This window comes from Corynebacterium humireducens NBRC 106098 = DSM 45392 (assembly GCF_000819445.1).
Lineage (GTDB): Bacteria > Actinomycetota > Actinomycetes > Mycobacteriales > Mycobacteriaceae > Corynebacterium > Corynebacterium humireducens.
Window position 1 is genome coordinate 1,010,110 of sequence record NZ_CP005286.1, and the last position, 57,671, is coordinate 1,067,780.

At 67.7% G+C, this 57,671-nt stretch carries 42 protein-coding genes (2 of these 42 only partly in view); 23 read left to right on the top strand and 19 right to left on the bottom strand.

The annotated features are described in order from the left end of the window. The 4 genes from B842_RS05140 to B842_RS05155 form a co-directional block, all read right to left on the bottom strand. On the bottom strand, positions 1-436 hold the start of the coding sequence (locus B842_RS05140; protein ID WP_040085535.1) for a multifunctional oxoglutarate decarboxylase/oxoglutarate dehydrogenase thiamine pyrophosphate-binding subunit/dihydrolipoyllysine-residue succinyltransferase subunit. It extends 3,302 nt beyond the left edge of the window; only the first 436 of its 3,738 coding nucleotides appear in the window; the start codon lies at positions 434-436; its stop codon lies beyond the left edge, outside the window. Positions 437-560: 124 nt separating this feature from the next. Next, a complete protein-coding gene (locus tag B842_RS05145) occupies positions 561-4,289 on the bottom strand; it encodes an ABC transporter ATP-binding protein (protein WP_040085536.1) in 3,729 nt (1,242 codons plus the stop codon). After that, positions 4,290-5,057, bottom strand: coding sequence for a hypothetical protein (locus B842_RS05150; protein WP_174520268.1), 768 nt, complete (start codon positions 5,055-5,057; stop codon positions 4,290-4,292). 93 nt (positions 5,058-5,150) lie between these two features. Further along, complete coding sequence (locus tag B842_RS05155; RefSeq protein WP_040085537.1) at positions 5,151-5,972, bottom strand: shikimate 5-dehydrogenase; 822 nt, start codon at positions 5,970-5,972, stop codon at positions 5,151-5,153. 19 nt (positions 5,973-5,991) lie between these two features. On the opposite strand from B842_RS05155, the gene B842_RS05160 reads away from it, so the two are divergent. The 3 genes from B842_RS05160 to B842_RS05170 all read left to right on the top strand — a co-directional run bounded on the left by B842_RS05160 (position 5,992) and on the right by B842_RS05170 (position 9,745). Further along, entirely contained in the window at positions 5,992-7,569 is a 1,578-nt protein-coding gene (locus B842_RS05160) for a carboxylesterase/lipase family protein (RefSeq protein WP_040085539.1), read from the top strand. A 124-nt stretch (positions 7,570-7,693) separates the two neighbouring features. Beyond that, a complete protein-coding gene (locus B842_RS05165; RefSeq protein WP_040085541.1) occupies positions 7,694-8,557 on the top strand; it encodes a hypothetical protein in 864 nt (287 codons plus the stop codon). A 126-nt stretch (positions 8,558-8,683) separates the two neighbouring features. Further along, complete coding sequence (locus B842_RS05170; RefSeq protein WP_156119446.1) at positions 8,684-9,745, top strand: serine hydrolase domain-containing protein; 1,062 nt, start codon at positions 8,684-8,686, stop codon at positions 9,743-9,745. 5 nt (positions 9,746-9,750) lie between these two features. On the opposite strand, the gene B842_RS05175 is transcribed toward B842_RS05170, so the two are convergent. Continuing rightward, a complete protein-coding gene (locus tag B842_RS05175) occupies positions 9,751-10,212 on the bottom strand; it encodes a hypothetical protein (RefSeq protein ID WP_052437765.1) in 462 nt (153 codons plus the stop codon). 101 nt (positions 10,213-10,313) lie between these two features. Between B842_RS05175 and B842_RS05180 the strand changes: the two genes are divergently transcribed. The 4 genes from B842_RS05180 (at position 10,314) to B842_RS05195 (ending at position 15,083) form a co-directional block, all read left to right on the top strand. After that, the gene (locus tag B842_RS05180; RefSeq protein WP_040085543.1) at positions 10,314-11,537 is read left to right on the top strand and encodes an MFS transporter; all 1,224 of its coding nucleotides are present in this window, start codon (positions 10,314-10,316) and stop codon (positions 11,535-11,537) included. Further along, entirely contained in the window at positions 11,538-12,902 is a 1,365-nt protein-coding gene (locus B842_RS05185; protein WP_040085544.1) for a DHA2 family efflux MFS transporter permease subunit, read from the top strand. Positions 12,903-13,094: 192 nt separating this feature from the next. After that, positions 13,095-14,111 (top strand): DUF418 domain-containing protein, encoded by a 1,017-nt coding sequence (locus B842_RS05190; protein ID WP_040085546.1) that lies wholly within the window; start codon positions 13,095-13,097, stop codon positions 14,109-14,111. Between the two features lie 24 nt (positions 14,112-14,135). Next, entirely contained in the window at positions 14,136-15,083 is a 948-nt protein-coding gene (locus tag B842_RS05195) for a tetratricopeptide repeat protein (RefSeq protein WP_040085547.1), read from the top strand. Here B842_RS05195 and B842_RS05200 read toward each other — a convergent pair. After that, positions 15,074-16,174, bottom strand: a complete 1,101-nt coding sequence (locus tag B842_RS05200) for a GTP-binding protein (RefSeq protein WP_040085548.1) — start codon at positions 16,172-16,174, stop codon at positions 15,074-15,076. The genes B842_RS05195 and B842_RS05200 overlap by 10 nt on opposite strands. A gap of 437 nt (positions 16,175-16,611) precedes the next feature. Here B842_RS05200 and B842_RS05205 point away from each other — a divergent pair, with 437 nt between their 5' ends. The 3 genes from B842_RS05205 to B842_RS05215 all read left to right on the top strand — a co-directional run bounded on the left by B842_RS05205 (position 16,612) and on the right by B842_RS05215 (position 20,558). Beyond that, positions 16,612-18,012: an NAD(P)-binding domain-containing protein gene (locus B842_RS05205; protein WP_040085549.1), complete on the top strand. Its 1,401-nt coding sequence runs from the start codon at positions 16,612-16,614 to the stop codon at positions 18,010-18,012. A gap of 83 nt (positions 18,013-18,095) precedes the next feature. After that, the gene (locus tag B842_RS05210; protein ID WP_052437766.1) at positions 18,096-18,545 is read left to right on the top strand and encodes a very short patch repair endonuclease; all 450 of its coding nucleotides are present in this window, start codon (positions 18,096-18,098) and stop codon (positions 18,543-18,545) included. A 51-nt stretch (positions 18,546-18,596) separates the two neighbouring features. Then, positions 18,597-20,558 carry a DNA cytosine methyltransferase gene (locus B842_RS05215; protein ID WP_082028489.1) on the top strand — a complete coding sequence of 654 codons (1,962 nt, stop codon included), beginning with the start codon at positions 18,597-18,599 and terminating at the stop codon, positions 20,556-20,558. On the opposite strand, the gene B842_RS05220 is transcribed toward B842_RS05215, so the two are convergent. The 6 genes from B842_RS05220 to B842_RS05245 are packed head-to-tail and all read right to left on the bottom strand — an operon-like array spanning position 20,555 to position 29,254. Next, positions 20,555-21,841, bottom strand: a complete 1,287-nt coding sequence (locus tag B842_RS05220) for an ATP-binding protein (RefSeq protein WP_040085552.1) — start codon at positions 21,839-21,841, stop codon at positions 20,555-20,557. The genes B842_RS05215 and B842_RS05220 overlap by 4 nt on opposite strands. Before the next feature lie 59 nt (positions 21,842-21,900). Next, a complete protein-coding gene (locus B842_RS05225; RefSeq protein WP_156119447.1) occupies positions 21,901-22,617 on the bottom strand; it encodes a DUF6339 family protein in 717 nt (238 codons plus the stop codon). Positions 22,618-22,661: 44 nt separating this feature from the next. Then, positions 22,662-23,582, bottom strand: coding sequence for a hypothetical protein (locus tag B842_RS05230; protein ID WP_040085554.1), 921 nt, complete (start codon positions 23,580-23,582; stop codon positions 22,662-22,664). Beyond that, on the bottom strand, positions 23,582-25,552 hold the full coding sequence (locus B842_RS13670) for a hypothetical protein (protein ID WP_156119448.1): 1,971 nt from the start codon (positions 25,550-25,552) through the stop codon (positions 23,582-23,584). Before B842_RS13670 ends, B842_RS05230 begins: the two co-directional genes overlap by 1 nt. Then, positions 25,552-26,523: a PD-(D/E)XK motif protein gene (locus B842_RS05240; RefSeq protein ID WP_082028385.1), complete on the bottom strand. Its 972-nt coding sequence runs from the start codon at positions 26,521-26,523 to the stop codon at positions 25,552-25,554. The genes B842_RS13670 and B842_RS05240 overlap by 1 nt, the downstream gene beginning before the upstream one ends. Further along, entirely contained in the window at positions 26,507-29,254 is a 2,748-nt protein-coding gene (locus B842_RS05245) for a Z1 domain-containing protein (protein ID WP_052437767.1), read from the bottom strand. Before B842_RS05245 ends, B842_RS05240 begins: the two co-directional genes overlap by 17 nt. A gap of 540 nt (positions 29,255-29,794) precedes the next feature. Between B842_RS05245 and B842_RS05255 the strand changes: the two genes are divergently transcribed. After that, positions 29,795-31,111, top strand: a complete 1,317-nt coding sequence (locus B842_RS05255; protein ID WP_245631349.1) for a YjiH family protein — start codon at positions 29,795-29,797, stop codon at positions 31,109-31,111. A gap of 64 nt (positions 31,112-31,175) precedes the next feature. Here B842_RS05255 and B842_RS05260 read toward each other — a convergent pair whose 3' ends face one another. Continuing rightward, the gene (locus B842_RS05260; protein WP_040085560.1) at positions 31,176-32,552 is read right to left on the bottom strand and encodes an amino acid permease; all 1,377 of its coding nucleotides are present in this window, start codon (positions 32,550-32,552) and stop codon (positions 31,176-31,178) included. A 404-nt stretch (positions 32,553-32,956) separates the two neighbouring features. Here B842_RS05260 and hutH point away from each other — a divergent pair, with 404 nt between their 5' ends. From hutH to hutI, 3 genes are all read left to right on the top strand, one after another. Further along, positions 32,957-34,507, top strand: coding sequence for a histidine ammonia-lyase (gene hutH, locus B842_RS05265; RefSeq protein WP_040085561.1), 1,551 nt, complete (start codon positions 32,957-32,959; stop codon positions 34,505-34,507). A 205-nt stretch (positions 34,508-34,712) separates the two neighbouring features. Further along, complete coding sequence (gene hutU / locus B842_RS05270) at positions 34,713-36,395, top strand: urocanate hydratase (RefSeq protein WP_040085562.1); 1,683 nt, start codon at positions 34,713-34,715, stop codon at positions 36,393-36,395. 2 nt (positions 36,396-36,397) lie between these two features. Continuing rightward, positions 36,398-37,606, top strand: coding sequence for an imidazolonepropionase (gene hutI / locus B842_RS05275; protein WP_040085564.1), 1,209 nt, complete (start codon positions 36,398-36,400; stop codon positions 37,604-37,606). Here hutI and hutG read toward each other — a convergent pair. Then, on the bottom strand, positions 37,588-38,496 hold the full coding sequence (gene hutG / locus B842_RS05280) for a formimidoylglutamase (RefSeq protein WP_040085565.1): 909 nt from the start codon (positions 38,494-38,496) through the stop codon (positions 37,588-37,590). The two genes, hutI and hutG, sit on opposite strands and share 19 nt — an antisense overlap. 107 nt (positions 38,497-38,603) lie before the next feature. Between hutG and B842_RS05285 the strand changes: the two genes are divergently transcribed. Next, entirely contained in the window at positions 38,604-39,344 is a 741-nt protein-coding gene (locus B842_RS05285) for an IclR family transcriptional regulator (RefSeq protein WP_040085566.1), read from the top strand. A 48-nt stretch (positions 39,345-39,392) separates the two neighbouring features. Here B842_RS05285 and B842_RS05290 read toward each other — a convergent pair whose 3' ends face one another. After that, the gene (locus B842_RS05290; protein ID WP_156119449.1) at positions 39,393-39,809 is read right to left on the bottom strand and encodes a hypothetical protein; all 417 of its coding nucleotides are present in this window, start codon (positions 39,807-39,809) and stop codon (positions 39,393-39,395) included. A gap of 88 nt (positions 39,810-39,897) precedes the next feature. On the opposite strand from B842_RS05290, the gene B842_RS05295 reads away from it, so the two are divergent. The 4 genes from B842_RS05295 to B842_RS05310 all read left to right on the top strand — a co-directional run bounded on the left by B842_RS05295 (position 39,898) and on the right by B842_RS05310 (position 46,590). Then, a complete protein-coding gene (locus B842_RS05295; protein ID WP_040085570.1) occupies positions 39,898-40,314 on the top strand; it encodes a GNAT family acetyltransferase in 417 nt (138 codons plus the stop codon). Between the two features lie 65 nt (positions 40,315-40,379). Continuing rightward, on the top strand, positions 40,380-42,602 hold the full coding sequence (locus B842_RS05300; protein ID WP_040085571.1) for a DEAD/DEAH box helicase: 2,223 nt from the start codon (positions 40,380-40,382) through the stop codon (positions 42,600-42,602). A 130-nt stretch (positions 42,603-42,732) separates the two neighbouring features. Continuing rightward, positions 42,733-44,631: a hypothetical protein gene (locus B842_RS05305; RefSeq protein ID WP_040085572.1), complete on the top strand. Its 1,899-nt coding sequence runs from the start codon at positions 42,733-42,735 to the stop codon at positions 44,629-44,631. 57 nt (positions 44,632-44,688) lie between these two features. Further along, entirely contained in the window at positions 44,689-46,590 is a 1,902-nt protein-coding gene (locus B842_RS05310) for a hypothetical protein (protein ID WP_040085574.1), read from the top strand. Positions 46,591-46,659: 69 nt separating this feature from the next. On the opposite strand, the gene B842_RS05315 is transcribed toward B842_RS05310, so the two are convergent. From B842_RS05315 to putP, 3 genes are read right to left on the bottom strand one after another with little or no spacing between them, the layout of a single operon-like run. After that, complete coding sequence (locus B842_RS05315) at positions 46,660-47,136, bottom strand: hypothetical protein (RefSeq protein WP_040085575.1); 477 nt, start codon at positions 47,134-47,136, stop codon at positions 46,660-46,662. 43 nt (positions 47,137-47,179) lie between these two features. Beyond that, positions 47,180-47,833, bottom strand: a complete 654-nt coding sequence (locus B842_RS05320; RefSeq protein WP_040085576.1) for an HNH endonuclease family protein — start codon at positions 47,831-47,833, stop codon at positions 47,180-47,182. Between the two features lie 52 nt (positions 47,834-47,885). Continuing rightward, a complete protein-coding gene (gene putP, locus B842_RS05325; RefSeq protein WP_040085578.1) occupies positions 47,886-49,454 on the bottom strand; it encodes a sodium/proline symporter PutP in 1,569 nt (522 codons plus the stop codon). 185 nt (positions 49,455-49,639) lie between these two features. On the opposite strand from putP, the gene B842_RS05330 reads away from it, so the two are divergent. Genes B842_RS05330 through B842_RS05345 form a run of 4 tightly spaced genes read left to right on the top strand, consistent with a single transcriptional unit; the run spans position 49,640 to position 57,342 of the window. Further along, entirely contained in the window at positions 49,640-52,738 is a 3,099-nt protein-coding gene (locus B842_RS05330; RefSeq protein ID WP_040085579.1) for a DEAD/DEAH box helicase, read from the top strand. After that, the gene (locus B842_RS05335; RefSeq protein ID WP_040085580.1) at positions 52,738-53,562 is read left to right on the top strand and encodes an SWIM zinc finger family protein; all 825 of its coding nucleotides are present in this window, start codon (positions 52,738-52,740) and stop codon (positions 53,560-53,562) included. The genes B842_RS05330 and B842_RS05335 overlap by 1 nt, the downstream gene beginning before the upstream one ends. After that, positions 53,559-54,698, top strand: coding sequence for a metallophosphoesterase family protein (locus B842_RS05340; RefSeq protein ID WP_040085582.1), 1,140 nt, complete (start codon positions 53,559-53,561; stop codon positions 54,696-54,698). The genes B842_RS05335 and B842_RS05340 overlap by 4 nt, the downstream gene beginning before the upstream one ends. A gap of 4 nt (positions 54,699-54,702) precedes the next feature. Then, complete coding sequence (locus B842_RS05345; protein WP_040085583.1) at positions 54,703-57,342, top strand: AAA family ATPase; 2,640 nt, start codon at positions 54,703-54,705, stop codon at positions 57,340-57,342. A 74-nt stretch (positions 57,343-57,416) separates the two neighbouring features. On the opposite strand, the gene B842_RS05350 is transcribed toward B842_RS05345, so the two are convergent. Next, positions 57,417-57,671: the 3' end of an IS5 family transposase gene (locus B842_RS05350; RefSeq protein ID WP_040084736.1), read on the bottom strand. The gene runs 633 nt beyond the window's last position; only the last 255 of its 888 coding nucleotides appear in the window; its start codon lies off the right edge, out of view — the gene reads right to left on this strand; it ends in the stop codon at positions 57,417-57,419.

A 57,671-nucleotide genomic window follows, 5' to 3' on the forward strand; every position in this document is an offset into this window, starting at 1 on the left:
AGGTCGCGGTCGGGACCTCGAGGGACTCGTCCATGTTCTTCGCGATGGCGCGGAACATGCCACGCAGCGGCGTGGAGCCGGCCTCCGGCTTCGGGGTGTTGGCGGCGCGGTCGATGGGGGAGACCGGCTTGCGGCGGGCCGGGCGCGCCGGTGCCGCGGCGGCCTTCTGGGTGGTGGCCTGGGCGGCCTTGGCCTGCTCCGTCACGACGGTCTTTCGCTCCTCGTTCTTGTCGGAACCGATCGGGCCCGCGCTGGGCACCGACGCCGGCTGGGATGCCGACCTGGGGGCTGCGGTAGTTGCAGCGGACTGCGGGGCACCGTTCTTCTCAAACAGCTCCCGCCACTCCTTGTCCACGGACTGGGGGTCCTTCTGGAACTGCTGGAACATCTCGTCTACCAGCCACTCATTCGGGCCGAAAGTACTTGCGCTGCTCACGGCAGGTGCTCGCCTCATTTCATTGCTTCATGGTGCAGTCGTCTTGCCAACAATAATTGTCCACTACAGGGTAGCGTGATGATACCCTGCCCCCCGCACTGCCGGGGGCTTTACTTCACCCCCGTTAGCGGTGGGCACGCCACAGTCCGGCGTACACACCCTCACGGGCCAGCAGTTCGGGGTGGGATCCGTCCTCGATGATACGTCCCTTATCCACGACGAGGATTCTGTCGGCCCGCGCGGCCGTCGCGAGGCGGTGCGCCACCACCACCGACGTGCGCCCGCGCGTGACCCGCGCCGAGGCGTCGAGGACGGCGGCCTCGGTCGCCGGGTCGAGGGTGGCGGTCGCCTCGTCGAGAAGCATGACGTCAGGGCGCAGGAGCTCCGCGCGGGCCAGGGCGATGAGCTGACGCTGACCGGAGGACAGGCCCCGGCCGCGCTCGCCGACGGTGTGGCGGAAGCCACCCGGGATGCCCGCGATGATGTCGAGCGCACCGATGCGGCGGACGGCCTCCTCGACGTCCTCGTCGCTCGCCGACGGCCGCCCGTACGCGATGTTCTCCGCGACGGTGCCGATGAACAGGTGGGCCTCCTGCGGGACCTGGGCGACCTGGCGTCGCCAGTCGGCGAGGGGGAACTCGCGGATGTCGGTGCCGTCGGCGCAGACGTGGCCGCGCACCGGGTCGTAGAACCGGGCGAGCAGCTTCACGACGGTCGACTTGCCCGCCCCCGTCGGCCCCACGAGGGCGACGGTGGTGCCCGGCTCGATGCGGATGTCGAGGTTCTCGGCGACGAGCGGGCCGTCGGGGGAGTAGGCGAAGTCGACGTGGTCGAGGGTCAGGGGACCGCGGGCAGCCTCCGCGGCGGCGTGCGCGGTGCGGGTGCCGGTGTCGGCGACGGTGGGGCGTTCGGCGAGCAGGTCGGTGATGCGGCGGAAGCCGACGGCGGCCTGCTGCCAGGAGTCGAAGATCTGGCCGAGCTGCTGGATGGGCCCGTAGAGCTGGGCGAGGTACATGACGAACGCCACGAGCACGCCGGCGGTGAGATCCCCGTCGACGACCCGGGCGGCCCCGACGCCGAGGACCAGGGCCGTGGTGATCTGTGAGATCGCGTTGACGCCGGGGAAGTAGATGGCGACGGCGGTCTGGGCGTGGGTGCGCAGGCGTCGGTAATGCTCGGACTCGGCGGTGAACTCGGCGAGCACGAGTGAGGTGCGGCCGTGCATCTGGGCGGTGCGCAGACCGTTGATGTTCTCCTGGAAGGAGGCGTTGACGGCACTGATCTGCTCGCGGGCACGGGTGTAGAGGCGCGAGGAGATCCGGCGGAACACGAGGGTGGCCGCCAGGATGAGCGGGATTGCCGCGACCGCCACCAGCGACAGCCCGGCGTCGGTCCAGGCGAGCATGGCGGTGATGCCCACCAGGGTGCCCACCGACACGATCGCCTGCGCCAGACCGGTCTGCAGGAAGGAGCTGAGGGTGTCGATGTCGGTGGTCATGCGGGTCATGATCCGGCCCGAGAGGTTCGTCTCGTAGAAGTCCATCGACAGCCGCTGCAGGTGCGCGTAGCTGCGCAGCCGCAGCCCGTAGAGCAGACGCTCACCGGTGCGGGAGGTGAGCACCACCAGGGCGGTGGCCGCGGCCCAGCTCACCGCGACGACGGCCAGGCCGCCGGCGGCGATGCGCCACAGCGCACCCATGTCCCCCTGCGCGACGCCGTGGTCGACGGCCCAGCGCATGAGGGTGGGGAAGGCGAGGTCGGTGAGCACGCCGACGATGAGCAGCACGATGACCGACACGATCAGCCAGCGCACCGCCCGGAACAGGTCCCGCACGCGGAAGGCGGCGCGGTCGGCGCGCAGGTGGGCGGAGTCGAGGGCGGGCTCCTCGGTGGCGGGCGGGAGCTTCTTGACGCGCGCCAGCAGCTCCGGCGTCGCCGAGATGTTGCCCAGGCCGCGCCCACCCATGCCGCCACCCATGCCACCGCCGCCCATGCCCCGGCCCATGCCGCCGGGCTGGGTGGAGATGTGCTCGGTGCGCACGCGTTCGACGTCACCCGGCCACAGCTCCTCGGGGGCGGGCTCGGGGATGTTCGTGCGGTCGGGGAGGGGGACCGGTTCGGGGTCCATGATGCGCAGGTAACGGGGGTCCTCCGCGAGGGCCGCGACGGTGTCGACGGCGGTGATCCGGCCGTCGTCGATGAGGGCGACGCGCTCGGCGAGGTCGAGGGTGGACTGACGGTGGGCGACCGCGAGCACGGTGACGTCGGTGAGCTCCCTGCGGAGGCCGGCGAGGATGCGGGCCTCGGTGGCGGCGTCGATGGCGGAGGTGGCGTCGTCGAGGATGAGCACGCGCGGGCGGGAGAACAGTGCGCGGGCGAGGGCGATGCGCTGGCGCTGGCCGCCGGAGAGCGTGAGGCCGCGTTCGCCGACGACGGTGTCGAGGCCCTCGGGGAGACGGTCGATGAACTCGGTGGCCTGCGCGAGGGCGGCGGCGTGGCGGATCTCCTCGTCGGTGGCCTCCGCCCCCATGGCGATGTTGTCGCGGATGCTGGAGGAGTAGAGGAAGGCCTCGTCGAAGACGACGGTGACCGCCTCCCGGAGGGCGGCGCGGGTGATCGTGTCGTAGGGGACCTCCCGGCCCCCGGAGGTGAGGGCGAACGTGCCCTCGTCGGGGCGGTAGAAGCCGCCGGCCAGTTGCACGGCCATCGACTTGCCGGAGCCGGCGGGGCCGATGAGCGCGAGGGTCTCGCCGGGCGCGATGTCCAGGCTCATGCCGTCGAGCACGCGGTGGCCGCCGGTGTGGAAGGTCACGTCGCGGATGCGCAGACCCAGGGGGCCTGCGGGGATGTCCTGCGGGTCGGCGGGGTCGGGGTCCTGCGGGGCCATGTCGAGGACCTCGGCGATGCGGTCCAGCGACGCCAGGCCCATCTGGAAGGTGACCAGCAGACCGGAGAGCATGCCCACCAGGCGGGTCATGGTGGCCAGGTACACGGAGAAGGCGAAGAAGGTGCCCACCGTGATGCGGCCCCCCATGACCAGCCAGCCGCCGAGGAGGATGTTGATGACCAGGGCCACCTGAGGCAGGTTCTGCAGCAGCGGCTGGAAGCGGGCCATGAGCTTCGCGGCGCGCATCTTGGCGGCGTAGAGGGTGCGTCCCAGGCGGTCGAGGTGGTCGACCTCCCGGTCTTCCTGCGCGAAGGCCTTCACCACGCGCACGCCGGTGACGGTCTGCTCGACGTGGGTGGCCAGGTCGGCGGCCGACTGCTGGGCGACCCACGTGGCGGCGTACATCGAGCGCCGGGACCACACGGCGATGCCGACGATGAGCGGCATGAACGCCAGGGCGATGACCGTGAGCAGGGGGGAGACCCACAGCATGACGCCGGCGGTGATGAACAGCTGCACGACGTTGCCGATCGCCATCGGGCCCATCGCGACCAGCCCCTGCGTGGCGTTGAGGTCGGAGATCGACCGGGACACGATCTGCCCGGTGACGATCCGGTCCTGCCCGGGGCCGTCGAGACGTTGCAGCCGGTCGAGGATGCGCACGCGCAGGGTGTGCTGGGTGTCGATCGACAGGCGGCCCGCCGTGTAGCGCCGCAGGAACTGGCTGAGGTAGCGGGCCAGCGCCACGAGGATGAGCACGACGATGATCTGCCGCAGCGATGCATCGGTACCGGTCGGGCCCTGCCCGCCGACGCCGGTGGCGACGTCGACCGCCGAGCCGGTCAGCAGCGGGATGGCGATCTCGAAGAGCACCGCCGCCACCGTGGCGACCAGCGTGACGGCGGTGATGCCGCGGCGGTCACGGAGGGCGTCGAGAAGCTCCCGGAGCCCGGAATGCCGCCGCAACTAATCCACCGGCACGGTGAAGGTCGCCGGGACGACGCCCAGGGACTCCCGCGAGTTCGCGATGACCGCGCGGGTGAGCTTGCGGTTGGCGAGCGTGCCCGCGATCGCGCCGATACCCAGCGGCATGAGCTTGCCCAGCCACACGCGGCGGAAACGCTTGGACAGGTTCTTCAGCGCCATGCGGATGAGCCGGTTGTTGATCTCCCCGAGCTTCGGGGCGGAGAACCGCGCGACCGTCGACATGGTCGGCAGGCCCTTGGACTTGCCGACGTCCCCGACGAACGCGTCCACCACCGCCGTGCCCTTGGCACCGAGCAGGGACACGAGGATGAGGGCCTTGCGGCGCTCCTTCTCCGAGATGTCCACGCCCCGCAGGTGCGCGCTGGCCATCGTGTACCAGGCGGCGGCGTCGAGGAAGACGATCGACTCCGCGCCGATCGCGGCCGCGCCCGTGAAGAACCCGATGCCCGGGATCGCGGCGGCGGCGCCGGCCCCCGCGCCGGTTCCGGTGGTGATCATGAGGAAGTGCTTGTCGACGAGCTCCTGGATCTCCGCCGGACTCGCCTCAGGATGCTTCCGTCGCAGACGGTCGACGTAGTTCTCGATCGCCGAGGACTGGATCGACACCGCCTTGTCGAGCGCGCGGATCAGCGCCCGGCCGGCAGGACCGGCGTCGGCCTCCAGCGCCTGCGGATCAGAACCCAGGCCGTCGACGATGGCCTGCTCCGGGGCGTCCGTCGTGGGCGGGGTGGACTTGATGAGGGCCATGGGTTCTCCTTACAGACTGTTGCGGTTACCTATTGTCCGATTCTAATTGAATACACATTGTCCAACTCCGGGTCAGACCCGTTTGTTCCCGATTCAGGAGTTCTCCTCGTTGGCGAAGGCCTCCGCCGCCTCCACCTGCTCCGGGGTGGGACGCACGCCCGTGTACAGCGCGAACTGCTCCGCCGCCTGCAGCGCGACCACCTCGCCGCCGTTGATCGACGGCCGCCCCAGACGCTCCGCGGCCGCGATGAGCGGGGTGCGCACCGGGTACGCGACGACGTCGAAAATAATGTCGGCGGCCGTGATCTCGGCGTCGCTGAACGCCTGCGCCTCCGGGGCCAGACCCGACATGCCCAGCGGGGTGACGTTGACCAGCAGGCGGGCCCCCGCGGGCACCTCCTCCGGGGACCAGTCCCAGCCGTAACGCTCCGCCAGGGCCGGGCCGGTCTCCGCGTTGCGGGCGACGACGGTGCCCGACATACCGTGGTCGGCCAGCGCCGCGACCACCGCGTTGGCCATGCCGCCCGAACCCCGCACCGCCACCGGCAGGGAGGGGTCGACGCCGTGGGAGCGCAGCAGCGAGGCGACGGCGACGTAGTCGGTGTTGTAGCCCACCAGCTCACCGTCGGTGTTGACGATGGTGTTCACCGCGTTGATGCGCTCGGCGGAGGGGTCGAGGGCGTCGATAAGCGGGATGACGTCCTGCTTGTAGGGCATCGACACGCCCGCGCCCCGGATGTCCAGCCCCCGGATGCCGGCGACCGCCGCGGTGATGTCCGTCGGGGCGACCGCCTTGTAGAGGTAGTTGAGCCCCAGTTCGGCGTACAGCCAGTTGTGGAAGCGCACGCCGTGATTCGAGGGACGCGCAGCCAGGGAGATGCAGAGTGTGGTTTCGCGGTCGACGTAGTTCACCATGCTCACTACCGTAGTGATCATGACCTCCTTCGACACCCCGGGACCGCTGGTCCGCACCACAGCGGGTGCGGTGCGGGGGCTGGTCGACGGGAAACTGGGGATCCGGACGTGGCGCGGCATCCCCTTCGGGGCCAGCACCGGCGGCGACAACCGCTTCCGCGCCCCCCGCCGCCCCCGCCACTGGAGGGGCGTGCGCGACGCCACCCGCTTCGGGCCGGTCGCCCCGCAGCCGACCTACTCCTGGACCGACCGCGTCGTCGGCGCGGAGAACTGCCTCCACCTCGACGTCGTCCGCCCGGACACCGACGACGAACTGCCCGTGGTCGTCTACCTCCACGGCGGCTCCTTCATCATGGGCTCCTCCCACGAGCCGATGCTGCGCGGCTACCAGTTCGCCACCGCCATCGACTGTGTGTACGTCTCGGTCAACTTCCGCCTCGGGGCACTCGGCTACCTCGACCTGCGTTCCATCGGCGACGACTGCGTGGCCAACCCCGCCGTGCGCGACCAGCTGCTGGCCCTGCAGTGGGTGCAGTCCAACATCTCCCAGTTCGGCGGCGACCCCACCCAGGTGACGCTCATGGGGGAGTCCGCCGGTGGCGCGGCCGTGGCGACCCTCATGGCCATCCCCGCCGCCGAGGGCCTCTTCCACCGCGCCATCGCCCAGTCGCCGCCGCTGGCGATGGTCCACTCACGCGCCCAGTCCGAGCTGTGGGCCCGCGAGCTCGTCTACCAGATGGCCCTGCCCCGCCAGGCGACGCTGCGTGACCTGCGCGCCGAGCACCCCCACGACCTGGTGCGCGCCGGGCAGTCGATGATGTGGCGCGGCCAGGGCTTCATGCACCTCAACACCACCTACGCGCCGACCGTCGACGGCACGCTCCTCCTCGAGCACCCCCTGCGGGCCTTCGGGGACGGCCAGCAGATGAAGGTGCCGCTGCTGCTGGGCACGAACTCGGACGAGGCGAGCTTCTCCAAGCTCTTCTACATGCGGAACTCCGCCCGCTCCCGCGCGGCCCTGCGCCTGCTCTCCGCCTTCGACTCCACCGAGGCCCACCGCGTCCTCGACGCCTACTCCGGGGCCTACGAACGCGGCCAGTTCGCGGAACTGCTTGCCGACGCCCTCTTCTGGGCCCCCTCCGTGCGCCTCGCCACCGACCACAACCTCGTGGCGCCGACGTGGATGTACCGCTTCGACTACGCCCCCGCCGCCCTGCGCTGGCTGGGGCTGGGCGCGATGCACTCCCTCGAGCTCTCCTCGATCTTCGGTGACCCGGGGGCGTCGCGGACCTCCGGCATCACCCGCTTCGGCGGCATGGAGGGCATGGCCGAGCTCACCGACCGCATGCAGTACCACTGGGGCCAGTTCATCCACCACGGCCGGCCGGGCGTCGAGTGGCCCCCCTACGGGCCGCCCTCGGACACCATCCCCGCCCGCGCCACGATGGTCTTCGACGACCCCCCGCACGTCGAGTACGACCCCAAGGACGGGCAGCGCCGCGCCTGGGCCGACTACGACATGACGGAGTGGGGCAACGGCGTCCCCGAACTGCTGGAGCAGTTGGGGCTGATGATCAGCACGGAGCTGGGGCGGTAGCCGCCCGGGTTCTCCCGCAGGTGGCGAAACGCTGGGCAGGACGGGGCGCGCGCGGCTAGGCTGGTGCGGGATTGCCGTTGGCGGTCGTCGACAAGAGAACAACCGGGAAGGGATTTCCACCACCATGAGCTTCTTTGAGGACATTGCCGCCGCCCTGGATGCAGAGGGCATCGAGTCCCGCGTGCACGACGACACCATGTTCGTCCCGATCACCTCCGACCTGGAGATCCAGTTCGTGGAGATCGACCCCCACATGCCCGCCGCCAACGTCTACATCGCGGCCGCCGACGTCGACGAGGACGACGAGAACTTCGAGGCCGTCCTCGTCTCCGTCGTCTTCTCCGTCGAGGACGCCGTCGACACCGTCGCGCGCCACGTCGCCACCGACCAGGTCGTCACCGTGCTGCGCGACCTGCTCGAGGGCACCGACGAGCGCATCGGCGACCTGGAGTTCTACCAGGACGCCGTCAACGCCAACCTCGTCCGCGCGGAGGTGGGCAACAACTCTGAGCTGCAGGTCCTCGTCGAGGTCATCGACGGGGTGCCGTCCGCGGTCGTCCAGTTCGTCGCCATCGGGGAGTCCTTCGAGGACCTCATCGACCAGGCCATCGACGAACTCTGGGAGTCCGACGGCGACGCCCAGCTCACCGAGGAGGACCGCCAGCGCATGTTCGCGGACCTCACCGCCGAGGTGGAGCTGGCCACCGACGAGGTCCTCGACCTCGGCGTGTTCACCGACTTCGACAGGCTTTTCGACGTCATCTCGCTCGCCGCCGACCAGGCCGAGGACTGGGAGGAGCAGCTCGTCCCCTTCGACGAGGACGAGTTCGACGAGCCGGACGTCTACGACCTCTTCGGCGCCGACGAGGGCGAGGATGACGAAGACGACGAGGACGACGACTTCGACGATGAGGACGACGAGGACGACGACTTCGACGACCTCGATGACGAGGACGACGAGGACGAGGCCGACCACGACGAGGCCTGAGCCTCGTCGATCGTCCACTGTGCGTTTCTCCCGCGACGGCTAAGATGCGCAGGGTGTGAAGGGCCGTCGGAATGAGCAGGAGTGGAGTGGGTCGTGGCGTTGTCCTCGAAGTTTCCGGTGTCGTTGGTGAATGAGCGGATTGCCCGCCTACGTCAGCGTCCGCCGCGGGAGGAACGGTTCCGGGCCGTCGACGAGAAGGTCGCGGAGATGTCGAAGCTCGGCGACGTGTCCGTGGCTATCGAGCGTGCCGACGGCTCCTTCCGGCACCTGTTCACCACCGGACCCCTCGACCCTGACTCGCGTTTCGCCAGCGGTTCGGTGACCAAGCTGTTCACGCACGCCATCATCTTCCGCCTCATCGACGAGGGGCAGCTCAGCTACGACACCCTCATCGCCTCCCGCGTGCCGGCCGGCTCGCTCGACGGGCTGCACGTCATCCGCGGCGAGGACTACGGCTCGGAGCTGACCGTCCGCCACCTCATCGACCACACCTCGGGGCTGGCCAGCTGGGAGGACACGAAGGACCCGGGTGGGCGCGACGTCATCGACCAGATCGTGGACTGGGACCGGGTGGTCAGCGTCGACGAGCAGATGGAGACGGCCGCCCGTAACGGCGCCAAGTTCCCGCCCGGCCAGGGCAACCGTGCCCACTACTCGGACCTCAACGCGGAGCTGCTCAGCCAGGTCGCCCAGCACACCACGGGCCGGACGTACCAGGAGCTGGCGAACCACTACATCATCACGCCGCTGGAGATGGAGCACACGACCTTCGTGCGGCCGGGGCGGCACGACTACGCGGAGGTCCGCACCGACAAGCACGTGGTGTGGTCCTCGCGGTACCTTTCCAGCTCGCTGGGTTCCTCCGGCGTCATCTCCACGGCCCCGGACCTGCTGGTGTTCATCCGGGCCTTCCACACCGGCCGGATCTTCGACCACGGGCACATCCAGGACCCGCAGCTGCGCCGCATCCAGCACCGTCCGCTGCGTTACGGCAGCGGCATGATGGCGATGGGGCTGCCGAAGATCCTGTCGCCGCTGGTCCCGGCGCCGCTCATCCTCGGGCACACGGGCGTGCACGGCGCCTTCGCGTTCTACTGCCCCTCCCGTTCGGCGTTCATCGCGGGTTCCGTGAACTCGATCGTCACGCCGCCCTTCGAGGTCATCTACCGCTACCTCGACGCGCTCTAGCCGGCTCAGGCGGCGGCGCTGTACCCCGCGAACAGTGAGGCGGGGGAGTGGACGGGGTGGTGGGCGGCGTCGACAAGCCAGACGTAGGTGGCGGCGCGGCCGCTGGGGATCTCGTGGACGGCGTCGACAAGCGCATTCTCGACGAGCGCCCGCACCCAGCCCTCCGCCCGCACCGGGTCGACGGCGCCGCGGGCGTCGGTGATGCGGAGGGTGACCAGGTAGGCGGGTTCGCGGTCCTCGCCGAAGCCGCGGACGCGGGCCCGGACGCGCTCACCGACGCGGTGGCGGGTGACCGTGAGCCGCAGCCCGTCGGGAAGTGTCTTGCCCGGGGGACGCCAGCTGGCCGCCGGACGGGCGAGGGAACGCGGGTGGTGGAGGATTGAGTGGATGTCACGCAGGGTGTCCGCCTCGTGGCGGCGGAGTTCGGTGGCGACGGTGGACGGGGTGTGCAGGTGGTTGATCGACATGCCCCGCACTCTAGGGCCGACCAATGACACGCCTGTTCGATATATGGAACATTTGTGCGAAAGGGCTGTTCGGGCGGGCAGGGGGTACCCTGAGCAGTGATATGACAAGTCAACAACAGGTCCGCCCGCAGATCCCCACCGAGATCTGGGTGCTCGTCACCGCGGCGTTCATCATCGCCCTCGGCTACGGACTCATCGCCCCGATCCTCCCGCAGTTCGCCGTCAGCTTCGACGTCTCCATGGCCGCCGCCGGAGCGGTCGTCTCCATCTTCGCGGCCTCCCGGCTGTTCTTCGCGCCGGTGTCCGGCCGCCTCATCGACACCATCGGGTCCCGCCGGGTCTACCTCACCGGACTCCTCACCGTGGCCGTGACCACCGCGCTCGTGGCCGCCGCCCAGGAGTACTGGCACATCCTGCTGCTGCGCGGCATCGCCGGCATCGGCTCGACGATGTTCACCGTCTCCGCCATGGGGCTCATCGTGCGGATCGCGCCGCCGGAGATCCGCGGCCGGGCCTCCGCGGTGTACGCCACCGCCTTCCTCGTGGGCAACGTCATCGGCCCGGTGGTGGGAGCGGCGCTGTCGATGCTGGGTATGCGCGCCCCCTTCGTCATCTACGGTGCCGCGGTGGCGCTGGCCGCCTTCGTTGTCTGGTGGCGGATGCCGCGCCGCGCCAGTGACGGGGAGGGGAAGAAGAAGGACGTGCAGCCGCCGATGCGTTTCGGCGAGGCCGTCCGTGACAGCGCCTACCGTTCGGCGCTGGTGTCCGGATTCGCGTTCGGCTGGGTCAACTTCGGCGTGCGCGTGGCCACCCTGCCGCTGTTCGCCGCCGCGGTGTTCCAGCACGGAGGTGCGATCGCCGGCCTCGCGATGGCGGCCTTCGCCCTGGGCAACGCGGTGACACTGCAGTTCTCCGGACGCCTCGCCGACTCCCTCGGACGCAAGCCGCTGGTCATCTCGGGGCTCGTCGTCAACGCCGTGTTCACCGGCGCCATCGGCTTCGCCGACAGCTTCTGGCCGCTGCTCATCGTCTCCGCGCTCTCCGGCGCGGGCGCCGGGATGCTCAACCCGGCGCAGCAGGCGGTGCTCGCCGACGTCATCGGCAACCAGCGCTCCGGCGGCCGGGTGCTGGCCAACTTCCAGATGTCCCAGGACCTCGGCGCGATCATCGGGCCGATCCTCATCGGTGCCGTCGCGCAGAGCTACGGCTTCGAGCTGGGCTTCCTCATCTGCGGAGTCATCGGCCTGGCGGCCGCCGCAGTGTGGGCCTTCGGACGGGAGACCCTCGAGGGTGGTCCCGGCGTGCAGCTGGAGAAGATCGCCTAGATGCCCGGGAACACCGTCAGCAGGGAGCGGTCCTGGCGGGCGCTGGCGGCGCTGTGCGTCGGCCTGTTCATGACGCTGCTCGACCAGTCGCTCGTCGCCGTGGCCCTCCCGCAGATCCGCCGCGACCTCGACGCCACCCTCAACCAGGTCGTCTGGGTCTCCGCCGTCTACCTGCTCACCTTCGCCGTCCCGCTGCTGGTCACCGGCCGTCTCGGGGACCGTTTCGGACAGCGCCGCGTGTACCTCACCGGCATGGCGCTGTTCACGCTCGCGGCCCTCGCCTGCGCCTTCGCCCCGACGATCGAGTGGCTCATCGCCCTGCGCGCCGTGCAGGGACTGGGCGGGTCGCTCATCAACCCGCAGCCGCTGAGCATCATCAACCGGATCTTCCCGCGCGAGCGCCGCGGCACCGCGATGGGCGTGTGGTCCGCCGTCGCCGGCTCCACGGGGCTGTTCGGCCCGGTCATCGGCGGCCTGCTGGTGGGCACCGTCGGCTGGCGGGCGGTGTTCCTCTTCTATGTGCCGCTCGGTCTGGTGTCCCTGTTCATGGTCCACCGTTTCGTCCCGCGCCTCCCGCAGGCGGTCGCGCGTATCGACGCCACCTCCGCCCTCGTCTCCCTCGTCGCCGTGCTCGGCGTGGTCTTCGCGCTGCAGCAGGGCCCGGAGTACGCGTGGGCACCGTGGATCTGGGGCGTGCTGCTCGTGGGGGCGGTCGCCTTCGCCGTGTTCGTGTGGCTGCAGCGCCGCACCGGGGAGGGGGCGCTCGTCCCGCCCGCCCTGTTCGCCCACCACAATTTCCGCCTGGGCATCGTCGCGGTGTCGACGCTCGGCTTCGCCGTCTACTCCGTGAACCTGCCGATCATGCTCTACCTCCAGCAGGGGGCCGGACTGTCCCCGCAGGCGGCCGGGTTCATGCTCGTGCCGATGGGCGTGCTCTCCGTGCTCCTGGCACCGATGGCCGGCCGACTCACCGACCGGCTGCCGCCGGGGCTGATCTCCCGGGCGGGCTTCCTCGCGCTCATCTCCGGGATGGTCCTCTTCGCCGCGTTCATGCACCTGGCGGCCCCGGTGCCGCTCTTCCTCCTGCCGATCGTCCTGCTCGGCGCGGCCAACGCGCTGGCGTGGTCCCCGAACTCGGCGATCACCATGCGCGACCTGCCGGTCCGCCTCACCGGGGCGGGCTCGGGCGTGTACAACACCTCCCGCCAGGTGGGAGCGGTGCTCGGCGCCGCCGCGCTGGGGGCCGTGATGCAGACGGGGGAGGGGACCGTCAGCCTCGGCGCCGCCATGGGCACGGCGATGCTCGTGCCGGTGGGGCTCCTCGCGGTGGGCCTGCTCGCGGTCTCCCGCTTCCGGGCGGACTAACCTCGACGGGCATGACCCCCGTCCTCATCGACTGTCTGGTCGAGGAGCGGGGGACGTCGTGAAGCATCTGCCGGCCCTCACGGTCGATCGCCGGTGAGCATCGCCCGATCCCGCCGCCCGGGAGCCCACTGTTCACCGGCGATCGACGCTGCCCGCCCGGTACGCGGACGTGACGTCCCTTAATCTGGACCAATGACCCGGATCCACGGCCTCGACCTGGCCCGCGCGTGGGCGATCATCGGCATGATGTCCGCCCACATCGGCCCGTCGAGATTCCTCACCGACGGCTACCCCTCCGTGCTGTTCGCGGTGCTCGCGGGCGTGTCGATGGGGATCATCTCCTCCCGCACCACCGCGCCTGCCGACGCCCGCTTCGCCCTGCTCACCCGCGCCGTCATCCTCGTCGGCCTCGGCGTGCTGCTGGATGCGCTGCAGCACGGGATCGCGGTCGTGCTCACGGCGATCGGGGTGTCCTACATCCTGCTCCTGCCGGTCCTCGGCTGGCGTGCCCGGTGGCAGGTGGTGCTCCTGGCGGGGCTGGTGGTCCTGGGGCCGCTGGTGCTGGCGGCGCAGTACTCGTTCCCGTTCGCCTGGGAGAGCGAGTTCTTCGACGACCTGGTCAACGGCCCGTACCCTGTCACCGCCTGGCTGGCGTACACGCTGCTCGGCCTGCTCATCCACCGGCTGGCGCTGCGCCGGGAGACGGTGCTGCTGTCGACCGGGCTGGCGGTGTTCGCGCTGGCGCAGATCACCCTCGAGCTGACCGACTTCCGCACGGTCCCCTACGACGAGCTCAACCTCCTGGGGGAGTGGCTGCAGGGTGAGCCCCACTCCGGCGGGCTTCTCGACGTCCTCGGTTCCGCCGGCCTGGCCGCCGCCCTCATCGGCGCCTGCCTCCTGGCGTGCCGACTCGCGGCGCTCGTGTGGGTGACGTACCCCCTGCGGGCCTTCGGGGCGATGTCGCTGACGATCTACGTCACGCACGTCATCATCACGACCATCGCCAACGGCACGTTCGTGGGGCTGGGCCCGGTCTATTCCCTCATGTCGCCGGAACAAGCCGACTCCCTGTGGCCGGAGCTCTTCCTCTGGCAGCTCCTGGGCTTCCTCGTGTTCGCCTCCCTGTGGCGGTGGCGGTTCCGCCGGGGGCCGGCGGAGTGGGCGGTGGGCAGCGTGGTCGCGGCCACCACCTCACCGACTAAACGGTAATGATTATCAACTAGGATCGTTGTCATGGTTGATCCCGCCCACGTCCATGACGGCTGCACCCCCGACCGGCACCGCGATGCCGTGGTCGCCGGTCTCGTAGCTCTGACCGCGACCACCACACCCACCACGCCCGCCGAACCACAGCAACAGGGCACCGTCCGCCCAGTCGTGTCCGTCACCGGCGTCAACCTCGCCGCCGAGGTCATCGAGCGTTCGCAGCAGGTGCCGGTGATCGTCCTCATCGGGGCACCCCTGCAGAGCGGGATGAAGGAACTGCGTTCCCGGTTGACCTCCCTCGCGGAAGGGGCCGGGCTGCGCTGGATCTTGGGGATCCTCGACCCGGACAAGGACCCGGGTGCCGCGGTGCAGTTCCGGCCGCGTCAGGTGCCCAGTGCCTTCGCCGTGGCCGGCGGCACCACCGTCGCGGTGTTCGAGCCCGGACTGCCCGGCCGTGACATCGCCGACTGGGTCGAGGAGGTGGTGCGCAGCACCGGCGGGCGGCTGCGCGGGCTGGACGAGGCGGGGGAGGCAGGGGAGGAGGACACCCACTCCGTGCCGGCGGCGTTCGGGCGCGAGGCGCAGCTGCGTCGCGCCGCCGAGGCCGTCGACAGCGGCGACTTCGCCGGGGCGGTGGCCGTGTACGGGGAGATGCTCGCCTCTGCGCCGGGGGATCCCGTCCTGCTGCGGGCCCGGGCGGCGGTGTCCGTCCTGGTGCGGGTCCAGCGCATGGACCGCACGCGGGACCCGGTCCAGGCGGCGGTGGAGGACCCCGGGGACGTCGATAAGGTGTTGGACGCCGCGGACGCGCTGGTCATGCTCGACCAGCCGGGGGAGGCGGTGGAACTGCTGGCCGCCCGGGTGGGGGAGCCGCGCGTCCGGGAGCGGGCGCTGGAGCTGCTGGCGCTCCTGGACCCCGCTGATCCGGTGGTGGCGGCCACCCGGCAGCGGGTGGCCAGCGCCCTCTACGCCTGAGCCGCGAGGAGGGCGTCGGCCATCTCCTCCCGCGTGAGGGTGGCGCTCTCCAGGCGGCGCAGCACGTCGGCGCCGTCGAGGTCGATGCCGATGAGCACGATCTCGCTGCCCGGCGTGAGGTCCGTGCGTCCCCACAGGGCGGCGGGGCGGATGCTCAGGTCCGGGCCCGCCTGGTGCCAGACCTGGACTGTCTGGATGTTCTCCGCGATCCAGCAGTAGCCCTTCGAGCGCACCAGACCGACGGTGGAACGCAGCACCTCCAGCAGGCGTTCCTGGCGGAAGGGGCGCTCGGAGCGGAAGGTGACGGAGCTGATGCCGTACTCCTCCGTCTCGGGGGTGTGCGGGTTCTCCAGCTCCTCGGTGTAGCCCTCGTAGGTGCGGGCGGTGTTCTCGTCGTAGAGGTGGGCGCCGAGGATCTCGTCGACGATGGGCCGACCCTCCGCCAGGCCGTTGACCAGCACGCCCACCCGGGCGCGCGGGTTCATCGCGGAGACCAGGGAGATGGTCTGCTCGAGGCGCTGCTTATCGACGAGATCCGCCTTCGTCACGTAGATCCGGTCGGCGAACTCGACCTGGTCGGTGAGCAGGTCCGCCACGGTGCGCTCGTCCTCCGGGGCGGCAGCGCGGTCCGCCTCCGCGAGGGTGGCGCGGCGGCGGATCTGATCGAGGAACTGGCGGGCGTCGACAAGCGTGACCATGGTGTCGATGGGCGCCTGGTCTGCCAGTCGCGTGCCGTCCTCCCACTCCCACTCGAAGGTCGCGGCGACCGGCATCGGCTCGGAGATGCCCGTCGACTCGATGAGGAGGTGGTCGAACCCGCCGGTCGTGGCGAGCGTGCTCACGGACTCGACGAGATCCTCACGCAGGGTGCAGCAGATGCAGCCGTTGGTCAGTTCGACGAAGCGGTCCTCGCCGCGCACGAGGTGGCCTTCGTCGGCGAGGAGGGCGGCGTCGATGTTGACCTCGGAGAAGTCGTTGACGATGACGGCGATCCTCTTGTCGCCGCGGTGGTTGAGGACCTGGTTGAGCAGGGTGGTCTTGCCGGATCCGAGGAATCCGGAGAGCACGGTGACGGGGGTGTGAGGGGACAAGGGGGTGCCTTCCTGATGGGCGTGGTGAGCGTGCCCGCGCAGTGTACCGCCATAGTGAAAAACATTTGCAATAAGGGGGTTGGGTGGTGAGGCGGCGGACGCCGAAAAGCCTCTTCAGGGCCCTAATAACTGCCTACACATGCATAAGCCCGCACTTTGTGATAACCTAATACCTCGGGTGTGGCCCAGTTCAGAGTTTTCCATTATGAACGGCGGCTGCTGCAGACCCGCGACCACGGCAGGCCGGACAGGCCACGGACGGTCCCGGGCGCGGTGGCCCCCTCTGACGCTCCCCGGCCGGCGCAGCCTCCATCGTGCCGCTGAATGGCCACCGACAGAACGCAGTGACAACACGCGTGTCGCGCGGCGCGGCCCCCACCGGGCCCTGCCCCTGCACGTGACGGACCAAGGCCCTCGCAGGGGCCGGAAAGGCATGCTTGACTAAGCAGCGCGTTGCAATCATCGGAGCCGGCCCGAGCGGAATCGCCCAGCTCAGGGCCTTCGAGTCCGCCAAGGAGAAGGGTGCGGAGATCCCGGAGCTGGTCTGCTTCGAGAAGCAGGACGACTGGGGTGGCCAGTGGAACTACAGCTGGCGCACCGGCACCGACAAGTACGGCGAGCCGGTCCACTCCAGCATGTACCGCAACCTGTGGTCGAACGGCCCGAAGGAGGTCCTCGAGTTTGCGGACTACACCTTCGACGAGCACTTCGGCAAGCCCATCTCCTCGTACCCGCCCCGTGAGGTGCTGTGGGACTACATCGATGGCCGCGTGAAGCAGTCCGACGTGAAGAAGCTCGTGCGCTTCGCCACCGTCGTGCGCTGGGTCGAGTTCAACGACGACACCGAGATGTTCTCCGTCACCGTCGAGGACCTGAAGACCGGCGAGACCGAGACCAGCGAGTTCGACTACGTGGTCGTCGGCTCCGGCCACTTCTCCTTCCCGAACTACCCGGACTTCGACGGCATCGAGACCTTCCCGGGCTTCGTCGTCCACGCCCACGACTTCCGTGGCGCCGAGAGCTTCGCCAACCAGGACGTCCTCATGATCGGCGCGAGCTACTCCGCCGAGGACATCGGCTCCCAGGCCTACAAGATGGGCGCCCGCTCCGTCACCATGAGCTACCGCACCGAGCCCATGGGCTACGACTGGCCCGAGGGCATGGAGGAGCAGCCCGGCATCAAGTACATCGACGGCAACACCGTCCACTTCGTCAACGGCGAGTCGAAGAACTTCCACGCCATCGTCCTGTGCACCGGCTACCTGCACCACTACCCGTTCCTGCCCTCCGAGCTGGCGCTGCACTCCCCGAACAACCTCTACCCGGAGCACCTCTACCAGGGAGTCGTCTCCGAGGTGAACAACCGCATGTTCTGGCTCGGCGCCCAGGACCAGTGGCTCACCTTCAACATGTTCGACGCCCAGGCCTGGTACGTCCGCGACGTCATCCTCGGCCGCATCGCACTGCCCTCCCTTGAGGAGCAGCGCGCGCACATGGCCACCTGGCGCCAGCGTTTCGACGCCATGGAGACCGCCGACGACCAGATCGACTTCCAGACCGACTACGTCCGCGACCTCATCTCCCAGACCGACTACCCCATGTTCGACCTCCACGAGGTCGCCCGCATCCTCAAGTCCTGGGTCCAGGACAAGAAGGACGACATCATGGGCTACCGCAACGCCACCTACCGTTCCGTCATGACCGGAACCATGGCCGCCCGACACCACACCGAGTGGGTCAACGAGCTCGACTCCTCCCTCGAGCGCTACCTCAACGAGCCCGAGGCAGACGAGGTCCGCGACATCTGGGAGGGCCGCGAGGCCGTCCAGCGCCGCTAAGGTGCTTGTCGACGCCGCGGTGATGCGGCGTCCCTTGGCCGCCCGCCGCCGGCGTAGACCGGCGGCGGTGGCACAATGGAACCATGAACGATCCCTCCCCTGAGCCGACGGTGGGGGAGCGCCCGAAGCCGCTCAATCTCCTTGTCCGCGACCAGATGCGGAGGATGCCGCGGGCGGGGTCGGCCATCGAGAGGGCGGTACGGTCCGAGCTGCACCGCCGCGGCCTGCGATTCAGGGTCAACTACCGCGGCCTCCCGGGCACCCCTGACATCGCCTTCACCCGTGCCCGGATCGCGGTTTTCATCGACGGGTGCTTCTGGCACGCCTGTCCGGTCCACGGGACATGGCCGGTTAACAACAGGGACTGGTGGCGGGCTAAGCTGCTCAGGAATCAGCAACGTGATCGTGAGAAGGACGCCGCCCTCGAGGAGATGGGATGGCTACCGCTCCACTACTGGGAGCACGACGATCCGGAGGAGATTGCCGACGAGATCGAGTGGGTGTGGCGAGACCTCACCCGCAGAAGTCGATAGTGTGTTCTAGTGGAAGGCGGTTGTATCGGCCAGGGCCGGTACGTTGTGCAGGTGAAGAAGTTCGATGAGTTCGCGGTAAAGCAGATCCGCGGCCCCTACGTGAAGCTGCCACTCCACCCGGATCACTGTGCAACTGTCGAGGAACTCGTCGACTACGCCGGCAGGCGAAGGGCCGCAGGAGCGATTCTCGGGGCTGATCTTTTCGCCGGTGCGGGTGGTCTGAGCCAGGGACTGGTCGATGCAGGCATCGAGGTCGTGTTCGGTGTCGACCACTACCACTATGCGGTGGAAACCCACGCCGCCCGTTTCCCAGGGATGTCGGTTGACTGGGACCTCGCGACCTCAGAGAACGTGCAGCGGGTGGCCGAGGTCATGAGGACCGCGGGGATTGAGGTCCTCGCGGGCGGACCTCCGTGCCAGCCCTTCTCCAAGGCTGGTCGATCAGGAATCCGTTACCTGGTTGAACGAGGCGAGCGGGATCCGATCGACGCACGCCGCGATCTCTGGCGTGCCTACCTTGAGGTGGTGCAGCTGGCGCGGCCGAAGATCGTCATCATGGAGAATGTCCCGGACATGGCTCTCGACAACGAGATGTTCATTCTCCGGAGCATGATCGAGGAACTCGAGCAGATCGGATACAGCGTCTCCGAACGCGTCATCGATACCTGGCGCTACGGCGTGCCCCAGTTCCGCCAGCGTCTCATTCTGGTGGCTCTCCGGGACAACCTGCGGTTCGACTGGCCGGAGGAGACCACGAAGAAGGTGACGGTGTGGAACGCCATCGGTGAGATGCCCGAGGTAGAGGGTGGCTGGCGCCCTCCGGGGGGAGCCGACGGTTGGGCCGAGTACAAGGGCCCTCGCACCGAATTTCAGAGGCACATGCGGCGGGGCGTTTCTCCTGAGGAGGCCAACAGACTCTACGACCACATCACCCGGCCGGTCCGGGAGGATGATCGTGAGGCCTTTGAGCTGATGACCGCCGAGACGAAGTACTCGGAACTACCGAGGCATCTGCGGCGCTACCGTTCAGACATCTTCGACGACAAGTACAAGCGTCTGGACGAGAATGACCTTTCCCGCACCATCACCGCGCATATCGCCAAGGACGGGTACGGGTTCATTCACCCACGTCAGTCCCGGACCCTGACAGTCAGGGAGGCTGCGCGTCTCCAGACGTTCCCTGATGACTTTCGTTTCAGCGGCCCTCCCAGTGCTGCCTTCAGGCAGATCGGAAATGCAGTACCTGTCCGACTGGGGGCCGCAATCGGTGAGGCTGCGCTCCATGCGCTTCAGCGGGGCAGCAAGAAAACGGTGCAGGCCCGGGAGATCTCGATGGTTCTCGCCAACTGGTACCGGGATCTCCCTGAGGATGCTCTCCTGCAACCGTGGCTACGGACCGGTGACCGGTGGAAGATCCTCATCTGTGAGATCTTCCTCGAGAGGGCGTCCCGGGAAGAACTGCGGATGATCTGGCCCCTCATCAAGGATCTGCCCGGTCCTGTACCCGGTCAACCGGTTCCCGAGGAGACCCTCAAGGTACTCAGGTCGGTATTCACGGGAAGGCGTTTCGAGAAGCGGATCACGCGTCTCGAGAAACTGGTCGAGGAGATTCGGCAGGACCCGGATGCCCTGTGGCAGCCGCGTATCAGCAGGGAACAGCTTCCCTCTGTGAATCCCGCTCTCATTGACGTCCTGGAACTCTCAGCTCCCACCGCTGATGGAGACGGCAACAGGAGTGAGGAACCGGTGATCGTGGCAAAAGGCGTCCTCCGGATCACCACGCGTTTCCAGGGGATGGATACCGAGACCAGAAACAAACTCTCGGAGGGCCGGCTGAGCATTGCCCGCATGCTCGGTATGAATGAGCACGCCCGGGCTGCTCACCTCGCACTCTTCGAGCTGAGCCGGACCGTCTGCACGATCGAATCACCGGCGTGCCATGTCTGTCCTCTGAAGCGAAAATGTCAGCGATTCGGGTTGCCTGAGGATGACGGGCAGAAGGAGCTTTTCTAGTCGAAACCGAGGTGTCTGGCGAGTTCCGGCATCTCGGACCTGATCAGCGAGGAGATTGCCTCCAAGGCCTCGAAGTTCCCGGTGCGCGCGGCGGCCGTGCGCAGGGCCAGGCCGATGGCGGCCCCTGACTCATCCCCGCCGAGCGCGAAAGGCTTCTTGGGGGCCTCCGAGATCTCGGTGACGATCCGCGGACTGCTCCGTCGATAGGCTGCGTCCGCCGCGATACACAGCTCATTGATGGGGCGGGTCATCATCTTGCGGAGCTGGCCCGGAAGGTTCACCCGCATCTTGGCGACGTTGATGTTGAACGCCTCATCGAGCTTCGTCCCGAAATCCAGGGACGCACGTGCAGATTTCGTGTGCTCATCGATCGTACGGATACCGGCCCAACCTCCCCACTGCACCAGACGGTTGGCCCGGTATATGTAGAGACCCTGCTGGCGATTCCACTTTTCCGGTCCTGAGGCCTGCTCGAATGCTTCGCGGGAAGAAAAATCCTCCCGCGGCGGAAGCAGGTAGCGGCGAAGCGTCACGGTGTCGGAGACCTCACCGTGCTCGATCTCGAACTCATCGACATCGAGCGTCTCAGCTGCCGCCTCATCTCGGCAGAAGGGGTCCCAGGGCTCAAGATCGACGTCGTTCACTGAAATGCTGATCTTCGTGCCGGCCTCTCCGGACAGGAAGCGGTGGAAGACCATCGACAGGTGTGCCTCCAGTTTGGGACCCAGTCCTTCGATCCGTCGACGTGCCCAACCGCCTTCCGGCGATTTCGCCGGCAGCAGGCGGTCGAGTTTGCGCCACACCACCACTGAACCGCTGTTTCCCTTGATCAGGGAAGCGGCGGCAAGAGCTTCAGGCTCCTCTGAGATATCCAGCGTGACCCAGTCATCGACTGCCTGGATGAAATCGAGATCGATGGCACGAGCAACTGGGGATGAGAGCCGATTTCCCCTGCTCACCACCTCGAGCCGCCTGCACTGTGAAAGCGATGCGGTCTTCAGACCGAGCCCATAGCGACCCAGATCACCGTCATCGTATTCTCTGCGACTTCCGAAACGCATGGCTTCATTGATGTGATCGTCGTGCATGCCGGCACCGTTATCTGCGATGGTCAGGTAGGAACCCCGACCTTCAAAGTGGATTTCGATGGTGATCTGATCAGCACCGGCGGCCACGCTGTTGTCGACAAGGTCTGCTACGGCAGATTCAAAGCTGTATCCGATGTCACGAAGCGAGTTGGTGAGACGGCGTGCCGAGGGCGCGACGGAGAGACGGTTGGGCATGTCCCTTCTTCCTTGTGAGAGAACCGGCCGGGCAGTTCTGATGAATGAGAGCGGAGCGATCAGCTGTTGACGGTCGCCTCGAACTTGTCAGCGGTAGCGCGGTAGGTATTGTTGACAAGCTTAATCATCTTGCCTTCCGGCAAGGAATCGAGGTTGACGATGGAGGAGATCTTGCCGAGCTGGACCATCACCAACCGCAGAAGCTCTGACCTGGCGAGAGTGTACTTGCCGCTGAACTCGTTGTGAGCACGAGCGATCGCGCGTGCAAGTGACGGGTTGCGGCCGAAAGTCGGTCGTTCCATGATGTTGACACCCTCGTCCTCACCGAGGGTTGCATTCAGGTCAGGACCCAGGCAGTACGCACGCCACCAGGCCTTGCGGAAGACGTTTCGCGGTCGCCCGAGCCAACGATCATACTCGGGGTTCTTGGTCGGGTTCTGGAAACGCCAAGCGGCCACATCCGGCATCAGCACCAGGGTCAGAAAATTCCATGTTTCCTCCATTCCTGCATCCGCCGGGGAAATCGACAGAGAATTGAGAAGGAAATTCCCCACCTTCACGTCGAATGCAGACAGCGAGGGATCCTTGTCCTTCCTTCTGTGCGGGAATCCATGTTCCTCCGCGATGGAGAGCACACCGGATCGGATGTTCCGCAGGACACCTGCAGTAGGAAGTTGGGTCACAACCGGTGGAGGGTAAGCCTTCGGGTGAGTGGCGGTGGCCAGTGAAGAACACTGCTCGACATCGAGTTCCAGCATCTCCGAGGCGACGCGCACGGCGTCGCTCCTTCCTAGGCGGTAATGGGAGAGAAATCTGCCGGTCACTTGCCCATCCTCCGATTCGGGTTGAAGATGCTCGCCTGCACGGTGGCGGTGACAAAACTCGGGTCCGTCAGGTAGAGCTCACGTGTCGAGTGGATCGACACGTTGGGGAAATACACATCATGCAGCTGTTTGAGCGTTTCAGCCAGAGTGCCTTCCTCCGCTGAATCCTCCTCCAGCTGGGCGAGGTCGGCATTGAGCGCGAAAACGAGCATCTGCACGACGGTGTCAGCCCGGAGGAACTGCTGGAATTCTCTCTGAGCTTTTCCATTCGGATCTGCCAGGTACTCCGCCACCCGCGGATGTCCTGAGTTCAACTTGAGACGCACGGCAGAGGAGATGTGGGACTCCAGCGCCGAATCAATGTCGATCTTCCACATGGCGTGAATCGGATCGAAACCAACCTTCTCGAAATCGAAGGCGCTTGTCGGGAACTGAGAGCCTGCCCCCTCGAGACGTACTCGAATGGAACTCTCCCAAAGTCGTGAACCGATCATGGTCGGTCCGAGATCGTCGGACGAAGTCTGCGGGCTCTCGAGAAGGATGAGGCTGGCGCGGAGATTGAGATCGCCGCCCAGAATGGAGCCGTCGAGACTGAGACTCACGGTGTTGATCCCGTCAGCGACAGGAACCGGTGAGGAGGCGCCGTGCAGTCCGGTTCGTGAGGACTTCCAGTTGATGACAGCCCCCAGGACTGCGGTGCTCCGATTGGGTGACAACGGGTATAGCTGCGTGAGGGTCTCCTCCAGATCGACCTCGATCTCGAAGTATGAGGAGACTGTCGACTGATCTGACCAGGTGGCGGATGAGGCAGCGGAATCGTCGGTCAGTATCGATCCGCCGTCGACCGACACGTCATAGCTGAGAACGGTTATTGATTCGTCGGTGGGGACGTTGTAACCCAGACTTGTCGTCGCCATTAATGATCACCATCTTCCGTACCCACAGTCACCACTACATCGGTGGAAATGGCCGAATTACTGGGTTGAATCACTGCATAGTAGCTCTCCCAGGAAGGGGTTCGCATTATCCGGTGGAGATCCTGTTCACTGGCCCTCCTGTGAGCTATTGTCTCCAGACGTGTTTCGACCTCATGCGGCGCAACCCATCCGAGATGGGTGGGCATGATGAGTCCGTCCTTGGCCTCAAGTTGACGCTTGCCATCGACAAGTACCGCAGACTCTACCTCAACCCGGACCTCGCTCTGGAGCGCCTTGGAATTCGAATCAATCTTGACCTTGAACAGAGCGAGCGTACCTCTGGAGGTGGCATGCAGTGATGCCAGAGAGATGGTGGAGCGGACACCATTGTGACTCTTCCCCGGTTTAGATGGGGTGAGCCGACCCGACCGAGGAGAGCTGACCCTTCGGCTGCTTCCCGCTGCACTGGGCATGACGGAACCCAGGGAGTTGGATATAGAGCTCAGGGCGGAGATGTCGCCGGTGGAATCACTCTCGATCTTCGACAAGGATTCGTTCTTCAGTGAATCCCGAAGTCGATTCATGGCGATGCGCACCGGGTTCGAGCTCCGGGCCTTACCATTCCTGTGGAAACGAGGATCCTTGAGATTGACAGTGGTCGGATTCCATTCGTCGTGCGCCGGCGGTTCACTCGCGGCGAACAAGGGGTCGAGATGCTCTGCGGCCAGAAAGATACCGGCGTAACAGTCCTCCGCGGATGCACGGGGCCCCTGCCAGTAGTTCACGATCATTCTGGGCCCACGCATCAGGGCCACATGGTGATTCATGTCGTCTTCCAGGACAGAAGCCTGAGGATTGCTTTCAGCCTGAGACGTCTGAATTGCTAATCGACCGAGGTACTCCACAGGACGCTCAGACACAATGTCCCTCCACTTGCGGGGGCCGGACACCTCGAACTCCTTCACAAAGGTGTCCGGATCAAGATGCTCAGGTTCCTTGATGGCGAGGCGGTAGGCTCGCACAAACGGTCGCAGAAGAGGATCCTTCATCGGATCGGGGATCGGAATGTCGCGGCCGTCGACTGTCACCGAGAAATCTATGGGATCCATGTCCTCCGACCTGGAGACCATGTGAGGCCATGCCCATTTGGTGAGAGCCTTCGAGATCGTCTCCATGACAGCATCCACTTCGTCCGGATCAATCCGAGGATTGACCACTGCAACGGTTGTTCCTGTGGGGCGGTCGGAAGTGAAATGTGTGTCCATCTGGAAGGTACGCGCGAGTGCATCGGCATCCGACCCGGTGAATGGATTGGCGTATACGTTCTCCCTCACGCCGTACGACTTCACGCCCCACCAGTGACGTCCCGTGTATTCGTAGTCGTCCCTTGTGTAACCGTTACCGTTCGCCATGGCGATGAACCGCCGAACCGGGTTTCCGTTCTCATCCTTGGTCCGGGTGTATATGAGTACCGTCTGCGAGTCACTCATATTGAAGAAGACACCTTTACCGAACCCGTAGGTACCACCACGGAGCTCCTTCTCTGCACGACGTCCGATGTTTCGCACGAAGGACACGAAATCGTCGCGCCCTTCAAAGTGCTGGGCAGCGGAGGTGGGCCCCTGAAGCCCCGACGTACCTGTATCACTCACCAGGAGTATCGGTAGCGGAATCTCCCGTGGTTCGGCGAGGAATTCGGCCAGCGCCGGCAGACCTTCCGTTCCGGACCCGAAGAAGTCTTTGAGTGCCTGAGACCGGTGTCCAGTCAACCGGCGGTAGTCAATTGAAAAAGTAACTCCGTCCTCGTTGCTGGACCGGTCCCGTGCATCCCAACTGTTCTGCAGGGTCTCGCGGGTGAACAGATCCCAACTCTCGAGGCTCGGGCGTCCGATCGCTGAGGTGGCGGAATTGCCGTGCATGTTACCTGAGTCGAGGAAGAACTCCTCGTGGTGAAAAACTGCGGGGTTCATCAGGCCAGTGAACCGTCCTTTCTGTAGCCCGGAATGCTCTCAGGAGACGTTAGATCGATGTTGTAGCTGAGAGCCGAAATCCTCTTCTCCGTGTCGTCGACGACCAGGCGAGGAAAACCGTCACCAACTTCAAAAACATACCTGCCGACAAGCCGGTAGCTGTTCTCAGTCCTGGGATCAACTCCCGCAAGAGAGAACCTCATCTCCTCCAGCCGACTCAGAAGCTCGTCGGAGGGGATCCGGTCGTCGTCGAGGAGCTGGCGCACCACGCCGCTGAGAGTGATGTCGCCGTTCGGACTGCTCTCATACTTCCGAACTGATAGAAGCAGGCGGCTGTTAGGTTCAGGGAGAAGCTGCTGCGAACCGTTGATGGTCACGTGCAGGCCGTTGGATACTCGAGTGGCTTTGCACTCGATCCCTCTGTCCTCCAAGCGGAAATCATGTGCCTGTTTGTCGGGACCCGTCCACCGGTAGAAGCCCTGAGCGCCGTCAGTGGCGACGAGGATCTGCATCTCCTGGAGTTCACAGATGAGGCCTATCTCTTCTGTGTCGCTGAGAGAATTCGGTGGAACTGGGATGAAAAGCGAACGCCAACGCTTGAGCTGTGCCTGTGCGAGGGTAGCGGCTCGTTCCCGGTCACTACGAAAGTTCTTCAGGTAAGTGTCGACAAACACGTGGAAGACATTCTCAAGCGCAGGGTTTTCCAGACGAAGCTGAACTGCATCGCGTCCGTCCTTCTGAATCTTCCGTAGGGTGATGTATCTGCTTCGCACATCGGGAGCGATGACATCGGGATCATCTGAACCAATCGGAATGAAAAGGCCCATCCTCCCGTCAATCTCCTGGAAAACCCGCACAGCCCCTGAACTGTTCACCAGTTTGGTGATGAGCTCATTTCCGTGACTGCCCGGCTGTGGCGAGGCCTCCATTACTGCACGCAGCTCATGGAACAACTCAATGGACGGTGTCATCAGTCTCACTCCTCATAACAGCCTCATCCTTTTCATTAATGGCCCGGACCTCTTCTGCCGCTGCGCGATACTCCTCAAGGATCTCCTGGTCAGGCTCAGGCGCAGTCATGTAGTCGACAGCGGAGTCAGGGGCGGAGGAAGTGGGGAAGAACAGGCCGATACCGAGCACGTTGCTGACGGCATCGAGACTGGTGCGGTGCTGACTCTTGCTCGGCGCAGATGTGGAATCGACTGAATCAGGAGAGTTGCTTGAAGCGGACCGTGGGTCGGATTTGGCCTGAATCGGGTAGATCGCCAGGTGTCCGATCCCGGGCCCGACGTGCTTGTCGTGCAGCTGTCTCACAGGGTTCTCCTTGCTTCCCGCCTCCTTGATCGCCTCCTCCACCTCCAGTCGGAATGCAGCGCGGTCCTCTTCGGTGCTGCGGAGAACATCATTGAGACGGTCCTGGGTCGTCACCAGTGCCTTGATGTTTGCCTCGCCCTCCTTACTCCCAGCCAGTTTCGAACGCTTGAGCAGTGGGATCTCAGCCTTCAGCCCCAGGTCGATGGTGCCGAGTTCGTCGTTGCTCTGAGTCATAAACGAAACGTTCCAACTGCGAAGACGACGATTTTCTGACTCCTTCCTGATGTACTTCTTGAGAAGCTTGGCGTCGTCCTTGCCGAGTCTGGTGTCGGGGTGAATGGAGTACTGGTCGAGGAAGTCCATGATGAGCTGCGACGGTACTCCGACGAAAACGGGTGAGCCGTACGCGCCTGTGTTCTCGTCGAATCCGCGGGTCTGCATTTCCCTGACGAGGGTCTTGACTGCGTTCTCGTTTGAAGTCAGCCAGCCAAGGTCGTTCTCCTTGAACTTGATGGTCTGCTCCTTCTTGCCTTGGAAGCTGACCTGCGCTGCCACGGCATCCTGCATTTTGGCGCGGCTGGTGATCATCATGTCCGGGTGCATCCGGATGCGTGCCTGGATCTCGATCGGAGATGCCTGCTCCTGAACGTACACGTCGAGTTCCTCACGAAGCTCTGCCTCCACCGTGGAAAGATCGTGGAACCACTGGTTGAGCTCCTCCGGCATCCAGATCCTGGGCAGGTCCTGGTATCCATTCCGGAATCCGAACCACCGCCCCATCTGAAGGAGGGTGTCGTACGCAGAGGCACGGCGAACGAAGTAGGAGGAGACGAGTCCCTCGAGTGTAAGGCCGCGGGAGAGTGTGTTGCCTCCGATGGCGATGACTGACACAGGGCCTTTCGAGTAGTCGAGTCGTTCGGTGGACGTCCCGTTGTCGACGATCAGCCGCGTTTCATGCAGAACCTCTGGGATGAACTCCGCCATGTCTTCAAAGGAAACCGGCACGAGATCAAATGTCTCAGCCGGTACACGTCCGCATTCCTCCTCCCACTGCCTGCGCCATTCCTGGGGAATGTTCGACGGCGACGTAATCGTCGCGCGCAACCCAGAGAGTTCGTGATCGATCTGGAAACGGAGGTCCTCATGGTCCGCCGTGAGCATCGATGTGTGGATGAGCATTGAGGAGTGTTTGTTGCCCTGGCCGCGGAATCTGCGGGCTGCTGTCGCCATGATGAACCACCGGATGGCGGCGCTCAGGGCCTCACCACCTACCACAGCCTTGTCGGGGTCGTTCTTGCCGCCGGGACGGATACCCTCGACCTCCTCCTCTGAGATGATGCGGATCATGTCGTAGCCGTCAGGGTCGACGTCGTCCTGATCCTCGCCATTGAGCGGCGCGCGTCCGAATAGCGCGCGGGAGCCGAAATAACCCTTGGGCTCGGGAAGGGTGACGATGAAGTCAGACGGGTAGAGATCGTCGGTCTTGCTGGGGTCGATCAGGACGTTCGCGAAAGGGGTGGCCGAGTAGGCCACGTAGGCGGTGATGTCATGATCGAGCAGGTGGTTGATCTGTCGGTTGATCGCCGAGCGCTCGGATTTGGTGTGGGGGGACACATCAATTGATGCCTGGTCGGATTCATCGTCGATGACGAGAATCGGACACTGGTGCACGATGTCGGCAGCGCTGTTGAGCCATTCATTGAGCCTTCTGAGACGAGCAGAGTTCTTCTTGACGACAGCGATGAATCGTTCGTTGTGATTGGCAAGCTTGGCGGCGTTGTCGTCGATACCGGAGAAGTCGTGTTCAACGCTCGTCAGTCGATGCCAGCGGTGCCGCTGCGGGTTGATGAGCTGCTCGTCAATTCGTTCCTGTGTCTGCTGGCGGAGGTTCTCGGTGATTCCCGTGAGGACGATGACCAGACGAAAGCCGGCATCAGCGGCTTTGGCGATAACAGACAGGAAGTTCGTCGTCTTTCCACTCTGAACGTATCCCAGCACCAGCCCCTTGGTGTTCTGCAGTTCCTGATGGGGCCGGAGGCCGTTAACCACTGCGGTGGAAGACTCGTCGATGCTGTGGATGGCGTCGCCGAGATCGTTCTCGATGATGGTGCGCAATGGTGGCCAAAAGACATCCACATTCAAATCGGGTCGGTACCAGTGCTTACCAAGCCTTTCCCGTTTGTAGGCGCCGGTCTGGTGGCGACGGTTGGCGAACCCCAGTGCCTGTCGCTGCCGTTCGTAGGCCTCCTCGATCTCCTCCCGAGAGTCGGGGTACCGTCGGAGAAATTTCTTCTTGGTGGCGTCCAGGTCGCGTCCGAGCCGTGACTGGTCGTTGAAGTCCTCCACATAGTCGAGGACGAGTTCCTCATCGAGCTGTCGTTCAGACATGGGCACTCCTTCGCTTGTCAGCGGATGAACCGCGGCAGTGTTCGTTCATTGTTTATATACATAGAGTAGCGGGAACGCCCGACGGGTCGGAGAGCACATCGAATGAGTGGGCGACAGTGGTGTACTCCTCGTCGGGCCGGCGTGCGTCGGGAGGCGTTATGCGGCCCTTCGGTGGGGTGGATGAAGGTTGTCGGTTGCATCGCTGACACCGTCCTGTTTGTTCGCGCCCAGGTCGAGCTCCAGGGCCGAAGGGGCCGGAGGCTCTCCAGGCGAGGGCTGCCGCCGCCGGCGGTAGCGTATTCGGCGGGTGGGCGGTGGTTGTCGGGGGATCTGCTCCTACGGGCGAGATCGTCGGAGTTCATCGTGCAGTATTAACTTCCCGCACTTTCCATGGCCGGAAGTCTCGCATGCCAGACATCACTGCGCCTCTTGCCCTGTCCTTCGAGGGCAGGGGATCCTAAGTTCAGGGTCATCCTGTGAGTCCCGTCACAGGAGGAGCGTTGTTCCAGGCGTACTACAGACCTTGAAATGAGGACATCCATGACTACGTCGCAGTCAACCACCACGAAGGGGGCCTGGCGCTTCTTCGTGTTCAGCGCTATCGGCATCTTCGCCTTCTTCGTTCCGTTCACGGTGGCGGGGAAGAACACGATCCTGCTCGACCACATGGTCGGGTGGGTCGAGGGGGCGTTGGGGGAGGGGACACGGTACCTCATCCTCGCGATCATCCTGGCGGGGGCGGTCTATCCCTTCGTCACCGGGAGGTGGAGATCCTCGCCGGCACGCATGGTTTTTGCCCTGCTCAATGTCCTCGGCCTGTTCGTCGGCATCATGCTTGTCAGCGGGATCGGCCCGGCCTTCCTCTTCGAGCCGAACCTGGGCCCCTTCCTCTACGACAAGCTGGTCATCCCGGTGGGTCTGCTCATCCCGCTGGGCGGGATTTTCCTGGCCTTCCTGGTCGGTTTCGGTCTCATGGAGTTCATCGGCGTCCTGGTCCAGCCGTTCATGCGCCCGGTGTTCAAGACTCCGGGGCGTTCGGCGATTGATGCGGTGGCGTCGTTCGTCGGCAGCTATTCGCTGGGTCTGCTGGTGACCAACCGGGTGTACCGGGGAGGAGGGTACACGGCGAAGGAGGCGTCGATCATCGCGGCGGGCTTCTCGACGGTGTCGGCGACGTTCATGGTCGTCATCGCCCGGACCCTGGACCTCATGCCGGTGTGGGGGATGTACTTCGCGGCGACGCTGGTGGTCACGTTCCTGGTCACCGTCGTGCTGGTGCGTATCCCGCCGCTGAGCCGGATCAGTGAGAGCTACCACCCGGAGGCGGAGCCGCGGCCCGAGGCCGTCATCACCAGCAACCGTCTGCGTGCGGCGTGGGCGGCGGCGGGGGAGACCCTGGAGGCCTCGCCGCCGGTGTGGAGGGTGGTGTGGCAGAACTTCCGGGACGGCGTGGTCATGGTCATGCAGATCCTGCCGGGGATCCTCTCGGTGGGTCTGATCGGCCTGCTCATCGCCACGTACACGCCGGTGTTCAAGATCATCGGCCTCGTCTTCTGGCCGCTGCTGGTGCTGCTGCGCATCCCGGAGCCGGTGCTGGCCTCTGAGGCGCTGTCCATCGGTCTGGCGGAGATCTTCCTGCCGGCGACGCTGGTGGCGGGGCACGAGTCGGAGGTGCTGCGCCTGGTCATCGCCATGGTGTCCGTCTCCCAGGTGTTCTTCTTCTCGGCGATGATCCCGGCGGTGATGGCCACGGAGATCCCGCTGAAGATCTGGCAGATGGTGCTCATGTGGTTCCAGCGCGTGGTGCTGAGCACCCTCGTCGCCTACCCGCTGGCCCTCCTCATCGCGTCCGTCTGACACACCACACACTGCGGCAGGCCCCCTCCGACTCGGAGGGGGCCTGCTGCGCTGTCAGGGGGTCCTACCTGATCCGGGGTCTACCGGAGACGTGGTAGGCCACGGTCATGAGGATGAGGAAGCCGACGCCCACCCCGAGGGCCAGGTGGTACTGCGGCAGCCACACCATGATGCCGAAGGTGAAGAGGATGAAGGCGATGGAGAAGTACTGGCCGTAGGGCCAGAAGGGGACGGGGAAGCGGAGCTCGGCGACCTCCTGGGGGGACATGCGGCGTCGGGAAGCGACGTGGGCGAGCAGCACCATGAGCCACACGTAGATGGTGGCGAAGGTGGCCAGGGAGGCGACGATCTCGAAGACGCGCTCCGGCAGCAGCGCGTTGAGCACGATGCCGGTGACCAGCACGCCGAGAAGGACGGCGGTGGTGAAGACGGGGACGCCCTGGCGGTTGATCACGGACATGCGACGCGGCGCCAGACCCTGCTTCGCCAGGCCGGTGAGCACGCGGCCGGCGCCGAAGATGTCGGCGTTGATGGCCGAGAGGGCGGCGGTGATGACCACGATGTTGAGCAGGGCGGCGGCCCAGTTGACGCCGAGGGTGCTGAAGATCTGGACGAAGGGGGACTCCTCACCCGTGATCGTGCGCCACGGGTTGAGGGCCAGGATGACGGAGATCGCGCCGACGTAGAAGATGAGGATGCGCGCCGGGACGGTGTTGACGGCCTTGGGGATCGCCTTGCCGGGGTCATCGGCCTCGGTGCCGGCGACGCCGATGATCTCGGTGCCGCCGAAGGCGAAGAGGACGAGGATGAAGGCGGAGATCATGCCCCCGGCACCGTTGGGGAAGAAGCCGCCGTCGTTCCACAGGTTGGACACGCCCGTCTGGGAGGCGTCGCCGAGGCCGAAGGCGAGGATGGCGGCGCCACCGACGATCATGGCCACGACGGCACCGACCTTGATGATGGTGAACAGGAACTCCATCTCACCGAAGTAGCGCACGCTGGCGAGATTGGCGGCACCGACGATCGCCAGGGTGGCGGCCACCCAGATCCACTGGTCCGTGTCGGGGAACCAGAACCTCATGTAGATCGAGATGGCGGTGAGGTCCGCCAGGCAGACGATGACCATCTCGAAGGCGTACATCCAGCCGGTGATGTAGCCGGGCCACCGCCCCAGGTGCAGGCGGGTGTACTCGGCGAAGGAGCCTGTGACGGGCATGCGTACGGCCATCTCGCCGAGCGCGCGGAGCATGAAGTACACGACCGTGCCGCCGAGCAGGTAGACGAGCAGCACCGAGGGGCCGGCGGCCTGGATGGCGCCGGCGGAGCCGTAGAACAGGCCGGTGCCGATGGCGGAGCCCAGGGCGATGAAGTGGATGTGGCGGGCGCTGAGGCCGCGCCGTCTGATGGTGACATTGGCGGGTTGCCGGGTGACTGTCGACACAGGAGGAGTCCTTCCGTCTCGGGGTGTATGGGACTGTGGTGTGGATCTCGATGAGGTGTCCCAGTGATCCCGGATACTATGGCCACTTTTCGACGCCCCCTCGGCCCCGGCGTCGTCGGTACCGGCCCGGAATGCCATCCGTGCAGCTCAGAGCCCTGACGGGCATCTCGTATGCGAGATAGATTCCGCGCACACCGGAAAGTCTCGTAAGTGAGACAGCCGTGCCCTTCACGGGCTGTCGCCGGGGCGTGACGGCTGACACACTGGGAGGAACTGCGTCCGGCTGTCGCGCAGGTCGAACCGTCCACGAGTCACCGCCCCGGAGGACAGGTACCACCTGTGCCTGCCCCGGGGCCGGTGCCCCGGAGAAACCGGGACCCACCAGGAAGCAGGGGAAGCCCCACATGCAGACCATCACCTCCCACATCCGCGTCGGCGTCGGAGCGCTCAGCATCGACGAGGTCGTGGCTGTCGCCCGGCACGACGCCCACGTCGAGATCACCCCGGAGGCGCTCGAGGCCGTCGCCGCCACCCGTGCCCGCATCGAGGAACTGGCCGACCACCCGACCCCGGTGTACGGCGTGTCCACCGGTTTCGGCGCCCTGGCCCGCCGCTACATCCCCCAGGAGATGCGCCTCCAGCTGCAGCGCAGCCTCGTCCGCTCCCATGCCGCCGGCTCCGGCCCCGAGGTGGAGCGCGAGGTCGTCCGGGCGCTCATGCTGCTGCGCCTGTCCACACTGTGCACCGGCCGTACCGGCGTGCGGCCGGTCGTCGCGGAGACCTACGCCGCGGTGCTCAACGCCGGCATCACCCCCGTCGTCCACGAGTACGGCTCGCTCGGCTGCTCCGGCGACCTCTCCCCGCTGGCGCACTGCGCCCTGGCGCTGCTGGGGGAGGGCGAGGTCACCACCGCTGACGGCCGCCGCCTGCCCGCCGCCGTCGCCCTCGCCGAGCACGGCATCGAGCCGCTGGTCCTGCGGGAGAAGGAGGGGCTGGCACTCATCAACGGCACCGACGGCATGCTGGGCATGCTGTGCCTGGCCATCGCTGACCTCGAGTGCCTGGCCCGCAGCGCCGACATCGCCGCCGCGATGACCGTCGAGGCCCTGCGGGGCACCCTCACCGTCTTCGCCGCGGACCTGCAGGAGCTGCGCCCGCACCCGGGTCAGGCGGCCTCCGCGGCCAACATCCGCGCCGTGGCCGAGGGCTCCGCCATACTGCAGTCCGCCACCGAGGAATTCGCCCTGACCCACGTGCAGGACGCCTACTCGGTGCGGTGCGCCCCGCAGGTCGCCGGTGGTTTCCGCGACACCCTGGCCCACGCCCGCCTGGTCGCCGACCGGGAGCTCGCCTCCGCCGTGGACAACCCCGTGGTGGCTCTCGACGGCCGCGTGACCTCCAACGGCAACTTCCACGGCGCGCCCGTCGGCTACGCGCTCGACTTCCTCGCCATCGTCACCGCCGACCTGGCGAGCATCTCCGAGCGCCGCACCGACCGGCTTCTCGACGTCGCCCGCAGCCGCGGACTCAACGCCTTCCTCGCCGACGATCCGGGCGTGGACTCCGGCCACATGATCGCCCAGTACACGCAGGCCGGGATCGTCTCCGAGCTCAAGCGGCTGGCCGCCCCGGCCAGCGTGGACTCCATCCCCTCCTCCGCCATGCAGGAGGACCACGTGTCCATGGGCTGGTCGGCCGGGCGCAAGCTGCGCCGTTCCGTCGACGGGCTGGGGCGGGTGCTCGGCGTCGAGGTGCTCACCGCAGCCCGGGCCATCGACATGCGCGAGCAGGAGCCCGCGCCGGGGACCCGCGCCGCACTGGACGCCCTGCGCGGCCGTGTGGAGGGGCCCGGCCCCGACCGCTACCTGTCCCCGGAGATCGAGGAGTCGGTGCAGCTGCTCACCTCCGGGGCGCTGCTGGAGGCGGTGGAGGGGGTCGTCGGAAAGCTGGCATGAGCGGGCGAATCTCAGATATGAGACTAAAGGGGCCTCCGGGCCCTCGATCCCGACTGTGACCTGTCTTACCGTCAGAAGTGTCACCGACACCGGCCACACCAGCCCGGTGCTCCACACCCGACGATGACAGCCCCGGGCCACCCGGATCGCGGGTGCCCCGGGGCCCCGGCCTGATCGGCCCCCACCGTAGAAGGAGACCCACCCCATGACCGAGTCCCCGCGCACCATCCGTGCCCCGCACGGCACCGAGCTCAGCGCCAAGAGCTGGCAAACCGAGGCACCCCTGCGCATGCTCATGAACAACCTCGACCCGGAGGTCGCCGAGCGCCCCGAGGACCTCGTCGTCTACGGCGGCACCGGCCGCGCGGCACGCAGCTGGGAGGCCTACGACGCGATCATCGAGACGCTCAGGGACCTCGAGGAGGACGAGACCCTGCTCGTCCAGTCCGGCAAGCCCGTCGGCGTCTTCCGCACCAACGTCTGGGCACCCCGCGTGCTCATCGCCAACTCCAACCTCGTCGGCGACTGGGCCAACTGGCCCGAGTTCCGCCGCCTCGAGGCCGAGGGCCTCATGATGTACGGCCAGATGACCGCCGGTTCCTGGATCTACATCGCCACCCAGGGCATCCTCCAGGGCACCTACGAGACCTTCGCCGCCGTGGCCCGCAAGCGTTTCGGCGGCACCCTCGCCGGCACCCTCACCCTCACCGGCGGCTGCGGCGGCATGGGCGGGGCCCAGCCGCTGTCCGTCACCCTCAACGGCGGTGTCTGCCTCATCGTCGACGTCGACGAGTCCCGGCTCAGGCGTCGGCAGGCCAAGCGCTACCTCGATGAGGTCGCCACCGATCTCGACGACGCCGTCGCCCGCGTCAGCGCCGCCAAGGAGGAGAAGCGTGCCCTGTCCGTCGGCCTAGTGGGCAATGCCGCCGAGGTGTTCCCCGAGCTGCTGCGCCGCCACCGCGCCGGGGAGATCACCGTCGACGTGGTCACCGACCAGACCTCCGCCCACGACCCGCTCAGCTACCTGCCCACCGAGATCACCGTCGAGGACTGGCAGCGCGAGGCCGCCGAGGACCCCATCACCTTCACCAAGAAGGCACGCGAGTCCATGGCCGTGCAGGTCCAGGCCATGGTCGAGTTCCAGGACGAGGGCGCCGAGGTCTTCGACTACGGCAACTCCATCCGCGATGAGGCCCGCCACGCCGGCTACTCCCGCGCCTTCGAGTTCCCCGGCTTCGTCCCCGCCTACATCCGGCCCCTGTTCTGCGAGGGTCTCGGCCCCTTCCGCTGGGTGGCCCTTTCCGGCGACCCGGAGGACATCCGCGTCACCGACGAGGCCGTCAAGGAGCTGTTCCCCGACAACGAGCACCTCCACCGCTGGATCGACGCGGCAGGGGAGTACGTCGAGTTCGAGGGCCTGCCGGCCCGCATCTGCTGGCTCGGCTACGGCGAGCGGCACAAGGCGGGACTGCTGTTCAACCGTCTCGTCGCCGAGGGCAAGGTGAAGGCGCCCATCGTCATCGGCCGTGACCACCTCGACTCCGGTTCCGTCGCCTCCCCCTACCGGGAGACCGAGTCCATGCTCGACGGCTCCGACGCCATCGCCGACTGGCCGCTGCTCAACGCCCTCACCGCCACCTCCTCCGGCGCGACCTGGGTCTCCCTGCACCACGGAGGCGGCGTGGGCATCGGACGGTCCATCCACGCGGGCCAGGTGTGCGTCGCCGACGGCACGGAGCTGGCCGCCGCGAAGCTCACCGCCGTGCTCACCAACGACCCGGGCATGGGCGTCATCCGCCACGTCGACGCCGGCTACGACCGTGCCCACGAGGTCGCCGTCGAGCGCGGGGTCCGTGTCCCCATGCCGTTCGTCAGCCGCGAGAGGTAGCCATGAGCACGCTGTTCCACGGAATCTCCGAGCTGAGGACCGTCTCCGGGCTGGGCACGCTCAGCGACGCCGCGCTCATCGTCGACCGGGGCCGCATCGCCTGGATCGGCCCGCGCGCCGGGGCCCCCGCCGCCGACGCGGCGGTTGATCTGGGCGGCCGGGCCGTGCTACCCGGCTGGGTGGACTCCCACACCCACATGATCTTCGCGGGGGACCGCGCCGCCGAGTTCGAGGCCCGCATGAACGGGCAGGACTACCAGGCGGGCGGCATCGCGGTGACCATGTCCGCCACCCGCGAGGCCGGCGCCGTCCGCCTCGAGCAGCTGCTGCTGCGCCGCCTGGCCGATGCGCGCGCCGGGGGCACGACCACGGTGGAGACGAAGACCGGCTACGGGCTCGACGTGGACTCCGAGGCCCTGGCGGCCGACATCGCCGCCCGGCACGTCGATGACGTCACCTTCCTCGGCGCGCATCTCGTGCCGCCGGGGGAGGACCCGGACGAGTACCTCGCTCTCGTGCTCGGCGACATGCTCGACGCCGTCGCGGCCAACGTCAGCTGGATCGACGTGTTCTGCGAACGCGGGGCCTTCGATGAGGCGGCCGCCCGCCGCGTCCTCGAGGCCGGGCGGGCGCGGGGTCTGGGGCTGCGCGTGCACGGCAACCAGCTCGGGCACGGTCCCGGAGTGCAGCTGGCGGTGGAGTACGGCGCCGCCAGCGTGGACCACGTCAACTACGTGAGTGACGGTGACGTGGAGGCACTCGCCTCCTCGGAGACGGTGGCCACGGTCCTCCCCGCCTGCGACCTGTCCACGAGGCAGCCGCTGGCGCCGGCCCGGAGGCTTCTCGACGCCGGGGTCCACCTCGCCCTCGCCTCCAACCTCAACCCGGGCACGTCGTACACCTCGTCGATGGCCTTCTGCGTCACCACCGCGGTGCTGCAGCAGCACCTCACCCTCGACGAGGCCATCCACGCGGCCACCGCCGGTGGGGCGCGGGCGCTGCGGCGTCACGACATCGGCGGCGGCGTCGACCCCCAGGGCCGACCCGCCCGCGGCAGCCTCGTGGTCGGGGCCGCGGCAGACCTGCACGTGCTGGACACCCCCCACGCCATCGATCTGGCCTACCGGCCGGGGATGCCGCTCACGTGGCGGACCTACATCCAGGGGGTGCAGGTCCACCCGGAACCGCAGGATCAGTCCGACGGCCGATGACGCACGATCTCCTCCACGATCCGGGCCGCGACCCGCGCGGTCCGGCCGTCGACGTCGAGAAGCGGGTTGAGTTCGACGACATCGACCAGACGCAGCTTCCCGCTGCGCGCCACGGCTCTGACGAGCGTCAGGATCCGTGCCAGATCGACGCCCAACGCCGCCGGCGCGCTCACGCCGGGGGCGACCGCCGCGGGCAGGACGTCAAGGTCGATGCTCAGGTGGACGTCCGGGGCGTCCTCCAGGAGCTTTCCGACGAGCGCCTCGCACCCGGCCGACGTCATCTCCGCCAGCTCGACGTCGGTGGTCACCCGGACCCCCAGTTCCCGGGCGGTGTCGAACAGCGCCCGGGTGTTGTTGGGCACCGAGATGCCCAGCACCGCATAACGGAACTCCTCCCCGGCCAGGTCCGCGATCTGCCGGAACGGGGTACCCGAGGACGGGGCCGGCGCGACCCGCAGGTCGAAGTGGGCGTCGAGGTTGATGATCGCCGGACTGTGCCCCAGCGCCCGGCGCACCCCGCGGTGCGACCCGAACGCCGTCTCATGCCCACCGCCCAGCACGATGACGGTGTGCCCCGCGCGGGTCAGCTCCTCCACCTGCGCGGACAGTGCGTCGTGCCCGCCCTCCAGGTCGGTACCGGAGACGGTGACGGTGCCGGCGTCGAGAAGCGGGACGTCGGTGTGCACGGCCAGGGAGGCCAGGGCACGGCGGATCTCCGTGGGGCCGGCGGCGGCGCCGGGGCGGCCACCGTTGCGGCGGACCCCCTCGTCGGAGGCGAACCCGACGAGGGCGACCCCCGGCCGGTCGGTCGTGGTGGTGATGACGCTGTGCCAACGGGCGTGCCCGGCCCCGGGCCCGTCGTCGCGTCCTGTCCATTCATGGGTGGTCATGCGCCGTAGGATAACGCCACCGACCTCCCGCCACACCCGGCTGCGACGCAGCGTGGTCCCGCATACGAGACCGCCGACCCACAGACCACACACAGGTAAGGAGTGACATGGGACAGGTGCCCGCCGCGCGACACACGTTGCGCATCCTCTCGCTGCTCTCATCCATCGACGTGCCCGTCTCGGCGGCACGCATCATGACGGAACTCGACCTCCCCCGGTCGTCGACGTACCACCTGCTCGCCGTCATGGAGTCGGAGGGCTACGTCGTGCGCATCCCCGAGACCCGCACCTACGGACTCGGCATGGCGGCCTACGCCATGGCCAGCGCCTACACCACGCAGCAGCCGCTCGTGCGGCTCGGCGCCAAACTCATCGCCGGCGCCGCGGACCTGGTGGGAGGCTCCGGCCACATCTCCCGCCTGGCGGGCTCCGAGATCGTCTACCTCCACGAGGTCCGCGCCGCCGGGGCGGTCTCCCTGGTCACCGAGGTCGGCGTCCGGCTCAGCGCGGCGGGCACCGCCTCCGGGCGCGCCATGCTCGCCCACCTGCCCGCCGTCGAGGCCCGCGCCGCCTTCGCCACCAACCACGGGACCGGTGCCACGCTGCGCTCCTTCCAGGAACAGCTCGCCACCGTCCGTGAACGCGGCTGGGCGGAGGAGTACGAGGAGGTCTCCCGCGGCCAGCGCAGCGTCGCCGTGGCCGTGCTCGACCACCTGGGGCGCCCGGCAGCCGCCCTGGCGGTCACCTTCCGCATCGGCAGCGTCCCCGAGGAACGCATCCCCGCGGTCGCCGCGGAACTGGGGAAGGCCGCCGCCGAGCTCTCGCAGCGGATGTACGGCACGTCCTGACAGCGGGCCTGCAGCCCATTCCGAGAACGCCGCGGCGACTGGTGACCCCTACCTCTCCCCGCTGTACCCCTCGAGCACGCCGTCGACGAACTCGCCGAGGGTCTGGGTGGAGGCGCCGGTCCAGATGGCCGCGACCTGCTGCATCGGGGAGATGGTCTGCCCCTCGGGGTTGTGGATCACCCACGCGGCCTCCGGACCGGTGCCGCGCACGCCCCACTCGAAGTCGGTGTGGTTGCAGATGTACTGGCCGGCCAGGGCGCCGAGGCCGACGACGGCGTGCTCGGCGGGCGGGCGCTGGTCGGCGGGGGCCTGCTCCCAGTTGGCGCGGGTGAGCAGGTAGCCGCGGGTCAGGGCGTCGGAGTCCATGGTCATGAGCAGCTTGGTGCTCACCTCCCAGTTCTCCTGGATCCAGGAGTTCTCCTGCTCGGTGAGGGGGCGGATGGCCGGGTCGTTCTGTTCTGTCATGCCGCCCACGATACGGAGAACGGGCAGGGGAGTGGAGGGGTGGGGCGGAGCGTCGGAAAGCAGCATTGAAAACACCTACACTCATTGCATGATCATCAGCACCCTGCCTGCCGCCCGTATCCCTGAGGTCGTCGCCCTGTGGGAGGCGACGATGCTGACCCGGCCGTGGAACGATCCGGTCGCCGACGCGCAGAAGGCGCTGGACGGTGAGAGTTCGACGGTGCTCATCGGCACGGAGGGCTCCGAGGACGGGGAGATCATCGCGTCGGCGATGGTCGGTTTCGACGGGCACCGCGGGTGGGTGTACTACGTCGCGGTGAGCCCGGAACATCAGGGGGTGGGTCTCGGGCAGACGATGATGCATGCGGCGGAGGAGTGGCTACGGGGGCGGGGAGTGGGCAAGCTGCAGCTGATGATCCGTGGGGAGAATCACGCCGTCCGCAGCTTCTACCGCCGCCTCGGCTACGCGACGGAGGACGTGACCGTCATGTCCATCCGCCTGTAGATGCGACGTAGAACACCTGCTGGTGAATGGTGTTCCCACAGTAAGTGGCGTACTCTGGTCAGGCAATGAGCATTACCGATAACGCCACCGGCGGCGTGAACGAGCCGGATGACATTAATCTGTCGGAATCTCAGGAAAACCCGCAAGGTGACGCAGCGCAGGCTGCATCCGCCTCCACCGGGCCGCTGACTGTCGAGGATCTGGTTGATCCCGACGTGCCGGCCCAGGCGGATCTGGACACCAGGGACGCGGATACTTCTGAGGCCGCCGACTCCGAGAACACGATCTCGGACAACGCTGACAACGAAAACACTGCCGAAGCAGACGAGACCGTCGCTGACGCAGACGACAAGAACGAAGCCTCAGAGGATAAGTGCAAGGGGAACGGGTTCGACAACCTGGGCCTGCCCGACGCAGTCCTCAATGCGGTGCAGAAGGTGGGCTACGAGACCCCCTCCGCCATCCAGGCTCAGACCATCCCTGTTCTCATGCAGGGCAACGATGTGGTCGGTCTGGCACAGACCGGTACCGGCAAGACGGCCGCGTTCGCGCTGCCGATCCTCGCCCGCATCGACATCGAGGACCGCTCGCCGCAGGCGCTGGTCCTCGCACCGACCCGTGAGCTCGCGCTCCAGGTCGCGGACTCCTTCCAGTCCTTCGCCGACCACCTGGGCAAGATCAGCGTCCTGCCGATCTACGGCGGCCAGGCCTACGGCATCCAGCTGTCCGGCCTGCGTCGTGGCGCGCAGATCATCGTGGGCACCCCGGGTCGTGTCATCGACCACCTGGAGAAGGGCTCCCTGGACATCTCCCGTCTGCGTTTCCTCGTCCTCGATGAGGCCGACGAGATGCTCAACATGGGTTTCCAGGAGGATGTCGAGCGCATCCTCGAGGACACCCCGGGTGAGAAGCAGGTCGCACTGTTCTCCGCGACGATGCCCAACGGCATCCGCCGCATCTCGAAGCAGTACCTGAACGACCCGCACGAGATCACGGTGAAGTCCGAGACCCGGACCAACACCAACATCACCCAGCGCTTCCTCTTCACTGCGCACCGCAACAAGCTCGACGCGATCACCCGCATCCTCGAGGTCACCGAGTTCGAGGCCATGATCGTCTTCGTGCGCACCCGCCACGAGACGGAGGAGGTCGCCGAGAAGCTGCGTGCCCGCGGATTCTCCGCCGCCGCCATCAACGGTGACATCGCCCAGGCGCAGCGTGAGCGCACCGTCGACCAGCTCAAGGACGGCCGTCTGGACATCCTGGTGGCCACCGACGTGGCGGCCCGTGGTCTGGACGTCGACCGCATCAGCCACGTGCTGAACTACGACATCCCGAACGACACCGAGTCCTACGTCCACCGCATCGGCCGCACCGGTCGTGCAGGCCGTACCGGTGAGGCGATTCTCTTCGTCACCCCGCGTGAGCGCCGCATGCTCCGCTCCATCGAGCGTGCCACCAACGCGCCGCTCGAGGAGATGGAACTGCCGACCGTCGACGAGGTCAACGAGTCCCGCAAGGAGAAGTTCGCCGACTCCATCACCGCCTCCCTCGAGTCGAAGCAGATCGACGTGTTCCGCGCGCTGGTCAAGCGGTACTCCGAGGAGAAGGACATCCCGATGGAGGACATCGCCGCCGCCCTGGCCTCCCAGGCACAGGCCGGCGAGGACTTCCTCATGAAGGAGGCTCCGCCGGAGCGTCGTCGTGAGCGTTTCGACCGCGACGACCGCCGTGGTGGACGTTTCGACCGTGACGACCGTCGGGGCGGCCGCTTCGAGGACCGTGGCGAGCGCCGCGAGCGGGGTTCCCGCTTCGACCGTGACGGTGACTTCACCACGTACCGTCTGGCCGTCGGCAAGCGTCAGCACGTGCGTCCGGGCGCCATCGTCGGTGCCCTGGCTAACGAGGGTGGCCTGACGAACAAGGACTTCGGTCGCATCACCATCGCAATCGACCACACCCTGGTCGAGCTGCCGAAGGACATGGATCCGGGCGTCCTGGACCGTCTGTCCGACACCCGTATCTCCGGTCAGCTCATCAACATCGAGAAGGACACCGGTCGTCCGCCGGCCCGCGAGGGTCGGGGCGGTGGCCGTGGTGGCTGGCGTGACCGTGACGGTGACGATCGTGGTGGCCGCGGTGGTTACCGCGGTGGCCGTGACCGCGACGATCGTGGTGGTCGTGGTGGCTGGCGTGACCGTGACGGTGACGATCGTGGTGGCCGTGGCGGCTTCCGCGGTGGCCGTGACCGCGACGACCGCGGTGGTCGTGGTGGCTGGCGCGACTAGCCTCTCCTGCTGAGACACCCCCGTTCCCCGGATCTCCCGGGGAGCGGGGGTGTTCTCATGTGTGAGGGAAGGTGCATTGTGCCGGAGCCGTGTGATGGGATGGTGTGGTGACAATGTCGGAGGAGATCCTGTGAACCTGTACGAGGCGATCGACGCCCAGCTGCGGTCGATCGCGTTGCCTGAGGACCGGGGGCTCGCGCAACGCTGGTTCCTGCGCTTCCTCGCGGCCAACTCCCGCTTCACGGCGCTGCAGGCGGCGGAGATCGCCTCCCAGGTGGGGACCCGCTGGGGCATCGACATGATGCGGGACAGCATCGACGAGGCCTGGATCATCCGGCCGTTGCCCGCCACCCGGGCGGAGTGGGAGGCCGATGGCTACCGCGTCCCCCGCGACGCCCGCCCGCTGCTGGTCACGGGGGCGGACGGTCGGCAGGTGGAGCTGTTCCTGCTTTTCGACGTCGACCTGGTCCGCGACGACCTCGTCGGCACCATCGACCATGAGAGCCGCCGCGAGCCGGCGCCCCCGGCGGAGGGGGCGTCGGACCTGGCGGAGTTCGCCCTGCACATGGGGCGGCGGGAGCGGCACGCCTTCAGCCACCTGTGGAAGGTGGGTGTGCTGCTGCGCTGGGCGGACGTCCCGGTGGGTGCTCCCGCCCCCGAGCGTGGTCCCCTGGGGTGGGTGCAGACGGTCCGCACCGATCCCTCCTGTTGCCCCACTCCCCGGATGTGTGAGGAGGAGGCCTGCTACTGCATCGTGGTCCACCCCGACACGGAGGGCGCGGAGATCGTGGGGCTGGTCCTCTCGCTCATCGCGCAGCTCATGCTGGCCTGGACGCAGGGCCGGCGGGCCGGGCAGCAGTTGTGCGGCAACGGGGAGGCGCACGTCTCCAACCTGGAGATCGGCATCGTGAGTTGGGTGGTGGGACGTCGGCTCGGGTTCGGCAACCACCACGCCAACGTCGAGGCGTTCCGTTTTATCGAGAACCTCTCGGACTTCCCGGCACCCGATGACGTGGACTGGGGGTGTGTCATCGAGGCGATCGGCGTCATGGAGGATCTCCTCTGTGGGGAGGACAAGCCGGAGCTCCAGATCCCGCCCAAGCCCCGCCCTGCGATCGATGACGTGCCGGGCCTGGTGTCCGACCCCTTCGGTGTGGTGGGCCGTGAGCTGGCGATGCGCAAGAACGACACCGACGGTGAGGCCGCGGAGCGGTGGATGCTGGAGTTCGTGTCCTCCAACGGCCGGTTCTCGGTGCCGACGGCGCTGGCCCTCGGCTGGCAGCTCTACCGGCGCTGGGGTTCCGCCGTCGCGGGCGACGACTCCCGCTCCGCGTGGGCCGGCACCCTGGACATCCGTTCGGTGGAGGAGTGGTCGGTGCGGGGTTGGGTCCCGAACCCGCAGTCGGTGCAGCTCGTCGCCCCGGGCACGCACGGGCAGGAGGTCTACTACCTGCTGCGTGACGACGCCCTCGTGGCCAACCGCCTCGCCGCACTGCAGTCCTCCGTCGACGAGGGCCGCGACCGAACGGTGCCGGTCCGGTCGGCGCCGCACGACGCCCCCGAACTCACGGAGTTCGATGACCTGGTCGCACCCCGGGAGAAGGAGATGCTGCGCAATCTGTGGCGCGTCGAGATGATCCCGGTGCTCGTCGATTCCGTGGACGGCGGAACCGAGATACCCCTGGACCGTGGTACCCCGCCCTACCGGCTGCCCGTCGTGGTGGAGGAGGGGGTCAACCCGATGAACGAGATCATCGAGCAGCTCTCCAACCGGGTGCTCGCCTGGGAGCTGGGTGTGCTGCACACCGCCCCCATCGTCAACCAGCGTTTCTGGGCGGCCAGTGAGTGGGAGTCGGCGCTCGTCGCCCACGTGGCGGCCCGCCGTCTCGACCTGGACGTCGGTGAGCCCTCCCCGCTGGTGGAGGAGGCGCTCTCCCGCACGGAGCGGGTGCCGGGGCTCATCCGCTGGGCAGTCGTCTACCATGCGGCCGCCCGGGTGGAGGACCTGCTGCGGGGTTTCCCCACGTAGACCCTCTGTTCGAGGGGCGCCCGGGAGATGTCGTCCCGGGGTGGTTGACTGGGGCGCATGAACCGCCCCGCCGCAGTCAACCTCGCCATGGTCGACGACCGCCTCCGCTCCATCGACGCCCCCGGGACCCGGGCCCTGCTCGAGCGGTGGATGCTCACCTTCGCCTGCACGCACACCCGTTTTCCTATCGACGAGGCCCTGCTCCTCGGCTGGCAGTGGGGACAGCGCTGCGGCCACGAGACCATCGCCACCAGCGGCCGGGAACCCTGGTGCGCCCGGCCCATGCCGGCCACCGCGGCCGAATGGTCGGCGGACGGCTGCGTGGTCGACCCGGACACCCTGCCGCTCGTGCTGGAGGGTGAGGACGGTGAACTCGTCGAGTACCACGTCCTCTACGACACGGTCACGGTCGAGGAGGAACGATCCGTGTACGTCGACCACTTCCCGGAGCTCGAGCCGCTGGACCAGCATCCGAAGGCGGACGGGCACCGGGAGTTCGAGGACGTGCTCACCGTCCGCGAGCGGCTCATGCTCAGCCACCTGTGGCAGATCGGCGCGGTCGTCGGGTGGGACGCCCCTGAGGAGGAGACCCTCACCCGGGTGGTGGCGGAGGAGTACCGCGGGCTCCCGGGGCCGGACATCCTGGTCCGCCGTCTGCTCATCCGCCCCGACACCGGGGGCGTCGATGTCATGACGCTGGTCCTGCGCTTCCTCGCCGAGACCGCCTGGCTCATGGTCCTCGGGCGGCATCTCGGTGAGGTCGTGGAGGAACCGCTCGCCGAGGTGAGCACGCCTCTCGAGCTCGGCCTGGCGGTGGAGGTCACGCGGCGGCGGACGGGCGTCGGCAGGCAGTACGCCAACATGGACGCCTACCGCTTCCTCGAGGAGGAGACCGGGCTGCCGGCCCCGGAGGAGCTGCGGTGGTGGCTGGTCTTTGAGGTGGCGCAGCTCATGGAGGACCTGCTGCTCGGCCACGGTCCCGGAGAGGACTGGGACGAGGAGGACTGGGAGGACGAGGACTGGGAGGACGAGGCGGACGATCCGGAGGAGATCCACGCCGACACCCTCCGCCACCTCGACCGGCTCATGGCGGAGGTGCCGGAGGAGAAGGAGGACCTGGTCACCTCCTGGCTGCGTGACTTCGTCTGCGACAACCCGCGTTTCAGCACCGAGCAGGCGGTCGCGCTCGGGTGGCAGCTCTATGAGCGATTCGGGGACATGATGGCGGAGAATCCCCGCCTGCGGGGGCGCACCGGGGACCTGGAGCTGCGTACCGAGGAGGAGTGGACGGTCCGGGGACGTCGCGTCCGCGACGACGCCTGCCCCCTGTACGCGCCGGGCTCCCACGGCGGGGTGGTGGCCTTCCTGCTCTCCAGTGACACGGAGGTCGTCGATACGCTGGGGGCCCTGATCTCCGATGAGACCGACAGCGACTTCTTCCACCACCGTGCCCCGACGGAGGACACCCCCGAGCTGGAGAGCCTCCACGGGTACGTCAGTGACTACGAGCTGGATCTGCTGCGCAACGTCACCCGGCTGGGCATCCGCCCGGAGGTGGTCTACGGGCTCGAGCCCGATGACCTGGCCCTGTGGAGCGACGAGGAGGAGGGGCAGGAGGTGTGCTACATGCCGCTCGTCGTCGACGAGGACCGCAGTGTGATGCGCATGGCGATGGACCGGGTGATGAACATTCTCATGGCGGACCTGCTGGGGGAGTTCGAGGAGGCCGAGTTCAGCGACGGCCGCTTCGTGGTGTCCTCCACCCTGCTCGAGGAGGAGCTGGCGGTGCTCATCGCCGCCCGCCGCCTGGGGCTGGAGGAGGAGCCCGTCCTGGACGAGGCGTGGGACTTCTTCTTCGGCGACGTCCCGCCTGCCGACGTGCGGTGGGGGCTGGTGTACCTGGCGGCGGCGAACCTGGACCACCTCATGCGGGGCTACTGCTGGAACTCGAGCGACTGAATCGGGACAGGCCCCGCCGGAGCGGGGCCTGTGCCGGGGGAGGGGCAGCCGGAGCTGCCCGGCAGGTTCCTAGAGGAACATGAGGACGAACATGACGACCCAGAGCAGGGAGAAGATGCCGCCGAACATGGACAGCTGGGACTTGGTCTTGGCCCACTTCTCCTCGGAGAGGACGTCGGTCTCCGGGTCGTGGTCGGCCGGGTCGAGCAGGCCGAGGGAGCCCATCATCTTCTTCTGACGCGGGATGATGAGCAGAAGGAGGATGACCCAGGCGATGACGGCGAGGGCGATCGCGGCGTGGAACTGGCCCTGCTTCCAGTAGGCGCTGTCGGTCATCATGATGGCCACGCCGAGGAGCGGCACGATGGCGGCGAGCATGCCGTAGGTGCTGGTGAGCTTGTGCAGGACGGTGGCGGCACCGGCGGCACGGGTGTCCCCGCCCCGGGCCTTGAGGGCCTGGGTGTGGAAGCTGGAGACGGCGACGGTGACGGGGCCGAGGAAGAGCACGGCGGCCAGGACGTGAAGCGCGATCAGAATCGTGGTCATGCTGGTGGGCAGGCCTTTCGGGGGTTAGGTCGGATGAGACCGGTCAGAGATCCACGGACCACCCTAACCAGTGGCGCGTGACCACGTCCATTCGGCAGGTGCGCGTCATGGAGGCGACGTCGGCGGCCGGGAGGGGCAGGCCGTAGGTGGCGGCGACGACGGCCAGGCGTCGTGCGTACCAGCACCGCGCGCGCCGGTCCGCGGGCTGCCAGGCGGCGGGCAGCAGATCGGATTTCCGCTGGTTCGCGGCCCGGGAGGTGACCACCAGGTTGAGCGGGTCGTTGGCGAAGGCCTGCCGCTGCGCGGCGCTCCACCGGTGGGCCCCGAGGTCCCAGGCGGCGGAGAGTGGCATCAGGTGGTCGATCTCGACGCCCTCCCGCAGGTCGAGTTCCTCCCCGGTGAACGGGTCCCGCGCGATCCCGGCGGTGACGCGGCAGTCGTGGAGGGTGGCGCCGGCCGAGAGGAGCATCGCCTCGCGGACGGTGCATCCCTCGGTGGCGGCCCACCCGGGGCCGAACTCCGTGCGTTCGTAGCCCAGGACGCGGGGGCGCTGCGGCACCTGCCCGACGTGGGGAAGGGTCGCCGCGAGGTCAGGGAGTCCGGGTTCGGTGAGCGGGGGACGGGGGAGGGAGGTGACGGTGGCGGCGAGCAGCGTCGCCAGGGACAGCAGGAGCAGATAGATAAGGAAGGGCCTCACACCGGTATTGGACTGGTGTGAGGCCCGGAAGGTTCCTGCGGAGAGCGGGAGACTAGTTCTTCTTCACCTGTGCGGCAGCGGCCTCGATGTCGACGTCCGTGTCCTCACGGAACACGGTGTTGAGCTGTGCGGCCTGCTCGAACTCGCGCTGGACCTTCGCCGGCGGCGGGGAGGTGGCCAGGGAGACGCCGATGAGGGCGAGGGTGGCGGCGATGAAGCCCGGGACCATCTCGTAGATGATGTCGCCGTAGAAGTTGCCCCAGACGAACACCACGACGGCACCGGTGATCATGCCGGCCAGGGCACCGGCGGTGTTGAGACGCTTCCAGTACAGGGAGGCCAGCATGAGCGGACCGAAGGCGGCGCCGAAGCCGGCCCAGGCGAAGCCGACCAGGCCGAGGATGGTGTCGGAGGGGTTGATGGCCAGGACCGCGCCGATGATGGCGACGACCACGACGGCGGTACGGGAGAGGTTGATGAGCACGCCCTCGCTGGGCAGGCGCTTGGCGATGATCTTGTACAGGTCCTCGATGAGAGAGGAGGAGACGACGAGCAGCTGCGAGGACATGGTGGACATGATGGCGGCCAGCACGGCGGTGAGGACCAGGCCCGCGATGAGCGGGTGGAAGAGGATGCGGCCCATGTCGAGGAAGATCGTCTCGAAGGCGAAGCGGTCGGTGACGGCGATGTCCGGGTTCTGGGAGAAGAAGACGGTGCCGATCATGGCGGTGAAGGTGGCGCCGACGATGCACAGCAGCATCCAGCCGATGCCGATCCAGCGGCCGGTCTTCGCCTGGGCGGGGGAGGACAGGGCCATGAAGCGGACGACGATGTGGGGCTGGCCGAAGTAGCCCAGGCCCCAGGCGAGGTTGCCGATGATGGCGGCGGCGGAGACGCCGGCGATCATGTTGAAGTAGGTCGGGTTCCCCACGCCGTCGGTGTAGGGGCCGTAGTCGTTGGAGGCGGCCCAGGTCCAGATGTCGGAGGGGTTGTCCAGGGCGATGAGCGCCATGACGGGGACGATGATGAGCGAGGCGAACATGATCATGCCCTGGACGGCGTCGGTGTAGGACACGGCCAGGAAGCCGCCGATGAAGGTGTAGGCGACGGTGACGGCCGCGACGATGAGCATGCCGTTGAGGTACTCGCCGCCGAAGGTGGCCTCGAAGTAGCGGCCGCCGGAGACCATGCCGGAGGACACGTAGAAGGTGAAGAAGAAGATGATGATGAGCGAGGCGACGATGCGCAGGGCACGGGACTTGTCGTGCACGCGGTTCTCGAAGAAGCTCGGCAGGGTGATCGAGTTGTTGGCGATCTCGGAGTAGGCGCGCAGGCGGGGTGCGACCCACATCCAGTTGGCCCAGGCGCCGACGAGCAGTCCGACGGCGATCCACAGCTCACTCATGCCGGTGACGAACAGCGCGCCGGGCAGTCCCATGAGGAGCCAGCCGGACATGTCGGAGGCTCCGGCGGACATCGCCGCCACGAAGGGGTTGAGCTTACGGTCCGCGAGGACGTAGTCGTCGTATTTGTCTGTCTTGGTGAAGCTCCAGTAGCCGATCGCCAGCATCAGAGCCATGTAGAGGATGATGGCGATGATGAACCACGTTGTCTCGGTCATCGTCGTTCCTTTCCATTTTGTGGGATGTATCGAACGTAACGAGGCCGGGAAGGTGTTCCCAACCGCATGACACACAGAATACTGTGACCCAGGTCATATTATTGGAATATCCATGGAATGACCTGCATGGAGCCTGCCTTTAACAAAACCGTAACGATCGCCCTGCGGGTGGTACAAAGGTCTTTATGCCTTCTTTCCTCCTGCACGGTCTGTGGATGCCTTCCGGTCTCCACCTGTGGATCGAACAGGTGGAGGGCCACCGCGTCGTGCTGCCGTCCTCCGTGCCCCCGGAACAGTTCCCTCCGGCCGCCCGTTCGCTTCTCGACGACCGCTCCTACCGCCACCGCCTCAAGGTCGAGCTGCGCACCCCGCGGGGCCGCGAGGTGGAGCTGCGGATCCCCACCTCCGCCTACGCCCCCGAGCACGCCGTCGCGGTGCTCAGCCAGCTCTCCTTCCTGCTGCACCCCGGTGCGGCGGCGACAAAGGCGCAGCGTGCGGCCATCGCCCCCGACCTCATGTGGCTCATCCAGATGAACGCCGGGCTGACCCGTTTCGTGCAGGCCGGCCGCGTGGTGCCCAAGCTGGTGTTCGAGGACGGCCAGTGGTGGCCGCACTGGCAGCTGGCCTCCGGGCTGGGGGAGCGCGGCTGGCTGGCGGAGATGATCGCCGCCGCACCCGGCATCCTCACAGCCAACAACAAGGCGATCGAGGAGATCGCCGACCACCTCGTCCACTGGATCGCCGCGGACCTGCTGCAGGATCTGGCGACGAGCACCCGACCGTACCCGTGGCACGATTTCGCGGACTCGCTCATGAACTCCACCCCGCTGCGCCGCGGCGGCCCGGGGCTGCTGCGTGCGATGAACGACTGGAAGGACTCGATCACGGCGATCGACCTCCAGATGGTGTTCATCGTCGAGGAGCCCCCGCGCGAGGACGAGCTCGCCGAGACCTCCGGGGATCCGGAGGACGCGACCTGGCCGGTCCGGGTGCAGGTGCGCTCGGGCACGGACGCGCCGGTGCCGATCCGGGCGGAGGAGCTGGACCGGTCGAGCGTCGAGAAGCTCCGTCTCGCGCAGCGCCGCGCCATCAACATCGCCGAGCACCTGGACCCTGCCCTGCGGACCCGCGGGCCGGAACGGCACGAGGAACGCAACGGCGACTGGGACGTGTACCTGTCGACGGCGGAGATCGTCGACTTCATCTCCGGCGCCGTGCCGCGGCTGCAGGCGGCGGGTTTCACCGTCATGCTGCCGAAGGCGTGGTCGGCCTACGAGACGAAGGCGCGACTGGAGACCCGGGAGGTCGCCGACGCGGCCGGTGCGGCCACGCAGAAGCACTTCGGCCTGGACAAGCTCGTCGAGTACAACTGGCGCCTGTCCGTCGGCGACGTCGAGCTCAGCGACGAGGAGATGGACCAGCTCGTCCGCTCCAAGTCGGGCCTGATCAAGCTGCGCGGCGAGTGGGTCATGGCGGACCAGTCGGCGCTCAACAGGATCACCTCCTACATGGAGGAGCTCGCGGAGACCTCCCGCAAGCGGCGTTGCCGGGAACTGGAGAAGGCCGCGGCCCTGGCGGAACGGGCCCGCGTGGCGGAGCAGCCGGGCTGGGAGGCGCTCGTCGCCGACGTGGAGCGCCGCCGCGAGGAGTTCAACGCGGAGCACGCCGGCCACGACGGCTTCGGCGAGGTGAGCATCGCGGAGCTGCGGCAGCTGGCCCTGGAGTCCATGGTCGAGGACCCGGTCGAGTTCACCGGTTCCACCTGGCACACGGCGCTGCTCGGCGGGGCCGACGCGCTGACCACGAAGGCCCCGGAACGCATCGCGCTCCCCGACACCGTCGACGCGGAACTGCGCGAGTACCAGCGGCGCGGCGTCGACTGGCTGTACTGGATGTCCCGCAACAACTTCGGCGCGGTGCTCGCCGACGACATGGGCCTGGGGAAGACGCTTCAGCTGCTCTCCCTGCTGGCCATCGAGATCGACCGCGGGGAGGCGGCCGGGCCCACCCTGGTCGTCGCGCCGACGTCGGTGGTGGGCAACTGGGCGAAGGAGGCCGCCCGCTTCGTGCCCTCCCTGCGGGTCATGGTCCACCACGGGCCGGACCGCTACCACGGTGAGGAGCTGACCGAGCGGGTGGCGGAGTCCGACCTGGTCATCACGAGCTACGGCGTGGTGGGGCGCGACTTCGCCGAGATGGGGGAGCAGCCCTGGGACCGCGTCGTCCTCGATGAGGCGCAGGCCATCAAGAACTCCACCACCCGGGCCTCCAAGGCGGTGCGTTCCCTGCCGAGCCGCCACCGCGTCGCGCTCACCGGCACCCCGGTGGAGAACCGCCTCTCGGAGATGCGCTCCATCCTGGACTTCTGCAACCCGGGCGTGCTCGGTTCCGCGAGCTTCTTCCGCAACCACTTCGCCAAGGCCATCGAACGCGAGCACGACGAGCAGATGACCGAGCGTCTGCGTCTGCTCACCGCCCCGTTCATCCTGCGGCGCCTCAAGACGGACCCCGCGATCATCGACGATCTGCCGGAGAAGAACGAGGAGATCATCACCGTCGAGATGAGCACCGAGCAGGCGGCCCTGTACACCGCGCTCGTCGAGGACGTGCAGGCCCGCCTCGAGCAGCGCGAGGGCATGGCCCGCCGCGGCCTCGTGCTGGCCACGATCACGCGCATCAAGCAGATCTGCAATCACCCGGCGCAGTACCTCGGAGACGGCTCGCCCGTCACCGTCCGCGGCCGCCACCGCTCGGGCAAGGTCGAGGAGCTCATGAGGCTTCTCGACGAGGCCATCCGCACCGGCCAGCGCATGCTCATCTTCACCCAGTACAAGGCGTTCGGGGACATCCTCGTCCCCTACCTCTCGGAACGTCTCGGGGAGACGGTGCCCTTCCTCCACGGTGGCGTGACCAAGACGCGACGCGACCAGATGGTCGCCGAGTTCCAGGCCCCGGACGGGCCGCGCGCGATGATCCTCTCGCTCAAGGCCGGCGGCACGGGCCTCAACCTCACCGCCGCCAGCATGGTCGTGCACATGGACCGCTGGTGGAACCCGGCGGTGGAGAACCAGGCCACGGACCGGGCCTTCCGCATCGGCCAGCAGCGTGACGTGGCGGTGTACAAGATGATCACCGCCGGTACGCTGGAGGAGTCCATCCAGGACATCCTCGACGGCAAGACCGAGCTCGCCGGTGCCGTCATCGGCGAGGGCGAGGGCTGGATCACGGAGCTCGGGCCGGAGCAGCTGGCCCAGCTCATGAGTTACCGCGGGAGGGACGCGTAGTGGCCGCACCGAAGGACGACAACGTCATCTACGCCAACTTCGGCCGCAAGGTGCGTGTGGACACCCCCGAGCAGGCCCACCACCAGCGTGCCGAGCGACGTCCCGCCCTGGCCCCGGCCGCGGAGCTGCTGCTGGAGGTCGCCACCTCCCGGGCCGACCGTGGACGCCTCACGCGCGGCCGCGACTACGCCCGCGCCGGGCACGTCGTCAGCCTGGACCTGCGCAACGGCAGCGTCCACGCGCAGGTCGCCGGCTCCCAGAACGAGCCCTTCACCGTGCTCGTCCAGCTGCCGTACCGTAGCACCGACGACCTCGCGGCCGTCGCCGCCGAGCTGGCGCGCACCCCGAACGGCATGCAGGGGGCGCGGCGGGGCGAGATCACCCCGACGGTCCTGGGTACCCTCCTGGCGGAGGACGTCAACGACATCCGGGTGCGCTGCGACTGCCCCGACCCGTACGCGATCTGCAAGCACTCGGTGGCGGTGCTGGAGAAGCTGGCCGCGAAGATCGACGCCGACCCGCTCGCCCTGTTCGGACTCCGCGGCATGGACCTGACCTCCCTGGAGCAGGCCGTGATGGCGCAGGCCCGGGAGGTCTCCCGGGAGGCGGAGGAGGACCCGGAGCTCTTCTGGTCCGGACGTCCGCTGCCGGCGCTGCCGGAGCCCCGCACCGCCCCCGCGCTCGATGACTCGGACCTCGATCTCCTGCACAAGGCGATGCGGGCGATCTCGTACACGAACGTCGATCAGCTGCGCGCGGTCTCGGACATCGAAGACCTGTACGACCACCTGTGTCGGGGTGGCATGCTAGACAATGAGTCATGACCCCGGAACCCCACTCCGTCACCTTCCTCCACACCTCTGACCTGCAGATCGGCATGACCCGCTGGTTCCTGGCGGGCGAGGCGCAGGCGCGTTTCGACGCCGCCCGCCTCAACACCCTCCGCCGCCTGGGCGAGCTCGCGCTGGAGCACGACGCCGCCTTCATCGTCATCGCCGGCGACGTCTTCGACTCGAACTCCCTGTCCGCGCAGACGATGGGCCGCGCGCTCGAGGCCCTGCGGGCCCTGCCGGTGCCTGTTTACCTGCTGCCCGGCAACCATGATCCGCTGGTCGCGGACTCGGTGTTCCGGCTCATCGACGTCGAGGGGGTCCACCTCCTCGGGGACTCGGAGGTGGTGGAGGTCGCCCCGGGCGTGGAGCTGGTCGGCGCGCCGCTGCTGGCGCGGACCGCCGCCACGGACCTGGTCCGCCGCGCTCTGGAGGGGCTCGAGCCGACCGACGCCGTGCGCATCATGGTGGGCCACGGGCAGGCCGAGGCGCGGACCCACGACGCCCGCGCCGACCTCATCGACCTCGCCTACGTCGAGTCCCGCCTGGCCGACGGCACCATCGACTACCTCGCCCTCGGCGACACCCACTCGGCGCAGCCGGTGGGCACGAGCGGGCGGGTGTGGTTCTCGGGTTCCCCCGAGGTGACGGACTTCCGGGACCACGCCACCGCCGGCGGCGGGGAGACGAACTCCGGGAAGGCGCTGGTGGTCACCGTGTCCAAGGGTGCGGCCGAGGTGACGGAGGTGCCCGTCGGTGAGTGGACCTTCGAGGCCCTCGACCGGGAGCTCATGGGGGAGGAGGACGTCGCGGAGTTCCTCGCCACCCTCGACGCCTACCCGCACAAGGACCGCACCGCCCTCAAGTACGGTCTCCGTGGCACCCTGACGATGACCGCCACCCGCCTCCTCGAGGAGGGGCTGGAGGCCCGCCGCCCCGTCTTCGCGGCCCTCCACGAGCGTGAACGTCTCACCGACCTGCATCTGGAACCCGGCCCCGAGGAACTGGCGTCACTGGGGGTGACCGGCTTCGCCGCCGGAGCCCTCAGGGAGCTTGTCGACGCCGCCGTCGACGACCCCACCGCCCGCGACGCCGTCAACCTCTTCTTCCGTCTGGCCAGGGAGGACTAGTCCCATGCGTATCCATTCCCTCACCCTGGAGAACTTCCGCGGCGTCGAGAGGCTCGAGCTGCGGGACCTGCCGGAGACCGGCGTCATCGTCATCCACGGCGACAACGAACAGGGCAAGTCGACCATCCTCGACGCCCTCGACGCGGTGCTCAACGAGAAGCACGGCGGCCGTTCCCGCGCCGTGAAGGCCTGGCAGCCCGTCGGGCGTGACGATTCCCCGACGGTGACGCTGCACGCCACGGTCGGGCCGGTGACGTTCACCATCCGCAAGAACTGGCTGCGCGCCCCCAAGGCGGAGCTGCGCATCACCGCCCCGCAGCGGGGCGACTACACCGGCCGGGAGGCCGAGGACCAGCTCGAGGAGATCCTCTCCCGCCACCTGGACCGTGAGCTGGCCCGCACCCTCTTCCTGCGGCAGGACGACCTCGGCGACGGGATTGCCGCGGTGGGCATCTCCTCGGTGACGAGGGCCCTCGACGGCGCCGACGACGCCGAGAGCTCCGGCACGGAGGACACGGCGTTGAGCGCGGCCGTCGAGAAGGAGTACGAACGCTACTTCACCGCCGGCGGGCAGGCGCGGCTGGAACTCAAGGAGGCCCGCGAGGCCTTCGAGAGCGCGCAGACCGACCAGGAGACGGCCGCCGCCGAGAACGCCGAACTGGCGGGGCACGTCGACCGTTTCGACAGGGTGACCGAGCGGCAGGCGCAGGCCCTCGCGGACCTGCCCGGTGCGGAGGCCGAGGAGCAGGAACTCGCCGAGCGGGCGCGCGTCGCCGCCGAGGCCGAGGAACGCGCCGGGGTGCTGCGCCGCGAACTGCAGTTGGCCACCGAGGCGCTGGAGCGCGCCGAGTCCGCCGTGACGCAGCGCGCCACCCTCGCCGCCGCCGTCACCGACGCGGAGGAGCTGCTCGCCGAACGCCGCGCAGGCCTGGAGGCCGCGCAGGAGGAGGCCGGCCGGGAGGCCACCCAGCTGCAGGAGCTGGGGGAGAGGCGCACCGCGGCGGTGCAGGCGCAGAAGGACGCCGCCGCACGTCTGCGCACCGCGCGCCGGGAGCTGCGGCTGGTCACCGATGCTTCCCGACGCGCCGACCTCACCACCCAGCTCGCCTCCGTCCGCGAGCTCAACGAGAGGATCGCCCAGCTGCGGACGGCCACCGCCGGACGGGAGATCACCGCGGCGGACGTCGACGCCGTCGAGGAGGCCACCACCGAACTCACCCTCGCCCGCCGCCTGCGCGCCGGGGCGGCGGCCCGTCTGGAGTTCACCGGCCCGGCCGGGGAGACCCTCACGGTCGACGGCACGGAGCTGACGCTCGGCGATGAACCCGTGTCGGTGGAACTGTCCGACGGCACCGCACTGCTCATCGGCGGGATCACCGCCCGCTACCGCGCCGGGCACACCGCGGAGACGGGCACCGACCCGGTCGCGGCGGCCGAGCAGACCCTCACCGCGCTGCTGGAGGAGCTCGACCTCCCCGACCTCGCGGCCGTCCGTGAGGCCCACGACGTCCACCGGCGCGCCACGGAGGACCTCGCGGCGCTGCTGCGGGAGCGCACCAGCCTGCTCGGCGGGGCGGAGGAGGAGCAGCTCGTCGCCGAGCTCGCCCGCCTCGAGGAGGAACTGGCGGACGAGGACCTCCCTGACCTCGACGTCGACGCCGCCACCCGTGCCGTGGAGGAGGCGGAAGACGCCGGCGAGGAGGCCGGCCGCCTGCTTGCCGAGATCGACGAGGCACTCGCCCCCTGGCAGCAGCGCCGCGCCGAGAACGCCCTCACCGCGCTCAACGTCCGCATCGAGGCGGCGGAGGAGTCCCTCCGCCAGGCGCAGTCCGCCCTCGACAGCGCACTTGCCGGGGCCTCTGACGAGGCGCTAGGGGAGGCCGTCCGGGAGGCGACGCGGGCCCGCGAGGAGGCGCTCGCGCAGTCCCGCGCGGCGGATGAGGAGGTCGCCGCCGCCGACCCGCAGCTGGCCGCCGACCTGCACGAGGGGGCGGTGGTCCGACTGCGTTCGCTGCACGAGACCGTCGCCCGGTCCCGGGAGGACCTGGCCGGCCTGCGGAGCTACATCGAGCAGGCCCAGGGGGCGGCGGAACGCCTGGACAAGGCGGAGTCCGCGCTGGAGGCCGCCCGCCACCGGCTCGACTCCGTCACCCGCCGCGCCGAGGCCGTGCAGCTGCTGCGCGAGACCCTGCAGCGGCACCGTGCCGAGGCCCGCGCCCGCTACGCCCGCCCCTTCGCGGAGCAGCTCACCCTGCTGGCGCGGCCGGTGTTCGGCACGGACGTGGAGTTCACGCTCTCCGACCAGCTGGAGGTCAGCCAGCGCAGCGACGCCGACGGCACCGTCCCGCTGGCGGACCTGTCGGGTGGTGCCAAGGAGCAGCTGGCGATCCTCACCCGGTTCGCCATCGCCCACCTCACCTCCCGGGAGTCGGAGGACGGTCAGGTGCCGGTGCCGGTCATCATCGACGACGCCCTCGGCTCCACCGACCCGACCCGCCTGCAGCGGATGTCCACGCTGTTCTCCCGGATGGGCGACTCCGGCCAGGTCATCGTGCTCACCTGCGTGCCGCAGCGTTATGAGCGGGTCGGCGGGCGGACCGAGTACGCGATCGAGGACCTGAAGTCGTCGACGACGTTGCTGTAGCCGGGGCGTCGGAAAGCGCAAAGGACCCCCGCCAGAGGTGGCGGGGGTCCGTGTCGGGAGAGGCTTAGAGGGTGTTACGAAAGTCGTTTCAGCCAGTAGCGGATATTCGCCAACTGCACCGTGGCCTCGAAATGCACCGCTAACTTGTCGAAACGCGTGGCACACCCACGATGCTGCTTGATCCGGTTGATACCCCGCTCCACGGCATTACGCCGCTGGTAAGCCACGGCATCGAAGGCAGGGGGTCGGCCACCGGCCGACCCCCTGCGCCGACGGTTGGCGACCTGGTCCTTCGGCTGGGAGATCGTCGCCTTGATCCCCCGCGCCCG

Coding starts and splice junctions, on each gene's coding strand:
- B842_RS05315 (WP_040085575.1), bottom strand. CDS start 47,136: ATGACCACGATTCTGATCGCGCTTCACGTCCTGGCCGCCGTGCTCTTC.
- B842_RS05150 (WP_174520268.1), bottom strand. CDS start 5,057: ATGGCCCTCATCAAGTCCACCCCGCCCACGACGGACGCCCCGGAGCAG.
- B842_RS05310 (WP_040085574.1), top strand. CDS start 44,689: ATGAACCGCCCCGCCGCAGTCAACCTCGCCATGGTCGACGACCGCCTC.
- B842_RS05330 (WP_040085579.1), top strand. CDS start 49,640: ATGCCTTCTTTCCTCCTGCACGGTCTGTGGATGCCTTCCGGTCTCCAC.
- B842_RS05180 (WP_040085543.1), top strand. CDS start 10,314: ATGACAAGTCAACAACAGGTCCGCCCGCAGATCCCCACCGAGATCTGG.
- B842_RS05195 (WP_040085547.1), top strand. CDS start 14,136: ATGGTTGATCCCGCCCACGTCCATGACGGCTGCACCCCCGACCGGCAC.
- B842_RS05165 (WP_040085541.1), top strand. CDS start 7,694: ATGAGCTTCTTTGAGGACATTGCCGCCGCCCTGGATGCAGAGGGCATC.
- B842_RS13670 (WP_156119448.1), bottom strand. CDS start 25,552: ATGAACCCCGCAGTTTTTCACCACGAGGAGTTCTTCCTCGACTCAGGT.
- B842_RS05210 (WP_052437766.1), top strand. CDS start 18,096: ATGAACGATCCCTCCCCTGAGCCGACGGTGGGGGAGCGCCCGAAGCCG.
- B842_RS05190 (WP_040085546.1), top strand. CDS start 13,095: ATGACCCGGATCCACGGCCTCGACCTGGCCCGCGCGTGGGCGATCATC.
- putP (WP_040085578.1), bottom strand. CDS start 49,454: ATGACCGAGACAACGTGGTTCATCATCGCCATCATCCTCTACATGGCT.
- B842_RS05340 (WP_040085582.1), top strand. CDS start 53,559: ATGACCCCGGAACCCCACTCCGTCACCTTCCTCCACACCTCTGACCTG.
- B842_RS05175 (WP_052437765.1), bottom strand. CDS start 10,212: ATGTCGATCAACCACCTGCACACCCCGTCCACCGTCGCCACCGAACTC.
- B842_RS05220 (WP_040085552.1), bottom strand. CDS start 21,841: ATGCCCAACCGTCTCTCCGTCGCGCCCTCGGCACGCCGTCTCACCAAC.
- B842_RS05245 (WP_052437767.1), bottom strand. CDS start 29,254: ATGTCTGAACGACAGCTCGATGAGGAACTCGTCCTCGACTATGTGGAG.
- B842_RS05160 (WP_040085539.1), top strand. CDS start 5,992: ATGACCTCCTTCGACACCCCGGGACCGCTGGTCCGCACCACAGCGGGT.
- hutG (WP_040085565.1), bottom strand. CDS start 38,496: ATGACCACCCATGAATGGACAGGACGCGACGACGGGCCCGGGGCCGGG.
- hutI (WP_040085564.1), top strand. CDS start 36,398: ATGAGCACGCTGTTCCACGGAATCTCCGAGCTGAGGACCGTCTCCGGG.
- hutH (WP_040085561.1), top strand. CDS start 32,957: ATGCAGACCATCACCTCCCACATCCGCGTCGGCGTCGGAGCGCTCAGC.
- B842_RS05285 (WP_040085566.1), top strand. CDS start 38,604: ATGGGACAGGTGCCCGCCGCGCGACACACGTTGCGCATCCTCTCGCTG.
- B842_RS05185 (WP_040085544.1), top strand. CDS start 11,538: ATGCCCGGGAACACCGTCAGCAGGGAGCGGTCCTGGCGGGCGCTGGCG.
- B842_RS05230 (WP_040085554.1), bottom strand. CDS start 23,582: ATGGCGACGACAAGTCTGGGTTACAACGTCCCCACCGACGAATCAATA.
- B842_RS05300 (WP_040085571.1), top strand. CDS start 40,380: ATGAGCATTACCGATAACGCCACCGGCGGCGTGAACGAGCCGGATGAC.
- B842_RS05155 (WP_040085537.1), bottom strand. CDS start 5,972: ATGGTGAACTACGTCGACCGCGAAACCACACTCTGCATCTCCCTGGCT.
- B842_RS05255 (WP_245631349.1), top strand. CDS start 29,795: ATGACTACGTCGCAGTCAACCACCACGAAGGGGGCCTGGCGCTTCTTC.
- B842_RS05295 (WP_040085570.1), top strand. CDS start 39,898: ATGATCATCAGCACCCTGCCTGCCGCCCGTATCCCTGAGGTCGTCGCC.
- hutU (WP_040085562.1), top strand. CDS start 34,713: ATGACCGAGTCCCCGCGCACCATCCGTGCCCCGCACGGCACCGAGCTC.
- B842_RS05345 (WP_040085583.1), top strand. CDS start 54,703: ATGCGTATCCATTCCCTCACCCTGGAGAACTTCCGCGGCGTCGAGAGG.
- B842_RS05290 (WP_156119449.1), bottom strand. CDS start 39,809: ATGACAGAACAGAACGACCCGGCCATCCGCCCCCTCACCGAGCAGGAG.
- B842_RS05240 (WP_082028385.1), bottom strand. CDS start 26,523: ATGACACCGTCCATTGAGTTGTTCCATGAGCTGCGTGCAGTAATGGAG.